Genomic DNA, 56,595 nt, shown 5'->3' with positions numbered 1-56,595 from the left:
GATGGATTACCAGGCCCAGCTCGAACTCAAGCGTCAGTTGCTGCTGGATGCCCTCAAGGCCCAAGGGCTGGACTGCCCGGTGGCCCAAACCCTGGGCATGGACGACCCCTTTCATTACCGCAACAAGGCCCAGTACGCGGTGCAGCCCGGTCCCTTTATCGGCTTTTACGCCAAGCACAGCCACCAGCTGGTGGAGGTAGAGCAATGCCGGGTGCAGGCACCGGAAACCGCCGAAGTGGTACGGCGGGTGCGGGACTGGATGCGCGGCACGGCCCAACCCGCCTATAACGAGGCGACGGGGGAGGGGATGGTGCGCCATATCATGGTGCGCAACGGGGTGAACAGCGGCGAGCTGATGGTGGTGCTGGTGGTGGCGACTATGCCGTCGGAGCCTGCCCTGGCGCAACTGGTGGCCGGGCTTGAGTCTTTGCCGGGCCTGGCCAGCCTGGTGCTCAATATCAACGGCGACGGCGGCAACCGGGTGCTGGGGCCGGACAACCGGCTGCTCTGGGGCAAGGAGGCCATTGCCGACAGCCTGGACGGCCTGGAGTTCGCCATCTCGCCGCTGTCCTTCTACCAGGTCAACCCGCGCCAGACCGAGGTGCTCTACCGGGAGGCCCTGCGCCAGGCCGATCTCAAGGGCCATGAGACGGTGTTCGACCTCTACTGCGGCATCGGCACCATCGCCCTGTTTATGGCCCGGCAAGCGCATCGGGTGATCGGTGTGGAGCTGGTGCCGGAGGCGATTGCCGACGCCCGCGCCAACGCCGAGCGCAACGGCCTGGCCAACGTGGAGTTTCATCCGGGCGCGGCGGAGACGGTGGTGCCCGGGCTCTACCGGCAGGGGCTCAGGGCGGATGTGGTGGTGGTGGATCCGCCGCGCAAGGGCTGCGATCAGGCGCTGCTCGAGACCCTGGCCGAGATGAAGCCCGAGCGGCTGGTATACGTGTCCTGCAATCCCAAGAGCCTGGCCCGGGATCTGGCCTGGCTCAGCAAGCACGGCTTCGAGCTGGAACAGGCCACGCCGGTGGACATGTTCCCTCACACCATGCACGTGGAAACCGTGGCCCTGCTGAGGCGGCGCTGAAGAAAACCTTGTAAATTAATAAATGATAACTATTATCAATAACTCGACAAAGGAGGCGCTTGTGGTCGTGTTATTGGTACTGGCATGGTTGACGGTGGTGTGGTGGGTGCCCGCATCGGGCCTTACCCTCTGGCTGAGCGCGGGTTTCGCCCTCTTTGCCTTGGTGCTGGCCATGCCCTCGGTCAGCCGCCATTGGTACTGGCTGCCGGTGGGCGGCCTGGCCGGCCTGGGGCTGACCCTGGGATTGCTGCTGGGGGGATGAGGAGCGGGAAGAAAGCCTCTTCCCGCTCCGGCTCAGGCTTTTCTGCTCTGCTCCTGCAGCAGTGCTTCTACCCGGTTCAACTGCTCCCGCATCCGGACCAGCTCCTGTTGCAGCGCCTGCTGCTCCTGGGCCGGATCCTCGCCGTTTTCCGCCTTGAACTTCTCGCTTTCGCTCTGCATCACCTCCAGCACTATGCCGATCATCATATTGAGGAAGATGAAGGCGGTGAGGAAGATAAAGGTGACGTAGTAGATCCAGCTGTAGGGATACAGCTCCATGGTGTCGTACATCACGTCGGTCCAGTCCTCGAAGGTGGCGATGCGGAACAGGGTCAGCATCGCCAGGCTGATATTGCCCCACAGGAAGTCGTCGACGCCTTCGAAGACAAAGCTGCCGACGGCCGCGTAGATGTAGAAGATGATGAACATCAGCAGCGCCACATAGCCCATGCGCGGTATAGCGACCACCAGGGCGTTGAGCAGCACCCGCAGTTCGGGGATCATCGACACCAGCCGCAGGGCGCGGAATACCCGCAGCAGGCGGGCGATGAGGACGGTGTCGGTGCTGTCGATGGGGATGATGCTGGCCAGAACTATCACCAGATCGAAGATGTTCCAGCCGGACTTGAAAAAGTCCCTGAACCTGGGCTCGGCGGCCATGCGGATGGCGATCTCCACCAGGAAGAACAGGGTGACGGCGGCATCCAGCACCACCAGTATGTGCTCGAAACGACTGACGTTGTCGTAGGTCTTGGCGCCCACTACCAGGGCGGACAACACGATGACGCTGATCACGAAGCCTTCGAACAGCTTGTTGCTGCGCAAACGCAAAAACTGGGCTTGCAACTGGGCGAATCCGTTACTCATTTGCTTTTATATCTCGAAACCAAAGGGTGAGCTTGACGGGGCCATGCACCCGGGCACGGCAGGGGTGAGGCTGCATGGTAATACAGCGACTGGCCTGATGTCACCTGGTGGTCGGGCGCATTCTACCCGCAGTGCAGGCTGAAGGGAGCGGCGGCCGGGGCCGCCGCCGTGCTCAGGATGAGAGCGAATCGAAGATATTGAGGAAGGTGGGTGCCCTGCGGATGTCGAGCTGCATTCCCAGTCGCTGCGCGATGTCCCGCGCCGAGATCAGCCCCCGGATATGGTGCGAACCCCGGTCGATGACCAGGCAGTGGCGCTCGCCATTGGATTGCAGGGCATGGATCACGTCGGCGATGGTGCTTTGCTGCAACTGCTGATAATCCAGCGCCCTGAGCTTGTCCCTCGGACACATCAGATCGGTGACCAGTATCTCGTCGCGGCTGTCGCCGTTGGCGACGCGCTGCACGAAGGCCTGACCGCTCAACTGATCGAGCTGGATCAGGCCAAGCAGTTCTTCCTGCGAGTCCACCACCAGCTTCAGCCGGGTGTGGTCGTGGTGCATCATTTCCAGCACGTCGGCCGCCCGGGTGTCGGCGTCTATCATGGTGGGCGGGTTCTGCTTGAAATCGTTCAGCAGGCCGAGGGCAGGAGAGTCCAGCTGCAGATCGGGCATATCCCCGGGCTGGACCAGGTGATCGCGGTGTTCAACGGCGTACAGGTGCAGTGTTTTCATGTCGTTCCTCCTCGACCCTTTCAGGGAAAGGGCCACAGACAATCAAAGATAAAGGCGGATCAGGCTGGCTGATCCCGGTGTCTGGGGTTGGGAACGGAAAGCGGGGGGCCGCGTACCTGGTGTTCGGTAAGGAAATAAGGCGGGGTCGCTGGCGCCACAGGCAACTGCTGTGCCAGCCAGGGCCAGGGTTGCCTGTGGCTTTGGAAAGGCAGTGCCGGCTCCGGATCATCGCTTCCTTCCTGCTCCAGCAGGAACAGGACCTGCCCGGCCGGCGGATTGACCACCTGGGCATGCTGCTCCGCCGCCAGCAGCGAGGGCGCGGCCACGACCGGGGCTGGCGGCGAGCAAAGCAGGCCGAGATACAGCAGCAGGGCGAGGGCACTGAGCCAGGGCAAGGCGACGCTCCATTAACGATATATTAACAACATGCGGGCATCATCCGACGAATCGGTGACAAAGACAAGGGGAGGGAGAGCCGGAAACGAAAAAACACCAAACGGCGCTGGTGCAATGGCAAAAAGTACGGTGTGGTTATGTGCTGTAACAACAATCTTGGTGCGAAGGGGGGGACTTGAACCCCCACGTCCGAAGGACACTAACACCTGAAGCTAGCGCGTCTACCAATTCCGCCACCCTCGCATACCTGATTGTCCGGCTGTTTTAGATGAGCCACCATCCTGAATTTCGGGCAGGGTTGCCAAACCTGAGCGGTTTGGTGCGAAGGGGGGGACTTGAACCCCCACGTCCGAAGGACACTAACACCTGAAGCTAGCGCGTCTACCAATTCCGCCACCCTCGCATACCCGAATTGTCCGGCTGTTTTAGATGAGGCCGTCATCCTGTTTACTCAGTCGTGGTGCGAAGGGGGGGACTTGAACCCCCACGTCCGAAGGACACTAACACCTGAAGCTAGCGCGTCTACCAATTCCGCCACCCTCGCCCGTGCTGAGGACTGCGAATTCTATAGATTTTTTATCGGCCGTCAATACGCTTTTCCCGGGAAAAATTAAAAAAAACCGGCCTTGGTGGCCGGTTGCTCAAAAAACGCCGGGTTTGCGTGATAATTCAGCGTCGGGCCCGGTAGATCCTGAACTTGCCGGTGGCGGCCAGGGTGTCGCAATGACCGAAGCTTTGCTCGATAAGCTCGGGATAGGGCAGAAAGGCGTTGGCCACCAGGATGAGTTCGCCCCCCGGCTTGAGATAGTCGACCGCCCGGGCGAGCAGGGTCTCGGTGGTGTGGTAGAAGGTCTTGAGGCCCGCATGGAAGGGCGGATTGGTGATGATATGGTCGAAGCGGCCGTCGACCTGGGCCAGGCCGTCGGAGGCGTACACCTCGGCCTCCAGCCCGTTTTCCGCCAGGGTCAGCCGGCTGGCCTCCAGCGCCAGGGCATTGATGTCGATCATCTCAAGCTGGATCCCCGGATGGCGCCGCAACAGGCTGGCGCCAATGACGCCGGCGCCGCAGCCGAAGTCGAGCACCCGGCCGTGCAGTTCGCCGACGCTGTCCAGCAGCAGCCGGGAGCCGTTGTCGAGATGTCCGGCGCTGAACACCCCGGGCAGGGTGCAGACGGTCAGCTGTTCTTCCAGCAGGGAATAGCGGCTCACCCAGTCGGCCAGCCGGAAGGGCGGGGCCGGGCGGACCAGTTGGGCCTGATAGAGGCTGGCGCGCCGGGCGCTGTCGAGCTTGTTCACCTGGTCGCAGTAGGGGGCCAGCAGCTTGGGCGCGGCCTTGACCCCGCCCTTGTTGTCGCCGGCGATAAAGACGGGCGCACCGGGCGCGAGCAGCGGCAGGCAGGCCGCCAGCAGGTAGTCGGCCTCTGCCTTGGCCTTGGGCATCAGCAGCAGCAGGCCGGCGGCGGACCCGGGTCCGGGCTGGCTGCCGAATTCGACCTTGACGTCATTTTTGCCTTCAAGCCACAGGAAATAGCGAAAATCCGTGGTGAACACCCGCGGGGCGTTGCCGGCCTCGGCCAGCAGCCCGGGCAGGTTGTCTTCCAGCAGGCCGCAGATCAGCAGCGGCTGGCGGCTCAGGGTGTCCAGATTACGGGTCAGCATCTCGCCGACCGGGGTCAAGGCCTCAAACATCTCGGGCTCCGCAACAAATAAGGGAATTGGACATTATACATGGCGCCACCCCCCTTGACATTTGCCGGGCATTAGCAAAAGATGCAGTTCAAGGTCTTTTTAGGTGCAAGTCATGGTTTTTATCGTTAAACGCAAACCGGCCAAACCGCTCAAGCGAAAAGCGGCGACCCCTATTGCGTGACCGACGCCAGATCCTCATCAAGACGAGCAGTTCTCAAACCCCGGTTACGCAGCAGCGACCGGGGTTTTTTAATCCAAATTTTTCAATCCTCTAGCCAGGAGAAGGAGTTTCCATGTTTCGCGGTTCTTTAGTTGCCCTGCTGACCCCCTTTGACGGTGACCGTCTCGACGAGGCTGCCCTGCGCCGCCTGGTCGACTGGCACATCGAGGAGGGTACTCACGGCATTGTGCCGGTGGGCACCACCGGGGAAAGTCCGACCCTGAGCCATGACGAACACTGCCGCGTGATCGAGATAGTGGTAGAGCAGGCGGCGGGCCGGGTGCCGGTGATCGCCGGCGCGGGCTCCAATAACCCGGTGGAGGCGATTGAATACAGCAACTACGCCCAGCAGGTGGGGGCCGACGCCACCCTGCATGTGGCCGGCTATTACAACAGGCCCAACCAGGAAGGGCTCTACGCCCACTTCCGGATGTTGCACGATGCCACCGAACTGCCGATCATCGTGTACAACATTCCGCCGCGGGCGGTGGTGGACATCAGCCCCCAGACCATGGCGCGCATCGCCGAGCTGCCGCGTATCGCCGGGGTAAAGGACGCCACCGGCGATCTGGCGCGTCCCTGGGCCGAGCGGCAACTGATCAAGAAGCCCTTCGCCTGGCTGTCCGGCGAGGACGGCACCGCCGTCTCCTATAACGTGGCCGGCGGCCAGGGCTGCATCTCGGTTACCGCCAACGTCGCCCCCCGGCTCTGCGCCCAGTTGCAGGAGCTGACCCTGGCCGGCAAGTGGGAGGAAGCCCGCGCCCTGCAGGACAGGCTGTTGCCGCTGCACCAGGCGATGTTCGCCGAGCCCAACCCGGCCTGTCCCAAATACGGCCTGTCGTTGCTGGGGATGGCCAGCGAAGCCTGCCGGATCCCGGTGGTGCCGCTGCAGGAGAGCACCAAGGCGCGTATCCGCCAGGTGATGAAAGAGCTGGAACTGATTTAACCCTTATGGCCGCGCGAGCGGCCATCTTGTTTTTTGGTGGCACAGATGCATCCGCAACACTTTGATGGCTTGATTTTTGACCTTGATGGCACCCTGGTCGACACCATGCCCCTGCACCTGGCGTCCTGGGAGCTGGCGGCGCGGGAGTTCGGTTTCGGCTACGACGCCGGCTGGCTGTACGATCTGGGCGGCGTGCCCAGCCGCAAGATAGTGGACCTCATCAACGGCGAGCAGGGGCTCCGCCTCGACGGCGACCGGGTGGTGGCGGTGAAAAACGGCCACTATCAGCAGCTGTTGCCCGAGGCCCGGCCCTTCCCGGCCATGCTGGCCCTGCTGGAGCAATACGCGGACAAGCCCATGGCCATCGGCACCGGCTCTTCGCGGGTCAATGCCGAGCGGGTGCTGCTCAATACCGGGCTGCGGGACTATTTTCCGGTGGTGATCACCGCCGACGACGTGAATCTGCACAAACCGAATCCGGACACCTATTTGCTGGCCGCCCGGGAGCTGGGGCTGAACCCCGGCCATTGCCTGGTGTTCGAGGACACGCCCATCGGCCGGCAGGCGGCGGAGGCGGCGGGCATGGCTTGCGTGATGGTGGTGGAGGGCCGGCCCCTGCTGGGCTGACCCTGTTTGCCAACTGACTTAGCGCTGTTCGCCCTGATCGTCGTCCTGGTGATCGTGGTGCTGGTCGTCACGATGGTTGTGGTGATCGTGATGGCTGTCGTAGCGGGGGCGGCGGGGCTTGTTGATGATGACCCCGGTGCGCGGCGGCCGGCGGGTCGCCGGGGAGATGGTGGAAATCTTGGCTTTGTAAATCAGTTGCTGCTGACCGCGGGGGTCGGACAGCAAAATGCTGTATTGGTCAAAGGCACTGATCATCCCTTCCAGCTTGATGCCATTGGTGAGGAAGATGGCGCAATGAGTCTGATTCTTGCGCAACCAGTTCAGTGCCGCATCCTGTCCGTTACCCAATGAGAAGGCTTGCTGCAGCGATTGGGGATTAGATGATTGGGCAGTCATGTAGGCAGTCCTGTTTGTTATTTTGCAATCTTGATTGTGCTTAATGAATGCCCGCCTTGTCAAAGTAAAGCTCACATTAATCCCATAACAGGGCAGCAACTTAAAACGTGAGCAGTGCGACGGCGATATCTTACCTGTAGGCGCCCGTTTACGTGGCGCAAACCTGCCAACGGCGTGGGGTATGGAAATTGGGCGCCGGTTTGTGCCGGCTAAAGCGGCACCTACAGTGACGGTTACAGCGGCACAAACCGGCAGCTACGCAGAGCCTGGCTGCCTGATTTTTAAACTATCGTGGTGCTCTAGGCATCCGCGTCGGCCAGCCGTCGTTGCTCCCTGGGCAGGCGGTTCAGGCTGAGCAGGGCCAGGGCGGCCAGCAGCATGATGGTGAGGGCGCAGGCCTCACCCGGCGACAACGGCAGGAGCGACGCCAGGTAGGAGGCGGTGGCGGCGCCGGCCATCTGCAGGCAGCCGAGCAGGGCGGCGGCCCGGCCTGCCCGGTCCGCGAAGGGCGCCATGGCGGAAGCCGCCGCTGCGCCCAGCACCAATGAAAAGCCCACCGAGCAGAGCGCCACCGGCAGCATAAAGGACCAGACGGAGGGGGCCGAAGGCAGCCAGAGCAGCATGGCGAGGCCGCCGCCGAGCAGACAGAGGGCGCCTCGCTTGACCACCCGGTGGCGGCCCAGGCGCCGGCTCAGCCTGGGAGCGGAAAAACTGGCCGCCATCACCACCAGGGCGTTGGCGCCGAAGGCCAGGGCAAACTGGGCCTCGCTCAGCCCCAGTTGCACCATCAGGATCAGCGGGGCGAAGGTCACATAGGTGAGGATGCTGCCCATGGCGGCGACACAGGTCAGCACATAGACCCGAAAGGCCCGGTGCCGCCACACCGCCTGGTAGGCGTGGGGGGAGAGCAACGGCTGGTGGCGGGTATGGGCGGGGCGGCTTTCCCGCAGGCGAGCCATCACCAGCACCAGGGCCAGGGTGGCGAACAGGGCCAGGAACAGGAAGTTGGCCTGCCAGCCGAAACTCAGGGTTAGCCAGGCGCCCAGTACCGGCGCCAGCGCCGGGGCCAGGCAGAGGGCGCCGTTGAGGTAGGAATAGGCCCGGGCGCTGTCGCCGGCGTCGAGCTTGTCGCGCACCACCGCGAAGACCACCACCGAGGTGCCGCAGGCTCCCAGTCCCTGGATCAGGCGCCCCAGCAACAGCAGGGGCAGTTCAGCCGCCAGGGCGCTCACCAGGGAGCCGGTGAAAAACAGGCCGATGGCACAGAGGGCCACGGGACGCCGGCCCTTGTTGTCCACCAGGGGGCCGAACACCAGTTGTCCCAGTCCTACCGCCAGCATGAATACCGACAGGCTGAGCTGGATGTCGGCGGCACTCACCCCGAGGGATATCGCCATCTGCGGCATGGCCGGCAGGTAGATGTCGATGCCCATGGGGCCGAACAGGATCAGGGGAAGCAGCAGCAGAACCAGGCTGATGACGGGGCTTTGGGTCATGTAATCTGTTCCTTTGCGGAAAAAAGGAGCAATTATAACCGCAGGGTCAATAAAAATCAGGGGCGGGATAAATAAAAAAGCCGCGCCCGGAGGCACGGCTTAGGAATTCTTGGTGAGGTAGGCTCTTACAGAGGAACTACGTTCTCAGCCTGAGGACCTTTCTGGCCTTGAGCTACAGTGAACTGTACTGCTTGGCCTTCAGACAGAGTTTTGAAACCCTGGGTCTGGATGGCGCTGAAGTGTACGAACACGTCAGGACCTTGTTCTTGCTCGATGAAACCGAATCCTTTGGATTCATTGAAGAACTTTACTTTACCTTTAACGATATTAGACATACCTAAATCCTGTAACAAACTTGCATTGTAAATAGCTTAGAAAAATACCGGTTTAACTTATGAAATACAGGACGAGGTACTACTAGGAACTTCGTAACAAGAACATAAATATAGCCGTATTCTTCGAGCTGGGGTCACTCTAACCCGTTACCAGATGGGGGTCAACAGGTATTTTTGTGAGCAGAAGCGCTTTCATCGAACTTTAACAAAGCCCCCCGGCGCGGAGGGGCTGCTTAGCGGAACCCAGTCGCTGCCGGTAGTGATCTACCATCCGGAACGGCTATTTATCGGTATGAATATATCTGGTTGAGCCCTTGGCGGGGGGCGGCCCGGCGGTGCGCATGTTTTGCTTCAGGGCCATAAGAGACCAGATCCCTGAGGCGGCACTATCACATAGTGGCCCTTGCCGGCGTGCTTGGCCCGGTACATGGCCCGATCCGCCTGGCCGAGCCAGGTTTCCAGCTCCTGCCCGGCGTCACAGGGCAGTACCATGCCGATGCTGGCGGAGAGGCCGACCCGGTCGCCCCGCTCCAGGACGACGGGGCGTGCTATCTCGTCCAGCAGTCGCTGCAGGATCTGCTCGGCCAGCTCTCTGCCGCGCAGCCCCGGCAGCAGCACGACGAACTCGTCGCCGCCTATCCGCGCCAGGGTATCGGTGCTTCTCAGCACCCTGGTCATCCGCCTGGCCAACCGGGCCAGCACCTCATCTCCCGCCTGGTGGCCCAGGCTGTCATTGACCTCTTTGAATCCGTCCAGATCGAGCAGGCCGATGGCGGAAAAACTGCCTCGGCGTTGATCGGCGAAGAGGGCCTGGTTTACCCGATCGACCAGCAGGGAGCGGTTGGGCAGGCCAGTGAGTGTGTCGTAGTAGGCCAGTGCGTCCAGCTCTTGCTGACGTAGCAGCAGGCTGGTGTTGGCCTGGGCCAGCATCCTGGCATCGCGCAGGGACCTGGCGACAAAGGCCATCAGCACGGCGGTGAGCAGGAGCGAGACGAGCATCAGCCACAGCGGTTGCCGGCTGCGAGATGCACCGAGGAACTGTTCAGAAGGTGACAGGACAAGCTGCCAGCTGCGGCCCGGCAGCTCGAGCGGAAAGGCGAGCTCGCCGGGGCCGGCCGCGGAGGGGGAGGCCGAGCCGGGATAGATGGATCTGGCCGGCTCCTCGGTTACATCCAGCAGACGCAGCCCGCTGTTCAACTCTCCATCCTCGATCAGCTCTCGCAGCAAGATCTCCGGTCGCAGCATCAGAATAACCAATCCCTGTACTTCCTTGGACTCCGGCACTCCGGGCAGGGCATATAGGGGCTGGTAGATGGCGATGGCCAGGGGGCCCTGTGGATCCTGCACTATATGGAAGGGGGGGCTGCTGGCCTGCTGGCCCCGGCTGAGTACCTGCCGGACAACCGGGGCGCTGTGGGGGCGGTTCAGGGCATCGAGGCCGGCCACGGAACTGTTGAGCCTTTCGGGCGCGGCAAAGAGGATGGGGAAGTACAGCTCCCGTTCGGGGGCCCTGTGCATGTCATCCGCGTCAGGGGTGGTATCGAAGATGCCCATGGGGGCGAGTCCCTCGGCGGCCAACTCGGCTTCTACCATGGCACGCCGGGCATGGGGAACGCGGGGGGCCCAGTGCACCGCGGTGATTTCGGGATAGGAGGCGATTACCGAAGTGACGAAGCGATGATATTCTTCGCGCGTCAGTTCTTCCGAGGCGATAAACAGCCCCCTGAAGGCATTCAGCAGCCCCCTGGCGTTGTCGATGAATTGTTGTGCCCGCAGTGCCTGCACCTGGGCCAGGCGTTCGAATTCCTTGTGCCGGAGCTGTTCCTGGAGTGCGCTTCCCCTGGAGTAGGCACTCAGGGACAGGTAGATGCCCAGCGCGGCGATCACCACCAGTATTATGTGGTGGGAGTATTGACGACTGAAAAGAGTGTTCAAGGTAAGTGACTCGCCGGCTTGTTGCATATTGCAATGGCTTATCACTAGCAAGATTTCTGCCCTGGCGCAAGGGCGCCGGGGCGGGTATGAAGCCCGGGTGCTGGGAACGACGACCATTGGCCTCTGGGGAGAGGATCCATCGTCATGCCAGGCGGGGCTGGAAAAGGGCACAAAAAAACCAGCGCTCTGGCTGGTTGGGATGGTGCCGGCAGAAGGAGTCGAACCCTCGACCTACTGATTACAAGTCAGTTGCTCTACCAACTGAGCTATGCCGGCTACTCTGATAGTGCTTGAATATGGCGCCCAGAGGCGGAATCGACCGCGCCCGGCCAGGGACCAGAGCGGGGATTTTCAATCCTTTGCTGCACTGGCTATCAATATGGTGCCCAGAGGCGGAATCGAACCACCGACACGGGGATTTTCAATCCCCTGCTCTACCGACTGAGCTATCTGGGCTGGGAGTCTTAATTAAAAGAACACCTGAAAATGGTGCCCAGAGGCGGAATCGAACCACCGACACGGGGATTTTCAATCCCCTGCTCTACCGACTGAGCTATCTGGGCTGGGAGTCTTAATTAAAAGAGCACCTGAAAATGGTGCCCAGAGGCGGAATCGAACCACCGACACGGGGATTTTCAATCCCCTGCTCTACCGACTGAGCTATCTGGGCAACGGGGCGCCATTAAATAGGATTGGCCAGGGCAAGTCAACCGCTTTTTGGAAGGCCCGAACGCGTTCGCTCAAGCCTTGAACAAAGCGGCGATTTACTCCGCGGAAGGGGGGGTGTAACCCTCGATTTTCACGTCGGCGCCCTCGAACAGATAGGCGACCATCTCCTGCTCCAGCAACTGGCGGTGCTCGGCATTCATCATGTTGAGCTTCTTCTCGTTGATCAGCATGGTCTGCTTCTTCTGCCAGTCGGCCCAGGCCTCCTTGGAGATGTGGTCGTAGATGCGCTTGCCGAGCTCCCCCGGATAAAGCTGGAAATCCAGGCCTTCGGCCTCTTTCTGTAAACGCTGGCAAAAAATAGTACGGCTCATAAGTTTTTCCTCTCTTGCAGTTGCGGGTAGGCCAGCAGTTTTTTGGTGGCGGCAGCCAGGCCTACCGAGGCGGGTTGCTGCAAGTTATACCAAAGACGTTCATCCCCCGCCATGACCTCGGCCGGCAAGCGGGGCAATTCCACCAGCCAGGGCTCGATATCCAGGTGGAAGTGGCTGAAGGTATGGCGAAAGCCGGGCAGGGGCCGGGGCTCGCCGGCCTGGGGATAGCGTTTTAGCCAGGACTTGAGATCGTCCTGGTCCCTGAACTCGGGAAAGCAGTAAAGCCCGCCCCAGAGTCCCTGGGGCGGGCGTTGCACCAGCAGGATCTGCTGCTGGCACTTGAGCAGCAGGAAGCTGGCCCGTTTTTCCGGCTGCACCCTCTTCTTCGGCTTACCGTGGGGAAAGGCGGCGGGCGTGCCCAGCGCCAGCCCCCGGCAATCGTCCCGCACCGGGCACTGCTCGCACCTGGGTTTGCTGCGGGTGCAGATGGTGGCGCCGATATCCATCATCGCCTGGTTGTATTGGCTTACCCCCGCTCTGGGCGTGAGCCGCTCCACCTGCTGCCAGAGGGCGTTTTCCACCTCTTTCTTGCCGGGCCAGCCTTCCTGGGCCAGCCAGCGGCTCAACACCCGCTTGACGTTGCCGTCGAGGATGCCGTGATGCTGGCCCAGGGACAGGGACAGCACGGCCCCGGCGGTGGAGCGGCCTATCCCCGGCAGGCCCAGCACCTCTTCGAAGCGTTCGGGAAAGCGCCCCTGGTAGTGATCGCGGATCACCTGGGCCGCCCTGTGCAGGTTGCGGGCCCGGGCGTAGTAGCCGAGCCCGGTCCAGTGATGCAGCACCTCGTCCTGCCCGGCGTCGGCCAGGCTGACCACGTCGGGAAAGCGGGCCATAAAGCGCTCATAGTAGGGGATGACGGTGGCGACCTGGGTCTGCTGCAGCATGATCTCGGATACCCATACCCGGTAGGGGGTCTTGTGCTGCTGCCAGGGCAGGCTCTTGCGGCCATGTTGTTGATACCAGGCCAGTATGCGTTCGGCGAAGGAGGCTGTGTTCACTGTGGTCGGAAAGTCGATTCGAATGGGGAGATCAGAGCACAGCGTCGGGGCCAGTGCAAACCCGCGAGACACAGCTGTTGTTTGTGGTTTGTTATTCCAATGTTTTCTGATACAAAAGAAGGGTTTTGTTGGTGCCCGCCGTGCCCGTAATCAGAGAGACCCCTATGCAGCCCTTTTTTGCCCAGCGCTTTGCCAAGGTAGAGCCTTCCTTCATCCGTGAAATCCTCAAAGTCGCCGTCAATCCGGAGGTGATCTCCTTCGCCGGCGGCCTGCCCAACCCCGACTTCTTCCCGAGCGAGGAGCTGGAAGTGGCCACGGCCAAGGTGCTGCGGAACAAGGGCAACGGCGCGCTGCAATACGCCGCCACCGAGGGCTTCGGCCCGCTGCGCGAGTACATCGCCGAGCGCTACCGCACCCAGCACGGCCTGCAGGTGTCGCCGGATAACATACTGATCACCAACGGCTCCCAGCAGGCGCTGGATCTGATCGGCAAGGTGCTGGTGGACGAGGGCTCGGATCTGATCATCGAGGAGCCGGGCTACCTGGGGGCCATCCAGGCGCTGTCGGTCTACCAGCCCAACTTCCGTGGCGTTTCCCTCAACGACGACGGCCCGGATCTGGCCGAGCTGGATGCCCTGCTGGCCGAGCCCAACCATGCCCGGCTGATGTACGGGGTGACCAACTTCCAGAACCCGTCGGGCCTGAGCTACAGCCTGGAAAAACGCCGGGCGGTGGCCGAGCGGCTGATCCGGCACAATGTGCTGATGGTGGAAGACAACCCCTACGGCGAGCTGCGCTTCGAAGGCGAGCACCTGCCGCCCATCGCCAAGCTGGCACCCGAAAACGTGGTGCTGCTCGGCTCCTTCTCCAAGGTGGTGGTGCCTTCCTTCCGCCTGGGCTGGATGGTGGTGCCGGATTGGCTGCGTCAGAAGATCACCATCGCCAAGCAGGCATCCGACCTGCACACCAACGGCTTCGTGCAGCAGGTGCTGTACAGCTACCTGCAGGACAACAGCCTGGACGCCCATATCGATCGCATCCGCACCGTCTACGGCCAGCAGAAAAAGGCCATGGAGCAGGCGCTGCTGCGCCACTGCCCGGGGCTGGATTTCACCCGGCCCGAGGGCGGCATGTTCCTGTGGCTCAAGCTGCCGCAGCACCTGAGCGCCATGGACTTGTTCAACCTGGCGATCAAGGAAAACGTGGCCTTCGTGCCGGGCCGGCCCTTCTACGTGCGTCCGGACATTCTCAACACCGCCCGTTTCAGCTATTCCGGCGCCGATGCCGCCACCATAGAGGAAGGCATCAGCCGGCTGGGCCGGGTTATCCAGCAGGTGCTTTGAGCGCGGCCATCGGCCATAAGAAGCCGCCGGTTTATACCGGCGGCTTTTTTATATCTGGTGAACGCTTCCCGCTTGCAGCCTGACGTTTTTTGCCCTTGCACCTTTGGGCTAACTTTGGATAATTCGCCTTCCCAAGCCAGCCGGAGAAAGCAGATGACAGATCAACACCCGCCCGTTCAAACCGAGGATGAACTGCGCAAGCGCAAGATCCGCAGCTTCGTGCGCCGGGAAGGCCGCCTGACCAAGGGCCAGGAAAAGGCCCTGGCCGAGCAGTGGCCGGTGATGGGGCTGGAATTCGGCGGCCGGTTGCTGGACCTGGACGCGGTGTTCGGCCGCAGCGCGCCCCGGGTGCTGGAAATCGGCTTCGGCATGGGCGCGTCCCTGGTGGAGATGGCCAGGGCGGCGCCGGAGCAGGACTTTATCGGCATTGAGGTGCATACCCCGGGGGTGGGCGCCTGCCTGATGGCGGCCGCCGAGGCCGGGCTGACCAACCTGCGGGTGATGTGCCACGACGCGGTGGAAGTGTTCGAGCAGATGCTGCCCGAGCAGAGCCTGGATCGGGTGCAGCTGTTTTTTCCCGACCCCTGGCACAAGAAGCGCCACCACAAGCGGCGCATCGTGCAGCCGGCCTTCGTGGAGATGGTGCGCAGCAAACTCAGGATCGGCGGCGAATTCCACATGGCCACCGACTGGGAAAACTACGCCGAGCACATGCTGGAAATCATGCAGGCCGCCCCCGGCTACGCCAACGCCGCGCCCGAGGGCGACTATATGCCTCGGCCCGACTACCGCCCGCTCACCAAGTTCGAGCAGCGCGGTCATCGCCTGGGCCACGGGGTCTGGGATCTTATCTTCACCCGTACCGCCTGAGGCGGTTGCCCTGTTGCCAACTGAGCCCAGGCAAGTCCTGGGCTTGGCTGTTTATGGGGCTGAGGAGAGTGGTGACTAACCGGACTCGGCCAGGGCCAGGTATTTTTGGTGCAGTGCGGCTACCGCCGCCTTGAGCCGGGCCGGGTCGGGGCCGTTGTTGTCGATAACGTCGTCGGCGGCGGCCAGACGTTGCTCCCGGCTGGCCTGGGCGGCCATGATGGCGCGGATCTGCTGCTCGCTGCTGTGGTCGCGTTTGACGGTGCGGGCCAGTTGCTGCTCGGGGGAGACATCCACCACCAGTACCCGTTGGCAAAGGGTGGTCAGGCCGTTTTCCACCAGCAGTGGCACCACCAGCAGGCAGTAGGGCGGACGGGCGGCGGCGCAGGCGGCGATCATGCGCTCCCGGATCAGGGGGTGCAGCAGGGCATTGAGCCAGTCTTTCTGCCCGGGGTGGGAGAATACCCGCTCGCGCAGGACGCGGCGGTCGAGGCGGCCCTGGCTGTCCAGGACCTCCTGGCCAAAGTGCGTGGCAATGGCCGCCAGCGCCGGTTCCCCGGGCGCCACCACCTCGCGGGCGATGATATCCGCGTCTACCACCTCCACGCCCAGTTCGGCGAACAGACTGGCCACGGTACTCTTGCCGCTGCCGATGCCGCCGGTCAACCCCACCACATAGCTCACAGCGCCACTCCCCAGTAAATCCGCATCAGTGGTTGCCCCCAGAGCAGGTAAATCCAGCCTCCCAGGGCCAGCGCCGGGCCGAAGGGCAGCACCCTGTCTTCGCCCAGTCGGCGCAGGGCCATCAGCCCCAGGCCCAGGGCGGCGCCGGCGGCGGATGCCAGCAGCAGCACCGGCAGCAGGCTCTGCCAGCCGAACCAGGCGCCGATGGCCGCCAGCAGCTTGAAGTCGCCGTAGCCCATGCCCTCCTTGCCGGTGACGAGCTTAAACAGCCAGTACAGGCTCCACAGTATGCCGTAGCCGAAGGCGGCACCGAGCACGGCGCTGGCCAGCGGCACGAAGAGGGCATTGATATTGAGCAGCAGTCCCAACCACAGCAGCGGCAGGGTGAGGTTGTCGGGCAGCAGCAGGTGATCCACGTCGATCAGGGTCATGCACAGCAGCACCCAGCTGAACACCAGGGCCGCCAGCAGCTGGGGGCTGGCGCCGAAGCGCCACAGGGCCAGCCCGGCCAGGGCCGCCGAGGCCAGCTCCACCAGCGGATAGCGCCTGGCGATGGGGGCCTGGCAGTAGCGGCAACGGCCCCTGAGCCAGAGCCAGCTCAGCAGCGGGATATTGTCGAGCACCCCCAGCTGGTGGTGGCAATGGGGGCAACGGGAGCGGGGCCGGCACAGGTTGAAGGGGGCGGTTTCGGGCAGGGGGCTGCCCTGGAACTCGGCGCATTCCCGCTCCCACTCCAGCTTCAGCATCAGCGGCAGGCGGTGGATCACCACGTTGAGGAAGCTGCCCACCAGCAGGCCCACCAGCATCACCAGGGAATACAGCAAAACGGTATTGTCGAGCAGTTGCGCCATTGTTGTTCCTAAGGGGATTGAACTTTGAAAGCAAGGCTTTAACCATGCTGCCCAGCTTCAGCGGATCACGCTACCCAGGTTGAAGATGGGAAGATACATGGCAATGACCAGGCCGCCAACCAGTATCCCCAATACCACCATGATAATGGGCTCGATCAGGCTGGTCAGGCCGTCCACGGCGTCGTCCACCTCCCGCTCGTAGATGCTGGCCACCTTGTTCATCATGTCGTCGATAGCGCCGGATTCCTCGCCGATCATCACCATCTGCACCACCATGTCGGGGAACAGCTGGGTGGAGCGCATGGCCAGGTTCATCTGCATGCCGGCGATGACCTCGTTGCGCATCTGCATGATGGCGCGGCGGTAGACCACGTTGCCGGAGGCGCCGGCCGAGGAGACCAGGCCTTCCACCAGCGGAATACCGGCGGAAAAGGTGGTGGCCAGGGTGCGGGCAAAGCGGGCCAGGGCCGCCTTGTGCAGTATCATGCCCACCACGGGAATACGCAGGATAAAGCGGTCGGTGGCGTCGCGCACCTTCTGGGACAGGCGCCAGGCGCGCACATAGAGAAACACCGTGGCGACCAGGCCGGCCAGCAGATAGAGCCAGGTATCCTGCATCCAGCGCGACAGGTTGATCACCAGTTGGGTAAAGGCGGGCAGGGTGGCGCCGAAGCCGGCGAAGATCTCCTCGAACTGGGGGATCACGAACAGCAGCAGTATGGAGGTGACCGCTATGGCCACCAGTATCACCATGGCCGGGTAGAACATGGCCTTCTTGATCTTGGACTTGAGCGCCTCGGCCTTCTCCCGGTAGATGGCGATCTGGTCGAAAATATGCTCCAGCGCCCCGGTCTGCTCCCCCGAGTGCACCAGGTCGCAGTAAAGCGCGTCAAACTGGCGGGGAAATTTTTTCAGGGCTTCCGACAGCGGGGTGCCCCCTTCCACGTCCGAGGCGATGATGCCGGTCAGCTCGCGGATGCTGCTCTTTTGGTAGGAGCGGGAGATGATCTGCAGGGTCTGCACCAGGGGCACTCCGGCACCCAGCATGGTGGCTATCTGGCGGGTGATCACGGCGATGTCCATCGGCTTGATGGCATCCCGGTAACGGGCCAGGATGCTCTGGCTGCGGCGGCGCACGCTGGTGGCGTTGACTCCCTGGCGTTGCAGCTCGCGCTTGACCGCCTGGATGTTTACCGCCTGGATAAAGCCGGACACCTTCTGCCCGCGCCGGTTGACGCCTTCCCACTTGTAGGGGTGGACCTTGTAGTTCTTTGCCGTTGCCATAGCGCATCCTTGTTATCGATAAGGCCGGCGGACATCAGCCACTGATGCGGTTGACCTCGGCCAGGCTGATGATGCCGAGCCGGGCCTTCTCCAGGGCGGAGCCGTGCAGGCTGACCATGCCGTCTTCTTCGGCGGCCTTGGCCAGGGTCAGGGAGTTGGCGCCCTCCATGATCAGGTGGGCCAGTTTCTCGCTCATCGGCAACACCTCGTAGATGCCGATACGCCCCTTGTAGCCGCCGGTGCAGCGGTTGCAGCCCACCGCCCTGTACAGGCTGACCCCCTGGGCCTGCTGCCCGGCCGTAAAGCCCAGGGCCCGCAGTTGTTCTTCCGGTACCTGTTCCGGCACCTTGCAGTGGGGGCACAGCTTGCGCGCCAGCCGCTGGGCCATGATCAGGGATACCGACGAGGCGATATTGTAGGCGGGCAGGCCCATGTTGCCGAGCCGGGTCAGGGTTTCGGCGGCGGAGTTGGTGTGCAGGGTGGACAGCACCAGGTGGCCGGTCTGGGCGGCCTTGACCGCGATTTCGGCGGTTTCCAGATCGCGGATTTCCCCCACCATGATGATGTCCGGATCCTGGCGCAGGAAGGCGCGCAGGGCGTGGGCGAAGGTCAGCCCGGCCTTGGGGTTGATCTGCACCTGGTTGATGCCGGGCAGGTTGATCTCTATGGGATCTTCGGCGGTGGAAATGTTGGCAGTGACGGTATTGAGGATGCTCAGGCCGGTGTACAGCGAGACCGTCTTGCCCGAGCCGGTGGGGCCGGTCACCAGTATCATGCCCTGGGGTTTGCGCAGGGCGCTCAGGTAGAGCTGTTTCTGCCGCTCGTCGTAGCCGAGCTGGTCGATGTTGAGCCGGGCGCCGGAGCTGTCGAGGATACGGATGACTATCTTCTCGCCCCACTGGGTGGGCAGGCTGTTGACCCTCATGTCCACCGACTTGTTGCGGGTCAGCCTGAGCTTGAGGCGGCCGTCCTGGGGCAGGCGGCGCTCGGCGATGTCCAGCCGGGCCATCACCTTGAGCCGGGCGGCAAAACGGGCGGCCAGGCCGACCGGCGGCGAGGCCACCTCGTGCAGCATGCCGTCGATGCGAAAACGGATGCGGTAAAAGCGCTCGTAAGGCTCGAAATGCAGGTCGGAGGCCTCCTTGCGTACCGCGTCCAGCATGATCTTGTTGATATAGCGGACGATGGGGGCGTCCTCGTCGGCGCGGCCCAGCCCATCGTCCTGCTCCACCGGGGAGTCATCCAGCACCAGGCCGGCGATATCGGAGTCTTCGATATGCTCGAGATCCAGCACCCCGCTGCTGCCCCCCTGCTGCAGCCGGACCAGCATCTGCTGCAGCTTGTCTTCCTCCACCAGCAGGGCATCGGTCACCAGGTTGAAGCGGAAGCTGAAGTCTTCCAGCGCCGCCACATTGGTAGGATCGGACATGGCCAGGTAGAGCACCTTGCCCTGCAGGTAGATGGGGATCACGTGATGGCGCTCGATAAGATCCATGCCCAGGTACTGGGGCGGCACCTGATCCAGCTCGAAATCGTTGAGATCGATCAGCGGCAGGCCGTATTCCTGCTCGCAAAAACGCGCCAGCTCGGCGCTGGACAGCAGCCGCTGCTCCACCAGCACGGTACTGAGCGGCTTGCCCTCCTGCCGGGCCAGGGCCAGGGCCTGGTCCAGTTCGTCGGTCAGCAACAGCGAAGAAGCGGCCAGGCTTCTGGCCAGACCGCTTCTAATGGTATTGATAGGCATGGTCATATATTGGGTGGGTTAGCAGAGGCCGTCTGTGACACAGGAGCCACTGATTTGCCAGACTACCTGTTGGCCAGCTGCGGAGATGCTGTTTGCAAATATGACATAAGTCGACTCACTGCCAAATACACTTGACTGTCCAGTTGCGGTGACTGTAATCGACCCTGTGCCACTCGTGGCTATAACATCTTTTACAACCGCAGTATTGTATGAGCCACTAACGGCATTTGTGCCAGCTGTAGCGCAATTTGCTGTAGAAAGATTTATTGCTCCTTGTACACAAACTTCAACGGCGGTCTTAGCAGGCCCGGTGGCCGCTATCACCTCACTAAATTTGGCTCTTTTGGTATAGGTCTGATAAGCCGGCAGGGCCACCGCCGCCAGTATTGCCACTATCGCCACTACAATCATCAGTTCGATCAGGGTAAAACCGCCCTGGCGGGTGCTGGTCTGGATTTTCATCGTCATCGTCCTTGATTGGAAAGTCCATGGGGTGAAGTGGACCGGGCCACCTAGAGATCTATAGCCAAGGCTCGGGGGTTTTGCACCCTTGGAGGAGGGAAAAGGGGCGGACACGGAAAAGTTGGATTCGTTAGGGTCTTAAGTTGGCCGTGACGATTTTTGGGGCGCGGGCGGCCCGCCCGCATGAAGGTGGCACCGAGGTCGGGGAAGGTGCTCCACAACCCGTGATGCCTGTTCTGTCCCGAACCTCTTTAAAGCCGTGGTGTGGCAGGCCAAGTCCGAGGGTTCGCGCTGCGCGCGAAAGCAGGCGGGCCGCCTGCGCTCCGCCAGCAGGTGCACCTCTGCAACTTAAAACTCAGGCCGTGACGATTTTTGGGGCGCGGGCGGCCCGCCCGCATGAGGGTGGCACCGAGGTCGGGGAAGGTGCTCCACAACCCGTGATGCCTGTTCTGTCCCGAGCCTCTTTAAACCCGTGGTGTGGCAGGCCAGTCCGAGGGTTCGCGCTGCGCGCGAAAGCGGGCGGGGCGCCTGCGCTCCGGGAAACATCATGCCGGTCGGTGTTTAAACCGGGCGGGGTTGTCCATACCAGCGGCATGGGCAACCCTCGGCTTCCGGCTTCCTTAGCCTTCCACCCGCATCGACAGATCCAGGGCGCGCACATGCTTGGTCAGCGCCCCCACCGAGATATAGTCCACCCCGGTGGCGGCGTAGTCGGCGATGGTCTCCAGGGTGACGTTGCCGGACACCTCCAGCCTGGCGCGGCCGGCGGTAGTGGTCACGGCCGCGCGCATGTCGGCCACGCTGAAGTTGTCCAGCATGACGATATCGGCGCCGGCCGCCAGGGCCTGCTCCAGCTCGGCCAGGGACTCCACCTCCACCTCCACCGGTTTTTCCGGCTGCAGCCGGCGGGCTTCGGCAATGGCCTTGTCGATGCCGCCGCAGGCGAAGATATGGTTTTCCTTGATAAGGTAGGCGTCATACAGGCCCATGCGATGGTTGTGGCCGCCGCCGCAGGTCACCGCGTACTTGAGCGCATGGCGCAGGCCGGGCAGGGTCTTGCGGGTGTCCAGCAGGCGGCAGCGGGTGCCGGCCAGGCGGTCCACGTAGCGGCGGGTGACGGTGGCCACGCCCGACAGGGTCTGGATAAAGTTGAGCGCGGTGCGCTCGCCGGTCATCAGTGCCCGGGCCGGGCCGGTCAGGGTGAGCAGGCGCTGGCCGGCCGTGACCGCGTCGCCGTCCTTTACCTGCCAGTGCAGCTTTACCTCGCCGCCCAGTTGCAGGAAGGTCTCATCGGCAAAGGCCCGGCCGCAGAAAATGCCGTCTTCCCGGGTGATCAGGTGGGCGGTGACCTGCTGGCCCTCGGGCAGCAACTGGGCGGTGATGTCCTGCTTGGGGTCCAGGGTTCCCCCCAGATCCTCGGTCAGGGCCGCGGTCACATTGAAACGGATTTCTTGAGCCAGCATGGTGTTTTGCATCGAGCCTTACCTTAATTTCACGTCTTGTGGCGGAGGCTGCCCGGGTCAGGGCGCCAGGTGTTTTATGGTTAACTGGGAGCCCCGCTGGATCAGTTCGAACTGGCGCAGGGCGTTCATGCCGAGCAGCACTTCGCTGCCGTAGCTGGGCATGATAACGGCGTCCAGATCGTACAGGGTCAGCGGCCCCATCGACAATGTTTTAATGTGGGTGCGGTAGCCGGTCACCTGGCCGGCGGCGGTGTTGAGCAGCAGCGGCCGTCCCAGGGGCAGGGCCAGGCGCTCGGCCACCGGCCTGGGCACGGCCACCTGGGTGGCGCCGGTATCCAGCAGGAAGACCACGGGATCCCCGTTGATGGCGCCGTTCATCAGGTAGTGGCCCTGGCGGTTCTGCTCCAGCACTATGGTGCGGCTGTCGAGCAACTGCACCTGCTGGTTGGGGTTGTAGTCCCGCTCCAGCTTTTGCTGGAAAAACCAGGTCATCAGCACCAGGGCCAGTACCCAGGCCAGCAGCCACATGAGGCGTCCGGTTTTGCGCGGGCCGTCGTCGTCGGTCATGATGTTCTCCTCGCAAGCCTGCTTGCCGCACCGGGACCATAAACTGTTAGTATACCCCCGGTGAAGTTCGCGTTGGGATCCCTATGCCTTTTCAGTTGACGCCTGCGGGCTGGCTCACGCCGGCCCGCCATTGTGCCTCCCCCCATTGGGACGAGCGCCCCCGGGGCGAGATATCGCTGCTGGTGGTGCACTGCATCAGCCTGCCGCCCGGCCGGTTTGGCGGCCCTTATATAGATGACCTCTTTATGGGACGTTTGGATCCCGCCGGGGATCCCTATTTTGCCGGCATCCACCAGTTGCGGGTGTCGGCCCACTGCCTGATCCGGCGCGACGGCGAGCTGGTGCAGTATGTGCCCTTCGACAAGCGGGCCTGGCACGCGGGCCTGTCCTGCTTCGAGGGACGGGAGCAGTGCAACGATTTTTCGGTGGGCATCGAGCTGGAAGGCACCGACACCGGCACCTATACCCATGCCCAGTATCGCGTGCTGGCCGAGGTGAGCCGGCTGCTGATGGCAACCTATCCGGCCATCACTCCCGGGCGCATCACCGGCCACAGCGATATAGCCCCGGGGCGCAAGACGGATCCGGGCCCGGGCTTCGACTGGGCCAGGTTCAGGGCCATGCTCTGACCGCCGGTCCCGGCACGGCTTCCGGCCCGCTCCGGTGGGCCGGGTGCGCTTTTGTCGACCCGGGGCGCGGGCTTCGATGATGCGCCGCAATATCCGTTGTTACCTTATGCCGCCGCTGTGCTGATGCTCATCTTTCTTTGGTCTTACCAATTTTTCCACCTTGCGTTCCCGGTATTTTGGACTAGTCTAAATGTCCCTCCGCCGTTTTTCGGTATTTTACGACTTTTTTGTGTGCAATCCTGATCAAATAGTTGGACATTTATCCTCCGCTCTGATACCTTTTTTTAACAGTGTTAATTGGTCTTACCAATTTTAAGCCGGACTCAATGTCATATCAGCGCATCAAACAGCCGAAACTCGCCGACACCATCGCCGCCAAACTGGAGCAGATGATAGTGGAGGGCAGCCTGCAACCCGGTCAGCGGTTGCCGCCCGAGCGTGAGCTGGCCGAGCAGTTTGCGGTATCCCGGCCGTCGGTACGGGAGGCCATACAGCAGCTGGAGGCGCGCGGTCTGGTGTCCCGGCGCCAGGGCGGCGGCACCTATGTGCAGAATGCCCTGACCCAGGGACTGGCCGATCCCCTGTTCCAGTTGCTGGCCTCGCATCCGGAGTCGCAATACGACCTGCTGGAGTTCCGCCACACCATGGAAGGCATTTCCGCCTACTATGCGGCGCTGCGCGGCACCGAGGCGGATTTCGACGCCATCCGCGAGGCCCAGCAAGCCATAGTCAAGGCGCAGGAAAAGGGCGATCTGCCGGCCGAGGCCAAGGCCGCCGCCGAGTTCTACCTGGCGGTGGCGGCGGCGGCGCACAACGTGGTGCTGCTGCACCTGTTGCGGGCGATTCAGCCGATGCTGGAGTCCAGCATCCTGCGCAATATCAAGATTCTCAACCGGCGCGCCGGCATGGTGGAAAAGATCCGCGTTCATCGCGCCAATCTGATCCAGACCATCCTTGCCCGCGAGCCGGAACAGGCGAGGGACGCTTGTCACGAGCACCTGGCCTTTATCGAAGAAACCCTGCTCGACATCCAGCGCGAGGAAAGCCGCATCCAGCGGTCCCTGCGCCGGACCCGTCAGCAGGAATAACAATGCCTTCGGCAACGACGAAACCCATGGGCAGGTGCCCCAAACGAGATAGGAAACAGCCATGTCTGATATCCTGAAAAACGATGTGGATTCAGTAGAGACTCTGGAGTGGCTCGACGCCCTCGAGTCTTTGATCCGTCAAGAAGGACCTGAGCGCGCGCAGTACATCTACGAGCGTCTCACCACCAAGGCCATCCAGTCCGGTGTGGCCGTGGCCAGAAATGCCCACTCAGACTACGTCAACAGCATCCCCACCGACGAAGAGCCTGAATACCCGGGCAACTGGGATCTGGAGCGGCGGATCCGCGCCATCATCCGTTGGAACTCAGTCATGATAGTGCTGCGCGGCTCCAAGAAAGATCTGGACCTGGGCGGCCACATGTCTTCCTTCGCCTCCAGCGCCACCATGTACGAAGTGGCGTTCAACCACTTCTTCCGTGCCCGCAACGAGAAGGACGGCGGCGACCTGGTATTTTTCCAGGGCCACATCTCTCCCGGCATCTACGCCCGCGCCTTCGCCGAAGGCCGCCTGACCGAAGCCCAGCTCGACATGTTCCGCCAGGAAGTGGACGGCAAGGGCATTCCGTCCTACCCGCATCCCAAGCTGATGCCGGACTTCTGGCAGTTCCCCACCGTGTCCATGGGTCTGGGCCCGATCAACGCCATCTACCAGGCGCGCTTCCTCAAGTACCTGACCGACCGCGGCCTGAAGGACTGCTCCGAGCAGCGCGTGTACGCCTACCTGGGCGACGGCGAGATGGACGAGCCGGAATCCAAGGGTGCCATCACCATCGCCGCCCGGGAGAAGCTGGACAACTTGTGCTTCATCATCAACTGCAACCTGCAGCGCCTGGATGGCCCCGTGGTGGGCAACGGCAAGATCATCAACGAACTGGACGGCCTGTTCACCGGCGCCGGCTGGAACGTGGTCAAGGTGATCTGGGGCCGTCGCTGGGACGAGCTGATCGCCAAGGACAAGACCGGCAAGCTGATCCAGCTGATGAACGAAACCCTGGACGGCGACTACCAGACCTTCAAGTCCAAGGACGGCGCCTACGTGCGCGAGCACTTCTTCGGCAAGTATCCGGAGACCCTGGAGCTGGTGAAGGACATGACCGACGAGGAAATCTTCGCCCTCAACCGGGGTGGCCACGATCCGGCCAAGATGTTCGCCGCCTACAAGAAGGCCGCCGACACCAAGGGCAGGCCGACCGTCATCCTGGCCAAGACCATCAAGGGCTACGGCATGGGCGAGTCCGCCGAGGGCAAGAACATCGCCCACCAGGTCAAGAAGATGGACATGTCCTCGCTCAAGCACATGCGTGATCGCTTCAACATCGAAGTGAGCGACGAGGATCTGCCCAACCTGCCCTACCTCAAGATCGAGGAAGGCAGCCGCGAGCACGAGTACCTGCACACCCGCCGCCAGGCGCTGAAAGGCTATGTGCCCACCCGCCTGCCGCAGACCACCGTCAAGCTGGAGATCCCGGCCCTGAGCGAGTTCGCGCCCCTGCTGGAAGAGCAGAAGCGGGAAATCTCCACCACCATGGCGTTCGTGCGTTCACTCAACATCATGCTGAAGGACAAGTCCATCGGCGAGCGCATCGTGCCCATCCTGGCCGACGAGGCCCGTACCTTCGGTATGGAAGGCCTGTTCCGCCAGATCGGCATCTACAACCCCTATGGCCAGCAGTACGTGCCCCAGGATCGGGAGCAGGTGGCCTACTACAAGGAAGACAAGAAGGGTCAGATCCTGCAGGAAGGCATCAACGAGCTGGGCGCCATGTCCTCCTGGCTGGCGGCCGCCACCTCCTACAGCACCAACGACTGCCCGATGATCCCCTTCTACATCTACTACTCGATGTTCGGGTTCCAGCGGGTCGGCGACCTGTGCTGGGCGGCGGGCGACCAGCAGGCGCGCGGCTTCCTGATTGGCGGTACCTCCGGCCGGACCACCCTCAACGGCGAGGGTCTGCAGCACGAGGACGGTCACAGCCACATTCAGGCGGGCACCATCCCCAACTGCATCACCTATGATCCGACCTACGCCTATGAAGTGGCGGTGATCGTGCAGGACGGCCTGCGCCGCATGTACGGCGACAACCCGGAAAACGTCTACTACTACATCACCACCCTGAACGAGAACTATCAGCAGCCGGCCATGCCCGAGGGCGTGGAGGAAGGTATCCGCAAGGGTATCTACAAGCTCGAAACCGTTGAAGGCAGCAAGGGCAAGGTGCAGCTGATGGGCTCCGGCTCCATCCTGGTGGGCGTGCGCGAAGCGGCGCGGATCCTGGCCGAGGAATACGGCATCGGCTCCGACGTGTACAGCGTGCCTTCGTTCAACGAAGTGACCCGTGACGGTCAGGACGCCGAGCGCTGGAACATGCTGCACCCCACTGCCGAGCCGCGCGTGCCCTATATCGCCCAGGTGATGGGCAAGGCGCCGGCCATCGCCGCCACCGACTACATGAAGAACTACGCCGAACAGGTACGTGCCTTCATGCCGTCCGTCAGCTACAAGGTGCTGGGTACCGACGGTTTCGGCCGTTCCGACAGCCGCGAGAACCTGCGTCGTCACTTCGAGGTGAACAAGCACTACGTGGTGGTGGCCGCCCTCAACGAACTGGCCAAGCTGGGCGAGCTGGACAAGCAGGTGGTTGCCGACGCCATCGCCAAATACGGCATCGACGCCGACAAGATCAACCCGCTGTACGCATAAGGGGTAACACATGTCTAAAGATATTCTGGTGCCGGATATCGGCGCGGACGAGGTTGAAGTCACCGAGATCCTGGTGGCCGTGGGCGACACCGTGAGCGAAGAGCAGTCGCTGCTGACCGTGGAAGGCGACAAGGCCTCCATGGAAGTGCCGGCTCCCGCCGCCGGCGTGGTGAAGGAGATCAAGATAGCGGTGGGCGACAAGGTCGCCACCGGCTCGCTGATCATGGTGTTTGAAGCAGAGGGCGCCGCCGCCGCCCCGGCCGCCGCCGCCCCGGCCGCCGCTGCCCCCGTGGCCCAGGCCGAAGCCGCCCCGGCTGCCGCCGGCGTGGCCCTGAAAGAAGTACAGGTGCCGGACATCGGCGGTGACGAGGTGGAAGTCACCGAGATCGCCGTGGCCGTGGGCGACACCGTGGGCGAAGAGCAGACCCTGCTGACCGTGGAAGGCGACAAGGCCTCCATGGAAGTGCCCGCGCCCTTCGCCGGCAAGGTGGCCGAGATCAAGATCGCCGTGGGCGACAAGGTCAGCACCGGTTCACTTATCATGGTGTTCGAAGTCGCCGGTGGCGCCGCTCCGGCCGCCGAGCAGTCCCAGTCTCAGACTCAGGCGGAAGCGCCCGCCTCAGCCCCGGCCGCGACCGGCTCCGTCGCCCGTGACGTCAACGTGCCCGATATCGGCGGTGACGAAGTGGAAGTCACCGAGGTGATGGTGGCGGTGGGCGACAAGGTGGCCGCCGATCAGTCCATCCTCACCGTGGAAGGCGACAAGGCCTCGATGGAAGTACCCGCGCCCTTCGCCGGCGTGGTCAAGGAAATCAAGGTCGCCGCCGGTGACAAGGTATCCACCGGCTCCCTGGTGATGGTGTTCGAAGCCGAGGGCGCCGCCCCGGCTGCCGCGCCTGCCGCCGCTCCCAAGGCCGAAGCCGCGCCTGCCGCCGCCGCCCCGAAAGCCGCAGCACCGGCCGCCGCCGCGCCTGCCGCCAAGGGCGACTTCGTCGAGAACAACGCCTATGTGCACGCCACCCCGGTGGTGCGCCGCCTGGCCCGCGAGTTCGGCGTGGATCTGTCCAAGGTCAGCCCGACCGGTCCGAAACAGCGCATCCTGAAGGAAGACGTGCAGAACTACGTCAAGGCCATCATCAAGAAGGTCGAAAGCCAGCCCGCGGGCGTGGCGGTGGCCGGCAACGGCCTGGAAGTGCTGGCCTGGCCCAAGGTCGATTTCGCCAAGTTCGGTGAAATCGAGGAAGTGGCGCTGACCCGCATCCAGAAGATCTCCGGTCCCAACCTGCACCGCAACTGGGTCAAGATCCCCCACGTCACCCAGTTCGACGAGACCGATATCACCGAGCTGGAAGAATTCCGCAAGAGCGAGAACGCCATCGCCGACAAGCAGAAGCTGGGTTACAAGATCTCCCCGCTTATCTTCATCATGAAGGCCGCCGCCAAGGCGCTGGAAGCCTATCCCAAGTTCTGCTCTTCCCTGTCGGAAGACGGCCAGAGCCTGGTGATGAAGAAGTACGTGCACATCGGCGTGGCGGTGGATACCCCCAACGGCCTGGTGGTGCCGGTGGTACGCGATGTCAACAAGAAAGGCATTCGCGAGCTGGCCCTGGAGCTGGGTGAAATCTCCAAGAAGGCCCGGGCCGGCAAGCTGACCGCCGCCGACATGCAGGGCGGCTGCTTCACCATTTCCTCCCTGGGCGGTATCGGTGGCACCCAGTTCACTCCCATCGTGAACGCGCCGGAAGTGGCCATCCTGGGTGTGTCCAAGTCCAGCATCAAGCCGGTGTGGAACGGCAAGGAATTCGAGCCCCGCCTGATCCAGCCGCTGGCGCTGTCCTACGACCACAGGGTGATCGACGGTGCCGACGGTGCCCGCTTCATCACCATGCTGAGTGGGGTACTGAGCGACCTTCGCCGCTTGGCCCTTTAATGTGACAAGGCAGGCATAAGCCTGCCTTTTTACTTTCAATTTACAGGCAGAACAGTAAACTTTAGCCCGTTTATTTAGTAGTGGTCGTAATGAGTCTGGTCGAACCAGCAGCCGCTGCTTGAACGGGGCAAAAAAATCATAATAGAGGTCACCATGAGTCAAGAAGTCAAAGCTCAGGTTGTGGTACTGGGCGCGGGTCCTGCCGGCTATTCCGCCGCCTTCCGTGCCGCCGATCTGGGTTTGGAAACCGTACTGGTCGAGCGTTATTCAACCCTGGGCGGCGTTTGTCTGAACGTCGGCTGTATTCCTTCCAAGGCATTGCTGCATATCGCCAAGGTCATTGAAGAATCCAAGATGATGGCCAGCCACGGCGTGACCTTTGGCGAGCCCCAAATCGATCTGGACAAGATCCGCGGCCACAAGGAAAAAGTCATCGGCCAGCTGACCCAGGGTCTGGGCGGCATGGCCAAGATGCGTAAGGTCAAGGTGGTCAACGGCTTTGCCAAGTTCACCGGCGCCAACACCCTGGTGGTGGAAGGCGAGGGCGGCAACACCACAGTGACCTTCGACAACGCCATCATCGCGGCCGGCTCCCGTCCGATCAAGCTGCCCTTTATCCCCCACGAAGATCCGCGTATCTGGGACTCTACCGATGCCCTGGAGCTGAAGGAAATCCCCGAGAAGCTGCTGGTCATGGGCGGCGGCATCATCGGCCTGGAAATGGGCACCGTCTACCACGCCCTGGGCTCCAAGATCGACGTGGTCGAGATGTTCGATCAGCTGATCCCGGCCGCCGACAAGGATCTGATCAAGATCTTCACCAAGCAGGTGAAAGACAAGTTCAACCTGATGCTGGAAACCAAGGTCACCAAGGTGGAAGCCAAGGACGACGGCATCCACGTGACCATGGAAGACAAGAAGGGCGAAAGCAAGACCATCGCCTATGACGCCGTGCTGGTGGCCATCGGCCGCACTCCCAACGGCAAGCTGCTGGACGCGGAGAAGGCTGGCGTCAACGTGGACGAGCGCGGCTTTATCAATGTCGACAAGCAGCTGCGCACCAATGTGCCGCACATCTACGCCATCGGCGACATCGTGGGCCAGCCCATGTTGGCGCACAAGGGTGTGCACGAAGGCCATGTGGCCGCCGAAGTCATCGCCGGCATGAAGCACTACTTCGACCCGAAAGTGATTCCCTCCATCGCCTACACCGAGCCGGAAGTGGCGTGGGTGGGCGTGACCGAGAAGGAAGCCAAGGAAAAAGGCCTGAACTACGAAGTGGCCAGCTTCCCCTGGGCCGCCTCCGGCCGGGCCATCGCCTCCGACTCGTCCTACGGCATGACCAAGCTGATCTTCGACAAGGACACCCATCGCGTCCTGGGTGGCGCCACCGTGGGCACCAATGCCGGTGAACTGCTGGGCGAGATCTGCCTGGCCATCGAAATGGGTGCCGACGCCGAAGACATCGCCCTGACCATCCACGCCCACCCGACCCTGCACGAGTCCGTGGGCATGGCGGCCGAGATCTTCGAAGGCTCCATCACCGATCTGCCGAACCCCAAGGCCAAGAAGAAGAAATAAGTTTTTCCTGGTATCGGTATTGTCAGCGCCCGGCCCTTTGGCCGGGCGTTTTTGTTGTGCTTCTTCCCCCTGGTTTGTCCCCGGCGTGGTGCCTGTGGCGCCGCTGCCAGGGGGAGGGGCGGTTCGAGTCGGTTGCACGGACTGTTCCCGCCCCCGACACGGGGTTGCCAGACTGGCACCGGTGCTTGGCGAGGGGGAAGCGGTTCGAGCCGGTTGCACGAGTCGCTCCCGCCCCCGAACACCGGGTTGCCAGACTGGTACTGGCATTTGGTGAGGTGGCATTATCGGCTTCCGGCTTCCGGCTTCCGGCTTCCGGCTTCCGGCTTCCGGCTTCCGGCTTCCGGCTTCCGGCTTCCGGCTTCCGGCTTCCGGCTTCCGGCTTCTGGCTTTCAGTCCCATTTGTGTCAAAGATCACCTTTTCCGACGAAAGACTTCACATCTTTGTCAATTAGCCGATATGGTTAGCAGTCACAACAACAATAACGATTTCCGACCAAGTAAAGGAATACGAGATGCTCTCTAAATTAGGCCATCTGAGCGTCAGGGTGAAACTGACCCTGGGCTTTGCACTGGTGCTGCTGGCGACCCTCACCACCGCCGCCATCAGTTTCTACACCCTGTCATCGGTGCTCGACCGGAGCCAGAAGCTGGAGCAGGCCGGCGCCATCGACCTGCTGTTCAGCAAGGCCCGCCAGCATGAGAAAAACTACCTGCTGCAGGACGATCCCGAAGAGCTGAACCGGGCCAAGGAGCTCGTGCAGCAGGCCCGGGCGCTGGCGGAAGAGCTGCAGCTGTCGCTGTCAGAGCCCGAGAACCAGGCCCTGGCCGAACAGATCCTGGACGGCACCCGCAACTTCGAGGAAGAGTTGACCCAGATGGCCAGCCTCAACGAAGACGCCCAGCGCCAGATTTTCGACCTCAACGGCATCGGCTTCTCCGCCCAGCAGCGGGCCGAGTACCTCAGCGCCAGCGACTCCAGTGCCATGAGCTGGCTGGTTCGGCTGGTGGGCATCCGCCTGACCCAGAAGGACTTCGCCCTGAGCCGGGACGAGATCGACGCCATGCAGCTTTCCTCCCGCCTGCGCGGCCTGCTGGTGACCCTGGAGAACCGGATCAACATGAGGCCCGACGAGGACGTGAAGGAACTGCATGAACTGCTCAAGCAGTTCCAACAGCAGCAGGAGCGCTTTATCGAGGCGATCAACGGCCTGGTGGCGGTGGAGGAGCGCATCGATGTCCTGGCCCAGGGCATCGCCGAGGGCGCCGCCACCCTGCTGGCCAACCAGCAGGCGAGCATGGGCCGGCAGAGTGACTGGTCGCGCATCATCATACTGTCGGTCACCGCCGCCGCCCTGGTGCTGGGCGTGTTGTTCGCCTGGCTGATCACCCTCGGCATCATCAATCCGCTCAAGCTGCTGGTGTCCCAGGCCAACCGCATCGCCGAGGGCGATCTGAGCCAGGATATCCGCCACCAGCGCAAGGACGAGCTGGGCCGGCTGATGGACCGGATGCAGACCATGACCCTCAACCTGCGCCAGCTGGTGTCCGAACTCAGCAACAGCGCCACCCATATCGCCACCTCGGCGGAAGAGCTGTCGGCGGTATCGGAGCAGACCCGCACCGGGGTCAACCAGCAGCGCATGGAGCTGGAGCAGGTATCCACCGCCATGAACCAGATGGCCGCCACGGTGCAGGAGGTGGCACGCCACGCCGAGACCGCCTTCGGCTCGGCCCGCACCGCCGACTCCGACGCCAGCGCCGGGGATCAGAAGGTGACCCTGACCATCGCCCATATCAACGAGCTGGCCGAGGAAGTACGCCGCTCCCTGGCCACCATCAACCAGCTGGAAAGCGAGAGCCTGAATATCGGCAGCATCCTCGATGTGATCAAGGGGGTGGCCGAGCAGACCAACCTGCTGGCCCTGAACGCCGCCATCGAGGCGGCCCGGGCCGGTGAGCACGGTCGCGGCTTTGCGGTGGTGGCCGACGAGGTGCGGGCCCTGGCGAGCCGCACCCAGCAGGCCACCTCCCAGATTGAAACCCTGATCCAGGGCCTGCAGAGCAAGGCTCAGGAGTCGGTGACCATGATGGGCAAGAGTGCGTCCATGGCGGAGGAAACCGTGGCCATCGCCAACGAGGCCGGTGACTCCATCCATGCCATTACCCGCTCGGTGTCCGATATCCAGCAGATGAACAGCCAGATTGCCACCGCTTCCGAGCAACAGAGCTCGGTGGCGGAGGAGATCAACCGGTCGGTGTTCAGCATCCGGGAAGTGTCGGAGCATTCGGCGGCGGCCACCGAGCAGACCGCCTCCAGCAGCTCTGAGCTGGCCCGTCTGGGCACCGAGCTGCAGCGGCTGATCGGCCGTTTCCGGCTGCCGGCCTGATGCTGGGTGAGGGGGGAGGAGAGGGGCGTGAGGCGCGAGGGGTGAGGGGTGACCCCTCACGCCTCACCTCACCCCTCACTCTTCGGCGCCTTAGCAGCGGCCCTTCATCGCCTGGCCGGGCGGGCAGAAGCCGCCGCCTCGGTGGCGCTCGCCGTCGCTGATCCTGATGGTGGCGTCCCGGGTACGGAACTCCGCATCCCTGACCCCCAGGGTCGTGGAGCAGGCGCTGAGCCCGACCATCAGCAACACCGCTATGCACAGATTCTTCATGTTTTGCTCCCTTTGGTTCGGCGCGCCATTCTACTGTCACCGGCGGCGTGACGCAGCGGGATTTGGGCCGGGCACGGACGCCCTTCGTCGCAGCTCCGGCATCGGCGCCTATCCCCATTTCCCCTTTCCCGCCTTACAATACAATCACCCTTTACTTGCCTGGTTGAGCCGCCATGTATCGTTACCTGCTGCCCTTGCTCCTGTTGCTGGGGGCCCTGCCGGCCCAGGCCGAACGTCCCAGGGTCGCCCTGGTGCTCAGTGGCGGCGGCGCCAAGGGCGCGGCCCATGTGGGGGTGATCAAGGTGCTGGAAGCCAACCGCATTCCGGTGGACATCGTCACCGGCACCAGCATGGGCGCCTATGTGGCGGGCATGTATGCCCTGGGGCTGGATGCGGAGGAACTGGAGCGGCAGATGCTGAGCCTGGACTGGAGCCAGGGTTACCAGGACAAGGTGGGACGGGACGAGCTGTCGCTGCGGCGAAAGCGGCAAAACGACGAGTTCCTGTTGCGCACCGATATCGGCATAGACCCGCAGTGGCGGCTGAGCCTGCCCGGGGGCTTCTTCCAGGGCCAGGCCATGGGCGCCCTGTTGCGCCAGAGCACCCTGAACCTGCCGGGGCTGAACAGCTTCGATGAATTGCCCATTCCCTATCGCGCCGTGGCCACCGACATGGAAACGGTCACCCCCGTGGTGCTGGGCGACGGCCACCTGGCCACCGCCATGCAGGCGTCCATGTCGGTGCCCGGGGTGTTGCAGCCGGTTGAGGTTGGCAACCGGCTGCTGGCCGACGGCGGCGTGGTCAACAACATGCCGGTGGACGTGGCCCGGGAACTGGGGGCGGATATCGTCATCGCGGTCGACATCGGCGACGCCATGCTGTCCCGGGAACGGCTCGACAGCGCCCTGGCGATGATAGGCCAGCTCACCAACTACCTGACCCGTTCCAGCACCGAGCGGCAGAAGGCGCTGATGACAGAGCGGGATATCCTGCTGGCTCCCAATATCGGCGGTATCGGGGTGGGGGATTTCAACCTGATGCCGGACGCCATCGCCCGCGGCGAGGCGGCGGCCACCGTCATGCTGCCCCAACTGCAGGCCCTGGCGCTGAGCGAAGAGGAGTACCGGGCTTACCAGAGTCACAAGCTGGATCGGCGGGCCCAGTTGCAGCGTTCGGACGCCGTCTACCTGGATCGCATCCTGGTGGAGAACGACTCCGGCCTGAGCGAGGCGGTGATCCGCGACGTGCTGGGGGTGGTGCCGGGCCAGTTCCACCAGACCCGGGATCTGGAGGAGGGCGTGCGCCGCCTCTATGCCCTGGATGCCTTCGAGCGGGTCAGCTACCGCATCGAGGAGCGGGAGGGCGAGCAGGTGCTGACGGTGCAGACCAGCGAAAAGGGCTGGGGGCCCGGCTTCGTCGATTTCAAGTTCGCCCTGGAGGATGACTTCTCCAGCCGCTCCAACTACGAGATAGGCGCCCAGTTCCGCCGCACCAATATCAACATGCTGGGAGGGGAGTGGCTGGCGGAGGCGACCTTCGGCAGCAACAAGCAGCTGGCCTCCGAGTTCTATACCCCGCTCGATACCGACTACGACTTCTTCTGGAAGGTGCGGGGCGAATATGAAAAGCGCCGGCGTACCTTCTTCTTCGACGCCTCGGATCCGCAGGCCGAGCTGTTCCGGCCGCTGACCACCCTGGACTTCGACTACGCCACCTGGAGCCTGCTGAGTGAACTGGGCTACAACCTCCATCCCTGGAGCGAACTGGCCCTGGGCTTTCAGGGGCTGGTCGGTGACATCGAGGCGCGCAATATCGACGAACGGCTGGATATCGACTCGTTCGGGCCCTATGTGCGCTTCAGCCACGATACCCTGGACAACGTTTTCTTCCCCACCCGGGGCCAGGCGTGGGAGCTTCGCCTCGGTTACTATCGCAACAGCCTGGATCTCAATGGCGGCAAGGAGAGCGCGACCGGCCTGGATTACGATCTGGAGTGGCTGCGGCCCTATGCCTACGGTCGCCACACCCTGATCGGCAAGCTGGCCTTCGGCGGCTCCAGCGCCGAGCAGCCGGTGCCCACCTTCGCCCGCAGCCTGGGCGGCCTGTTCAACCTGTCCGGTTACCAGAGCGACCAGCTCAGCGGCCGTTACAGCGGCTTCGGTGGCCTGCTCTACCATTACCGCTGGTTCGACAACGACTTCGGCGCCTTCCGCTCGCCGGTATACCTGGGCGGCTCCCTGGAGCGGGGCGGGGTATGGAACTCGGGGGCGGAAGTCGGCTGGGACTCTTCGCTGACCGCCGGTAGTGTTTTTATCGGTGTGGATACCAACTGGGGGCCGTTATATCTGGCTTATGGCCATGGCGAAGGGGATAAAAACAGTTTTTATCTCTATTTTGGCAATCTGTTCAGTTTTTGATGTTAATGGCTTGTTGGTGGCAGGCATCGGGTCGGATGTGCAAAAGCATATAAAAAACATGGGGTTAATTCATCATTCGACCAAAGGGTAGGGGGGCCGGATTTTAATTTGCGGTTAAAACTTATATACTGCTGCGGCGTCCGGACGGGACGCCAGCCCCCAACAAGGATATTCCCGCCCACGGTGGCGAATGATAATAAGAGGATACAGTCGTGCTTGAAGCCTATCGTAAACACGTCGAAGAACGTGCCGCTGAGGGAGTGGTCGCCAAGCCACTCGATGCAGAGCAAGTTGCCGCCCTGGTTGAATTACTCAAGAACCCACCCGCCGGCGAAGAATCCTTCCTTTATGAACTCCTTTCCACCCGTATCCCCCCCGGGGTCGACGAAGCCGCCTATGTGAAGGCCGGTTTCCTCGCCGCCGTGGCCAAGGGTGAGGTGAGCTCGCCCGTGGTCTCCCCCGCGCAGGCCACCGAGCTGCTGGGCACCATGCAGGGCGGCTACAACATCCAGCCGCTGATCGAACTGCTCGACGTCGCCGCCCTGGCCCCCATCGCCGCCCAGGCCCTGTCCCACACCCTGCTGATGTTCGATGCCTTCCACGACGTGGCCGACAAGGCCAAGGCCGGCAACGTCCATGCCCAGCAGGTGCTGCAGTCCTGGGCCGACGCCGAGTGGTTCCTGGGCCGTCCCGCCCTGGCCGACAAGATCACCCTGACCGTGTTCAAGGTGCCCGGTGAAACCAACACCGATGACCTGTCCCCGGCCCAGGACGCCTGGTCCCGTCCCGACATCCCGCTGCATGCCCTGGCCATGCTGAAGAACGCCCGTCCCGGCATCGCCCCCGACGAAGACGGCGTGGTCGGCCCGATCACCGCCATCAACGCGCTCAAGGAAAAAGGCTTCCCCCTGGCCTACGTGGGCGACGTGGTCGGCACCGGCTCCAGCCGCAAGTCCGCCACCAACTCCGTGCTCTGGCACATGGGTGACGACATCCCCTTCGTGCCCAACAAGCGCGCCGGCGGCGTGTGCATCGGCGGCAAGATCGCCCCCATCTTCTTCAACACCATGGAAGATGCCGGCGCCCTGCCCATCGAGTGCGACGTGACCAAACTCAATACCGGCGACGTCATCGACATCTACCCCTATGAGGGCAAAGTTTGCCGCCACGGCAGCGACGAGGTGCTGGCCGAGTTCAAACTCAAGACCGAGGTGCTGCTCGACGAAGTGCGCGCCGGCGGCCGCATCCCGCTGATCATCGGCCGCGGCCTGACCGACAAGGCCCGCGCCGAACTGGGCCTGGGCCACTCCGAGGTATTCAAGCGCCCGGCCGACGTGGCCGACTCCGGCAAGGGCTACACCCTGGCCCAGAAGATGGTGGGCAAGGCCTGCGGCGTGGCGGGCGTGCGCCCCGGCCAGTACTGCGAGCCCAAGATGACCACCGTCGGCTCCCAGGACACCACCGGCCCCATGACCCGGGACGAACTGAAGGACCTGGCCTGCCTCGGCTTCTCCGCCGACCTGACCATGCAGTCGTTCTGCCACACCGCCGCCTATCCCAAGCCGGTGGACGTGGTCACCCACCACACCCTGCCCGACTTCATCATGAACCGGGGCGGCGTGTCCCTGCGCCCGGGCGACGGCGTCATCCACTCCTGGCTGAACCGCATGCTGCTGCCCGACACCGTGGGCACCGGCGGTGACTCCCACACCCGTTTCCCCATCGGCATCTCCTTCCCGGCGGGCTCCGGCCTGGTGGCCTTCGCCGCCGCCACCGGGGTGATGCCACTGGACATGCCCGAGTCGGTGCTGGTGCGCTTCAAGGGCGAGATGCAGCCCGGCATCACCCTGCGCGACCTGGTGCACGCCATTCCCTACTACGGCATCAAGCAGGGCCTGCTGACCGTGGCCAAGGAAGGCAAGATCAACGAATTCTCCGGCCGGGTGCTGGAAATCGAGGGCCTGCCCCAGCTGAAGGTGGAGCAGGCATTCGAGCTGGCCGATGCCACCGCCGAGCGCTCCGCCGCCGGTTGTACCATCAAGCTGGACCAGGAGCCGATCGCCGAGTACCTGAACTCCAACATCGTGATGCTGAAGTGGATGATCGCCGAAGGCTACGGCGACCGGCGTACCCTGGAGCGGCGCATCAAGGGCATGGAAGAATGGCTGGCCAACCCGGAGCTGCTGGCCGCGGACGCCGACGCCGAGTACGCCCACGTGCTGGAAATCGACATGAGCGAGATCAAGGAGCCCATCCTGTGCGCGCCCAACGATCCGGACGACGCCCGCCTGCTGTCCGAGGTACAGGGCGAGCAGATTGAGGAGGTGTTCATCGGCTCCTGCATGACCAACATCGGCCACTTCCGCGCCGCCGGCAAGCTGCTGGACAAGTACAAGGGCCAGCTGCCGACCCGGCTGTGGGTGGCGCCGCCGACCAAGATGGACAAGGACCAGTTGACCGCCGAGGGCTACTACGGCATCTTCGGCCGGGTCGGTGCCCGCATCGAGATCCCGGGCTGCTCCCTGTGCATGGGCAACCAGGCGCGGGTGGCGGACAACAGCACCGTGGTGTCCACCTCCACCCGTAACTTCCCCAATCGCCTGGGCAAGGGTGCCAACGTCTACCTGGCGTCGGCCGAGCTGGCGGCGGTGGCGGCGATCCACGGCAAGCTGCCGACGGTGGCGGAGTACCTGGAGTACGCCCAGGAGCTGAACGCCACGGCGGCGGACACCTACCGCTACCTGAACTTCGACGAGCTGGACAGCTACGTGCAGAAGGCCGACACCGTGATCTTCCAACAGGCCATCTAAACGCCTCCTCGGAACACGCTGAACCAAAGCCAGCCCTCGGGCTGGCTTTTTGGTGCGCCCGGTTTTTTCTTTCAGACCCACTCGAATGCTGCATCATATTGGAGCACGAGCGGCCCGTCCGCATGGGCGTTGTACCCGTGGCCAAGGTGTTGCTTTCAGATATGGAGGTTCCCGCAGCGCGGGAAGGCAGGCGAGCCGCCTGCGCTCCGGGGGCGCTTGGCTTTTTTCCGGGTGGCTGTCGCGAACCGGCGTGAGGGAGTAGAATCCGGTCCCTGATGACTGATGAGGTGGTTATGGACTTTGAATTTTTCCGGGATCTGAACGGGACCTGCCGGGCGCGTTTTTCCATGGGCCACGAGGCCTTCGGCCAGTGGTTGACCGACGAGGTGACTCCGGCCGAGGCCGAGGCGCTGCTCGGGATGATCCATGAGCTGGAAGGCGGCCGGCGGGAGGAGTTCAGGAAAGTCTATGCCGAGTTCAGCTTGTTTCTTGGTCGGGACGAGGCCGAACTCGCCGCCCATACCCTGGCCTTCGCCAACGATGAACTGGAAGAGGGCATGGCTTACTACGACGACGAGCTGTTCGCCGGCTGCGGCCTGGACGATCTGGCTCGGGTGCTCATCCAGTGGCGGGCGTTTATTAAAGCTTGATCTTCCCCCTGCCGCTCTTGATTTTTCCCCTGTGGGTCTTGCTGTCCACCCGCCGGGCCCTGGCGGCCTTGCCCGGTTTGGTGGCCCGGCGCACCTTGATGGGGCGGCCCGCCTGCTGCAACAGCGCCACCAGGGCGGCTTTGGCGGTTTCCTTGTTCATTAGCTGGCTGCGATCGGTATCGCAGCGGATCAGTATCCAGCCCGACGACAGTATGCGGTGATCCTTCATCGCCGCCAGCGCCTGCTTGTAACTGTCGGGCAAACTTGGACTATTGGCATAGTCGAAGCGCAGCTGTACCGCCGAGTCGGTTTTATTCACGTGCTGGCCGCCGGGGCCGCCGGCCCTCATGGTCAGGAACTCCAGCTCGCGCTCGGGGATATGCACCCGGGCCGATATTTCCAACATGCCTTTCTCCAACGCACCATTTTGGTGCCTTCCTGTTCAAGCCTGCACCAAGATAACATTCAGCCCCTGGTCGGGACCAGTCTTCATATTGTAACTATATGAAAAACAACAAATAAAAAAGTTGGCACAGAGATTGTTTATAGCTAAGGGTCACAGGCTTACAACACGGAGCTAGCCATGAAGATGATCTGCGCCATTATCAAACCGTTCAAACTCGATGACGTACGTTCGGCCCTGGCTGAAGTGGGCATCGACGGCATGACGGTGTCGGAAGTAAAGGGATTTGGCCGCCAGAAAGGGCACACCGAGCTTTACCGGGGCGCCGAGTATACCGTGGATTTCCTGCCCAAGATCAAGCTGGAAATCGCGACCCAGTCCGATCAGGTGGAGCGGGTGATCGAGGCCATCTCGGAAACCGCCTACACCGGCAAGATCGGCGACGGCAAGATTTTTGTATTTGACCTGCTGCAAACCGTGCGGATCCGCACCGGCGAGCGCGATGTAGAAGCGATTTAAGCGAGGGAACGCATGATGGATGCATTGACCGAAATGAAGTTTGCCCTGGACACCTTTTATTTCCTGATGTCCGGCGTGCTGGTGATGTGGATGGCGGCGGGCTTCGCCATGCTGGAGGCGGGCCTGGTCCGGGCCAAGAACACCACCGAAATCCTGACCAAGAACATACTGCTGTTCGCCATCGCCTGTACCATGTACCTGCTGGTGGGCTACCACATCATGTACGTGGACAACGCCGAAGGTGGCTGGCTGCCGAGCCTGGGCGGCCTGATCGGCTCCGCCGACGCCGATGCCGACCATGCCCTGGAATCCGATTTCTTCTTCCAGGTGGTGTTCGTGGCCACCGCCATGTCCATCGTCTCCGGTGCCGTGGCCGAGCGCATGAAGCTGTGGGCCTTCCTCGCCTTCTGCGTGGTACTGACCGGCTTTATCTACCCGCTGGAAGGTTACTGGACCTGGGGTGGCGGCTTCCTGTCCGAATGGGGCTTCACCGACTTCGCCGGCTCCGGCATAGTGCACATGGCCGGTGCCGCCGCCGCCCTGGCCGGGGTGCTGCTGCTGGGTGCCCGTAAAGGCAAATACGGCAAGAACGGCGAGATCCATCCCATCCCCGGTTCCAACATGCCGCTGGCGACCCTGGGTACCTTTATCCTGTGGATGGGCTGGTTCGGCTTCAACGGCGGTTCCCAGTTGCTGGTGTCCGACGTGGAAAACGCCACCGCCGTGGCCAAGATCTTCGTCAACACCAATGCCGCCGCCGCCGCCGGTGCCATCGGCGCCCTCTTCGTCACCAAGATGACCTGGGGCAAGGCGGATCTGACCATGATCCTCAACGGCGCCCTGGCCGGCCTGGTGGCCATTACCGCCGACCCGCTGTCTCCCGGCCACCTGTGGGCGGCCTGTATCGGCCTGCTGGCCGGCGTGCTGGTGGTCTATGCCATCGTCAGCCTGGACAAGCTGCGTATCGACGACCCCGTGGGTGCCATCTCGGTGCACGGCGTGTGCGGCATCTTCGGCCTGCTGCTGGTGCCGGTGGCCAACGAGGACGCCTCCCTGTGGGCCCAGATGGTCGGCATAGTGGTTATCGGTGCCTGGGTATTCTGCGCCAGCCTGCTGGTGTGGTATGTGCTCAAGCAGGTGATGGGTATCCGCGTGACCGAAGAGGAAGAGATGTCCGGCATGGACATGATCGACTGCGGCATCGATGCCTACCCCGAGTTCGTGACCGTGAAGCAGAACTGATTTTCAACGACTTGACGAGGCTGCCGAGCCTGGTTTTGGGAGACCCCTGGGTCTCCCTTTTTTGTTGTGCGGCTTTGATCTGGCGCAAGGAAAAATCGGCACTGATGGAGAACCTTATTGCAGATGAAAATTTTTATTATTTAGATGTGGTTTGAGTGTTGATTCCCATGCGGACCCGGTTATACTGCTGAACGTTAATTATTCTCACTCAACCAAATGGAATCTGGATGATGTCAAACAAGTTGTTCCTGTCTGCCGCCGCCCTGCTGGTATCCAGCTTTACCGCCCAGGCCTTTGCCGAAGAAGTCAACGTCTACTCCAACCGTCAGGACTTCCTGATCAAGCCCATCGTCGACGAGTTCACCAAGGAAACCGGTATCAAGGTCAACCTGGTCAACATCCCCGACGGTCTGGGTGAGCGCCTGGAGCGGGAAGGTCGCCTGTCGCCGGCGGACCTGGTGCTGACCGTGGACATCAGCCGCCTGATGGAGGTGGTGGACAAGGACCTGACCCAATCGGTACAGAGCGAGGTGCTGGAGCAGAACATTCCGGCCCAGTACCGGGATCCGGATGGCAAGTGGTTCGCCCTGACCACCCGTGCCCGCGTGGTCTACAGCTCCGCCGAGCGCGTGGGCAAGACCGACATCACCTATGAAGAGCTGGCCGATCCCAAGTACAAGGGCAAGGTCTGTACCCGCAGCGGCAAGCACGCCTACAACATCGGCCTGACCGCCTCCATGATCGCCGAGCACGGCACCGAATACACCAAGCAGTGGCTCGAGGGCCTCAAGGCCAACCTGGCGCAGAAACCCCAGGGTGGCGACCGGGATCAGGTCAAGGCCATCCGTGACGGCGTGTGCGACTATGCCCTGGGCAACAGCTACTACTACGGCGCCATGCTCAACGACGACACCCAGCGTGACTGGGCCGAGGCCGCCGTGGTCAATTTCCCCAACCAGGCCGATCGCGGCACCCACGTGAATATCTCCGCCGTGGCCCTGACCAAGCATGCCAAGAACAAGGATGCGGCGGTCAAGCTGATGGAATACCTGGCCGGGGATCAGGCCCAGCACCTGTACGCCTCCGCCAACCATGAGCATCCGGTAAAGCCGGGCGTGGAGCCTTCCGAGCTGGTGAAGAGCTGGGGTGAGTTCAAGGCGGACGAACTGCCGCTGACCGACGTCGCAAAACATGCGAAAGAAGCCATCCAATTGATGGACGAAGTCCAATACGATCTGTAAAAAGACGGGGGCCCGTTCCCCTGTTTTGAGTGGTAGATGAAAAGACTTGGTTGGACGGTCGGCAGTTGGGCCATGGCCCTGCTGCTGACCTTGCCTATTTTGGCGTTGATCGTGGAAGCACTGTTGCCCGCGGAGGATATCTTCCGGCACCTGTGGCGCACCGTGCTGCCCGTTTATATCAACAATACCTTCTGGCTGGTGCTGCTGGTACTGGGCTTCAGCCTGCTCTGCGGGGTTCCCGCCGCCTGGCTGATGGCCATGTGCGAACTGCCCGGCAAACGCTGGCTGCAATGGGCGCTGATCCTGCCCCTGGCCATGCCCTCCTATATCGTCGCCTTCGTTTATACCGACCTGCTCGATTTCTCCGGCCCGGTACAGCAGAGCCTGCGCGCCTGGTTCGGCTGGCAATCCGCCGCCGATTATTATTTTCCGCCCATCCGCAGCCTGGGCGGCGCCGCCCTGGTGCTGGGGCTGGTGCTCTACCCCTATGTCTACCTGCTGGCTCGCACCGCCTTCCTTGAACAATCCACCAGCCTGATCCAGTCCAGCCGGCTGCTGGGCTGCACCCCCTGGCAGAGTTTCAAACGGGTCAGTCTGCCCCTGGCGCGTCCCTCCATCGCCGTGGGGTTGTCGCTGGTGGCGATGGAAACCCTGGCCGACTTTGGCACCGTGCACTTCTTTGCGGTCAACACCCTGACCACGGCGGTGTACGACACCTGGCTGGGCTATGGCAGCCTCAATGCCGCCGCCAAGATAGCGGCCATGATGCTGCTGGTGGTGATGGTACTGCTCAGCCTGGAGCGAGTGAGCCGCAAGCGCCAGCAGGTGTTCCAGAAAACCATGGAGCACGAGCAGGAAACCGGCTACCGACTGACCGGCTTCCCCCGGCTGGCGGCCCTGCTGTTCTGCTGGGGGCTGGTGCTGCTCGGTTTCCTGCTGCCCTTCGTGATCCTCTGTTACCATGCGGCGCAGTATTTCGACCAGGCCTGGAACGCCCGCTTCTTCGAATACAGCATCAACAGCCTGCTGCTGTCGGGCCTGGTGGCGACCATTGCGCTGATGATGGCGCTGCTGCTGGGCATGACCCATCGCCTGAAGGGCAAGACCTATACGGTGCTGCCGATGCGGCTGGCCTCCATGGGCTACGCCCTGCCCGGCACCGTGCTGGCCATCGGTGTGCTGGTGCCGCTGACCACCCTCGATTTCGCCATCAACGACCTGGCCCTCTGGCTGGGGCTCTCCGAGCCCGGTCTGGTGCTGACCGGCACCATGACCGCCATCGCCTTCGGCTACCTGGTGCGTTTCGGCGCCATGGCGGTGGGCGCGGTGGAAAGCAGCATCAACAAGGTGTCGCCTTCCCTCGACATGGTGACCCAGACCATGGGCTACGGCCCCGGCGCCATGATCATGAAGGTGCACATGCCGCTGATCCGCAAGGGCATGCTGGCCGGTGCCCTGCTGGTGTTTATCGAGTGCATGAAGGAATTGCCGGCGGCGCTGTTGCTGCGGCCCTTCAATTTCCAGACGCTGGCGACCTACGTATATCAGTTCGTGTCCGACGAGCAGCTTGAACGGGGGGCCCTGCCCGCCATTGTGATAGTGCTGGTAGGCCTGGTCCCGCTGATTTTCTTGAACCGATCATTGGAGCAGCATCACTGATGGCGGCATTGGATGTAAACGGCATTCGCTGTAGCTACAACGGCAAACCCATACTGGATAACCTCTCCCTGTCGGTGGCCGAGAACGAGATCATGTGCCTGCTGGGGGCCAGCGGCTGCGGCAAGACCACCCTGCTGAAGGCGGTGGCCGGGCTGCTGCCGGTGACCCGGGGAGAGATCCATATCCATGGCCGGCAGATGAACGGGGCGGGCGTGGCGGTGGTGCCGGAAGAGCGCAATATCGGCATGATCTTCCAGGACTACGCCCTGTTCCCGCACCTGAACGTGGCCAGTAACGTGGCTTTCGGCCTGCAGAGCAAGGAAAGAAACAAGGCGCGCATCAAGGCCCGGGTGGCGGAGGCGCTGGAGCTGGTCAACCTGGCGGAGCTGGGCGAACGCTATCCGCACCAGCTCTCCGGCGGCCAGCAGCAGCGGGTGGCCATCGCCCGGGCGCTGATCTGCCAGCCCGGTCTGATGCTGCTGGACGAGCCCTTCTCCAATATCGATACCCAGGTGCGGATGCGCCTTATCGGCGAGATCCGCTCCCTGCTCAAGGGGCAGGGGATCAGCGCCATCTTCGTGACCCACAGCAAGGAAGAGGCCTTCGCCTTTTCCGACCAGCTGGCCCTGTTCCGCGCCGGCCATATCGAGCAGGTGGGGCGGCCCCAGGCCCTGTATCAGCATCCCCAGAGCCGGTTCGTGGCCGATTTCCTGGGGCAGGCCAACTATGTGCCCGCCACCGTGCTCGACAGCCGTACCCTGATGACCGCCATGGGGCCCATCACCAGCCAGGCGGCACTCAACGCCGGGCTCGGTACTCACGGCCAGTTGCTGCTGCGGCCCCGTCAGATCCAGCTGTCGCTCACCGAGCAGGGCAATGGCCGGGTGCTGGAGCAGCAGTTCCTCGGTGCCTACACCCGCTGCCTGGTGGATTGTCAGGGGCTGCAGCTGGAGGTGAGCATCAACGAACCCCTGCCGGCGGTGAGCCAGGTCAGCGTGAGCGTGGTGCCCCATGCCCTGACCTTTTTTCCCGACAGCCAGCAGGGCCAGCGCGCCGTGGCCTAGAAACGGGGATTTGGGATCAGGGACTCGGGACTGGGTTCCCCGAGTCCCAAGTCCCTGTTTTTCCGGTTATACTGGGCCATGACCAATCACCGAGAGAGCAGGCGATGACAGCACAAGCCGGCGTTTGCGCCGAACCCAATCTTCACGCTTATTACCTGATGTTCGACATCCTGCCCGGGTGTCAGCCGGCGGTGCGCGCCGCCCTGGCCGAGGTGCCGGCCCTGTGGCGCGAACTGGCCCAGGGCTATCCGGATGCCCATTTCTCCGGTCTGGTGGCGGTGGGTGACAGGGCCTGGGACGGGCTCTATCCCCGGGCCCGTCCGAGCGAGCTGGCGCCCTTCCCGGCCCAGCAGGAAGGCAAGCGGGTCGCGCCCGAAACGCCCTTCGATCTCTTCTTTCAATCGCGCGCCGATCGGCTGGACGTGCTCCATATCGCCGTGCAGCGATTGATGGCCCTGCTGGCCGACAAGGCGGAGCTCAAGTACGAGCGCCAGGGCTTCCGCTACCTGGACAGCCGCGATTTTACCGGCTTTGTCGATGGCACCGAAAACCCCCAGGGCGAGCACAGGGCCGAGGTGGCGCTGGTAGCCGAGGGTCCCTTCGCCGGCGGCAGCTATGTCCATGTGCAGCACTACCGGCACAATATGGCCAAGTGGCAGCGATTGTCGGTGCAGTCCCAAGAAGATGTGTACGGGCGCACCAAGGTCGAGAACATCGAGTACGACTCGGACAAGAAGCCGCTCACCGCCCATACCAAGCGCACCAGCCTGAAGGACGGGGCGGGCAACAGCATGGAGATTCTGCGCCAGAGCATGCCCTGGGGCTCGGCCGCCGAGCAGGGCCTGGTGTTCATTTCCTGCTGTAACACCCCGCTGCACTTTACCCGTATGCTGGACAGCATGTTCCAGGCCGACGGGGCGGGGCACTTCGATCACCTGATGCTGTTCACCCAGGCCGAAACCGGCTCGGCGTTTTTCGCCCCGTCGCAAGAGTGGCTGGAAAGGCAAGGGGAGTAAGCGGCCACTGGCAGTTGGAAGTGCTAAGCCATCAGCGTTAAGCCGCTCGAGCCGTTGGTTGATGCCGTGAAGGAATCAACCAACTAAAAAGGCTGCTGACCTTTGGCAAGGAGTCCGCAGCCCTTATCATTTACTTCCAGCTTCCAGCTTCCAGCTTCCAGCTTCCAGCTTCCAGCTTCCAGCTTCCAGCTTCCAGCTTCCAGCTTCCAGCCTGGCTCTTGGTCACAAGTTTCTATTGACTTTCGATCAGACAAAACATCGGCCAAAGCGCACAGCTCCTCCGGCACGCCATAAACCCCTCCCTGGGGGCTCCGCCGCGCCCTCCCTGGCGCGGAGGGCCGGCGGAGCTGAGCCCTTTGTCCTCTCTATCGCAGCCTCCTGTTGGCACCACCTTCAGGCGGCGCCGGGGCTGGAAAGAGGCAACAGGGATGGCCTCCGCCGACCGTCACCTGCCAGGGATGGCAGGTGCGAGCGTACAGGGATGTATTCACAGCGTGTCGGCGGAGGTGGCCCTGTTGCCTCTTATCTGCGTCAAATCAGACAGTCGGACTTGTGACCAAGAGTCAGGCTTCCAGCTTCCAGCTCGCCGCAGGCGTCAGACGTATTGTTCGAACAGGTCCAGTACACTCTGGAACAGGGTTTCTATCGGAGTGTCCTTGGTGGGGGTGATGAAGATGGTGTCGTCGCCGGCGATGGTGCCGAGAATGCCTTCCGCCTTGCCCAGGGAGTCGAGCATGCGGGCGATCAGCTGGGCCGCGCCGGGGCTGGTGTGGATCACGATAAGGGCGCTGTTGTGATCCACGTCCAGCACCAGGTTCTTCAGCTGGCTGCTGGAGGTGGGAACCCCGAGTTCGACCGGCAGGCAATACACCATTTCCATCTTGGCGTTGCGGGTGCGCACGGCTCCGAACTTGCTGAGCATGCGGGACACCTTGGACTGGTTGATATTGTCGAATCCCAGATCCTGCAGTGCGCTCACGATTTCCGCCTGGGAGCCGAAGCGCTCTTCCTTGAGCAGGGCCTTGAAGGCCTTGATCAGTTGTTCTTGCTTTTCGTTCATCTTTTGCAGTCGACTGAGGGTGGTTGAATGGGACATATTGTCTATCCGTGGCGGGTTTTTATCAAGGAATAGTCATTTATTTTGCATAAAGATGCAAAATCAGCTTGCATTAACAGTAATGTAAAATAAAATCAGCCGAACACTCTGACAGAGGATGTGAACATAGCGCATGGGCATTGAATTCAGCGGCATTTGCAAGTCCTGGGCTGGTCAGGAAATTCTAAGCCAGGTTTCGCTTAAATGCGATGCCGGAGAGACGTTGGTTCTGCTCGGGCCCAGCGGAGCAGGAAAAAGTTCTCTGCTGCGGCTGCTGAACCTGCTGGATATTCCGGATGCCGGCACCCTGACCATAGCGGGTGAGCAGTTTTCCTTTCCCGATCCCCACCCGGGCAAGCTGCAGAAGCGGGCGCAAGCGCTGCGCTGCAAGGTGGGCATGGTGTTCCAGCAGTACCATCTGTGGCCGCACCTGACGGTGGAGCAGAACCTGCTGGAGGCCCCGCTCAAGGTGCTGGGCATGGACAAGGCCAGGGCCCGGGACAAGGTGGGCGAGCTGCTGGGCCAGCTCAAGCTGGCCGACAAGCGCCAGGCCTGGCCCGGCTCCCTGTCCGGCGGCCAGCAGCAGCGGGTGGCCATCGCCCGCGCCCTGATGATGAATCCCGAGGTGCTGCTGTTTGACGAACCCACGGCGGCACTGGATCCGGAGATCACCAAGGAGGTGGCGGAGATCATCCTGCAACTGGGAAAAACCGGCATTACCCAGGTGATCGTCACCCATGAAGTCGGCTTCGCCCGCCGGGTGGCGACCCGGGTGGCCTACCTGGAGCAGGGGCGGCTGGTGGAATACGGTGATGCCTCCCTGCTCGACCATCCCCAGACCAGGCGTCTGGCGGAATTTCTGACCCACTGATTGTGATTAAGGACGTGACCATGAAAAAATCCCTGTTGTCCCTGGCTCTGCTGGCTTCCCTTGGCGCCACCGCCGCCCAGGCGGAAGAAGTGAAGTTCGTGACCAACGCCGCCTATCCGCCGTTCGAGTTCGTGGACGAAAACAACGAAATGCAGGGCTTCGACATCGATCTGGCCAAGGCCCTGTGCGCCGTGGCCGAGCTTGAGTGCAGCTTCCACAACCAGGCCTTCGACAGCCTGATCCCCAGCCTCAAGTTCCGTCGTTACCATGCCGCCATCGCCGCCATGGACGTGACCCCGGAGCGGGCCCAGGAGGTGGACTTCAGTGACATCTACTACGAAAACTCCGCAGTGTTCGTAGCGCCGCAAGGCAAGTTCGACAGCCTGGACGAGCTGTTGAGCCAGACCGTGGGCGTGCAGAACGGCACCTCCCACCAGAAATACATCCAGGACAAGCTGGAAGGCGAGGGGCTCAAGTCCCGGCCCTACCAGAGCGTGCAGGACGCGCTGCTGGACATGACCAACGGCCGGCTGGAAGCGGTGTTCGCCGATACCGCCGTGGTGGGCGAGTGGCTGGGCAAGACCGAGGGCTACGAGGTGGTGGGTGACCTGATCACCGACGAGAACTACTTCGGCACCGGTTTCGGCATCGCCGTGACCAAGGGCAACCAGGAGCTGCTCGACAAGCTGAACCAGGGCCTGGCCGAGCTCAAGGCCAACGGTACCTACGAGAGCCTCTACCAAAAGTACTTCCCGCACTGAGATGATGACCCATCTGTTTAATGCCGCCCTGATGACCCTGGGGCTGGCATTGGTGTCCCTGGCGGCCGGCCTGGTGCTGGCCGTACTGTTGTGCGGGGCCGAGATGAGCCGGTCGGCGTTGCTGCGCTGGCCGGCATCCGCGTTCACCACAGTGCTGCGCGGCCTGCCCGAGATACTGGTGGTGTTCTTCATCTATTTCGGCTCCACCCACCTGTTGTTCCTGCTCACCGGCCGGTACCTGGAGTTCAGCCCCTTCTGGTGCGGGGTAACGGCGCTGTCGCTGCTGTTCGCCGCCTATGCCGCCCAGACCCTGCGCGGGGCCCTGAACGCCGTGCCCCGGGGGCAACGCCAGGCGGCCCAGGCGCTGGGGCTGCCGCCGCTTTACACCTTCTTTCGTATCGTGCTGCCCCAGACCTGGCGCCACGCCCTGCCGGGGCTGGGCAACCAGTGGCTGATCCTGCTGAAGGACACCGCCCTGGTGTCGCTGATCGGGGTGCACGATCTTATGTACCAGGCCAAGTCGGTGGCGGCCAGCACCTACCAGCCGTTCACCTGGTACGGCATCGCCGCCCTGATTTACCTGGCGATCACCGTGCTCAGCCAGCAGGGGCTGAAACGCCTGCAGGGGAGGGTAACCCGCTATGACTAAGTGGCTCGACTATCTGCCCGTGCTGCTGCAGGGGGTGGAGATCACCTTGATCATCACCTTTTGCGGCCTGCTGCTGGGACTGGTGATCGCCCTGGGGCTGACCTGGATCCTGGATCGCAGGGTACCCCTGCTGGCGCAACTGGCGGAAGGCTACCTGTTGCTGCTGACCGGCACCCCGCTGCTGGTGCAGATCTTTTTGGTGTACTACGGCCCGGCCCAGTTCGACTGGGTGAAAAACAGCTGGGCCTGGAGCTATCTGCGCGAGCCGATGTTCTGTGCCATACTGGCGCTCGGCATGAACGCCGGCGCCTACACCTGCCGGCTGTTCAAGGGCGCGCTGGATGCCGTGCCCAAGGGCGAAACCCTGGCCTGCCAGGCGCTCGGCATGAACGCCTGGCAGACGCTCAGCGTCAAGCTACGCCATGCCGGCCGGCGGGTGATACCGGCCTACTCCAACGAGGTGGTGCTGGTGCTCAAGGGCAGCTCCCTGGCCAGTACCATCACCATCATGGACATCATGGGCCTGGCCCAGCGGCTCAACGGCCAGACCTACGACACCCTGACGGTGTTCGGCCTGGCCGGGGCCATCTACCTGGGACTGAACGGTCTGCTCACCTGGCTGTTCCGGCGGCTGGAAAAGCGGGCGCTGGTGTTCCAGGCCCAGGGGTGAGCCGGCCTGGTTCACAGAACCGGATTTCGGTGCCCCCCGGGCATTGTCTTTCCCCGGCGCTTTCGCTATGTTGCTAAGGCCCAAGGAAACGTATAACTACTCAATAATAAACGGAGTTCAGCTATGAAAGTTGCCGTACTCGGAGCCGCCGGTGGTATCGGTCAAGCTCTGGCCCTGCTGTTGAAAAACCACCTGCCCGCCGGTTCTGATTTAAGCCTGTACGATATCGCCCCCGTGACTCCCGGCGTTGCCGCCGATCTGAGCCACATCCCCACCCCGGTGAAGGTGGTGGGCTTCAGCGGCGAGGATCCCTCTCCCGCCCTGGAAGGCGCCGACATCGTGCTGATCTCCGCCGGTGTGGCCCGCAAGCCGGGCATGGACAGGGCCGACCTGTTCAACGTGAACGCCGGTATCGTCAAGAACCTGATCGAAAAAGCCGCCGCCGCCTGTCCCCAGGCCTGCATCGGCATCATCACCAACCCGGTGAACACCACTGTGCCGATCGCCGCCGAAGTGCTGAAGAAGGCCGGCGTGTACGACAAGAACAAGCTGTTCGGCATCACCACCCTGGACGTGATCCGGGCCGAAACCTTCGTGGCCGAAGCCAAGGGCCTGGACGTGACCCAGGTCAAGGTGCCGGTGATCGGCGGCCACAGCGGCGTGACCATACTGCCGCTGCTGTCCCAGGTGGAAGGCGTGTCCTTCTCCGACGAGGAAATCGAAAAGCTGACCTACCGCATCCAGAACGCCGGTACCGAAGTGGTGGAAGCCAAGGCCGGTGGCGGTTCCGCCACCCTGTCCATGGGCCAGGCTGCCTGCCGTTTCGCCCTGTCCCTGGTCAAGGCCATGCAGGGTGAAGCCAACGTGGTGGAATGCACCTATGTGGACGGCGGCAGCGAGCACGCCCAGTTCTTCGCCCAGCCGGTGCTGCTTGGCAAGAACGGCGTGGAGAAGGTGCTGCCCTACGGCGCGGTCAGCGCTTACGAGCAGGCCGCGATGGATGGCATGCTGGAAACCCTGCGCGGCGACATCGAGAAAGGCGTCGAGTTCGTCAACCAGTAAGGCGACGGTACCGTCTGACACCAAAAGGGAGCTTCGGCTCCCTTTTTGCGTTCAGGCAACCTGATTTGAACGGTGGCACTATCCCTATTTCTCTTTTTTTGCGTGTCGAAGCAAGTAATCGACGCAAGGCAATTGCAATCTGGCGCTTTGCTTTTTATTGTAGCTGACTCGATTCAGCCTTCGGGCCGAGCACCGAGCCGTTACCCATGCCGACAGTGCAGCGCCGCCGGTTTGGGTAACCGCTTTGCTTCTTCTAACTTTATGACTCCACTTTCCGCAGGTAATGCTATGAACTCAGTGAACCCCCTCGATACCCGGGCCTGGCAGCAGCTTGGCGAGCTGGCGCAAACCGAGCGCACCCTTTCCACCCTGTTCGCCGAGGATCCGGAGCGGGCGCGCCGCTACAGCCTGGAGCTGGCACAGTGCCTCAAACTCGATTTTTCCAAGAACCTGATCGACGATAAGGTGCTGGGCGCCCTGCTGGCCCTGGCCGAGGAGACCGGGCTGCGCGACAACATCAAGGCGCTGTTCGCCGGCGAGACCATCAACCGCACCGAAAACCGGGCGGTATTCCACATGGCGCTGCGCAACCGGGCCGAGGAGCCCATGCCCCTGGCCGACGGCACCGACGTCATGCCCCAGGTGCGGGCGGTGCTGGCGCAGATGAAGGCGTTCTGCGCCGCGGTGCGCGGCGGCGGCTGGACCGGTTTCGACGGCCGGCCCATTCGTGACGTGGTCAACATCGGCATCGGCGGCTCGGATCTCGGCCCCTACATGGTGAGCGAGGCGCTCAAGCCCTACCATGGCGAGCTGCGGCTGCACTTCGTGTCCAACGTGGATGGCGCCCATCTGGCCCAGACCCTGCGAGGGCTGGACCCGGCCACCACCCTGTTTATCGTCGCCTCCAAGACCTTCACCACCCAGGAGACCATGACCAACGCCTTCAGCGCCCGGGAATGGCTGCTGGCGGCGGCCGGGGACACCTCCGCCACCGCCAAGCACTTCGTGGCCTTGTCCACCAATGCCGCCAAGGTGGCCGAGTTCGGCATCGACACCGCCAACATGTTCGCCTTCTGGGAATGGGTGGGCGGCCGCTTCTCCCTGTGGTCCGCCATCGGCCTGCCGGTAGCCCTGGCCATCGGCTTCGAGGGTTTCGAGCAGCTGTTGTCCGGCGCCTGGGAGATGGATCAACACTTTAAGACGGCGCCGCTGGAGGCCAACATGCCGGTGCTGCTGGGGCTGCTCGGCATCTGGTACCGCAACTTCCTCAACGCCCCTTCCGAGGCGATACTGCCCTACGACCAGTGCCTGCACCGGCTGCCCGCCTACCTGCAGCAGGCGGTGATGGAGTCCAACGGCAAGTCGGTGGATCGCAACGGCCAACCGGTCGGCTATCACACCTCGCCCATCGTCTGGGGGGAGCCGGGCACCAACGGCCAGCACTCCTTCTACCAGCTGCTGCACCAGGGCACCCACCTGATCCCGGCGGACTTCATCATGCCGGCCCAGAGCCATTACCCCCTGGGCGATCACCATGCCAAGCTTATCGCCAACTGCCTGGCCCAGAGCCGGGCCCTGGCCTTCGGCCAGTCCGAGCAGGAGCTGCGCGCGCAGGGCGAGCAGCCGGAGCTGATCCCCTTCAAGGTGCACAAGGGCAATTCGCCTTCCAACACCCTGCTGCTGCCCAAGGTAACGCCCCACACCCTGGGGGCGCTGATCGCCCTCTACGAACACAAGATCTTCGTGCAGGGCGCGATCTGGAATATCTTCAGCTTCGATCAGTGGGGCGTGGAGCTCGGCAAGAAGCAGGCCAGCGTGCTGCTGCCCTGCATCACCGGCGACGGCGATACCAGCAGCCTGGATGCCTCGACCCGCAGCCTGCTGGCCCAGCTGAAAGACTGGGCCTGAGGGAGCCGGAAGCTTGAAGCCGGAAGCGGGAAGAATAAACTGCTAGCTTCTAGCTTCTAGCTTCTAGCTTCTAGCTTCTAGCTTCCTTCCCCACGCAAAGCCTGTTATGTTACCTGTAACATCACAGGCTTTTTGCATTTATATGACCAAGAAGAAAAGACCCACACTGCAGGACGTGGCCGACCGGGTCGGGGTGACCAAGATGACGGTCAGCCGCTACCTCAAGGATCCGGCCCAGGTGTCCGCCGCCGCCGGCGAGAAGATAGCCCAGGCCCTGGACGAGCTCGGTTATATCCGCAACCGGGCACCGGACATCCTTTCCAACGCCAAGAGCCACGCCATCGGCGTGCTGCTGCCCTCGCTGACCAACCAGGTGTTCGCCGAGGTGCTGCGCGGCATCGAGCAGGTGACCGAGGCGGCCGGCTATCAGACCATGCTGGCCCACTACGGCTACAGCGCCAAGGTGGAGGAGGAGCGCATCGCCTCGCTGCTGTCCTACAACGTGGACGGCCTTATCCTGTCCGAGAGCTACCATACCGCCCGTACCCTCAAGATGATCCAGACCGCCGGGGTGCCGGTGGTGGAGATCATGGATGTGTGCTCTTCCTGCATCGAGCAGGCGGTGGGTATCGACAACATCGCCGCCGCCCGGGCCATGGTGGAGGCGATGATAGCTCGTGGTTATCGCCATATCGTCTACCTCGGCGCCCGCCAGGACGTGCGCACCCTGCAGCGCCAACAGGGCTACGCCGCCGCCATGCAGCTGCACGGCCTGATGCCGCGCTCGCTGCTGACCGAACGTGCCTCTTCCTATTCCCTGGGGGCGGATCTGCTGGCCGAGGCACTGGACAAATACCCGGAGCTGGACGGCATCTTCTGCACCAACGACGATCTGGCGGTGGGCGCCATCTTCGAGTGCCAGCGCCGGGGCATGGCGGTGCCGGGGCGGATCGGCGTGGCCGGCTTCCACGGCCACGATATCGGCCAGGCGATAGTGCCCAGGCTGGCCAGCGTGATCACCCCGCGCAAGGCCATGGGGCTGGTTGCCGCCGAGCGGCTGCTGGCCCGGCTGCGCGGCGAGCCCATCGGTGAGCGCACCCTGGATCTGGGCTTCGAACTGAAGCTGGGAGAAAGCCTGTGAAGCCGGAAGCTGGAAGCTGGAGGAAAAAACAGACTGCTGATAAAGCGTGGAGCTACTCTGTGGTCACTCCCGCGAAGGCGGGAGTCCAGTGTTACTGCCATAGACCTCCGCCTTCGCGGAGGTGACGAGCCTTGAACAATGGCAACGGAAGGAAAATGTCTGGCGAGCAGACAGACGATAGACCTTGTCAACAAACCAAAAAGCCGCTTCCAACCCGAAGCGGCTTTTAACGTCATTTAGCTTCCAGTGCCGTAGGGCCCATTTCAATGGGCCATTCCCGCAGCGCCGCTATGATTCGGTCGAATAAATTCGACCCTACAAGCGATGTACTTCCGGCTTTCAGCCTTTTACCGCCGCCACCGCGTCCGCGGCCAGGTGGGTGATGCCGTCCCAGTCCTTGGCGGCGACCAGCTCCGCCGGCAGCATCCAGGAGCCGCCCACCGTCATCACCGACTTCACCGCCAGGTAGTCCCTGGCATTGGCGGCGCTGACACCGCCGGTGGGGCAGAAGCGCAGTTGGGGCAGGGGGCCGGCCAGGGCCTTCAGCGCCTTGGCGCCGCCGTTGATTTCCGCCGGGAAGAACTTGAGGTGGGTGTAGCCCAGCTCCAGTGCCTGCATGGCCTCGGAGGGGGTGGCGATGCCGGGCATCAGCGGCACCGGGCCGGCCTTGGCGTGCTTGAGCAGGGCCGGGGTGAAGCCGGGGGTGATCACGAATTTGGCGCCGGCGGCCACGGCGGCGTCGTATTGCTCCACGTTGAGCACGGTGCCGGCGCCCACCAGGGCCTCGGGCAGCTCGCGGGCGATGGCGCGGATGGCGTCCAGCGCCGCGGCCGAGCGCAGGGTCACTTCAAACACCGTGATGCCGCCGGCAGCCAGGGCCTTGGCCAGGGGCACGGCATCGGCGGCGTCTTCCACCACCATCACCGGAACCACGGGGGAGGCGGAAAAGACGTCGGCGGGGGATAGGGTCCAGCTCATGGGTTACTCCTGATAAAAGATAGAGGCGCCGGTTTCCGCACTGGAAACCTGGCGGCGGAACAGGGCGAACAGCTCGCGGCCCAGGCCGCTCTGCTCGCCGGTCAAGTCCGGTTGCAGCGGGCTGCGCTGCTCGAGCGCGGCCTCGGTGAACAGCCGGCCGCTGGCGGCGTCCAGGGTGATGATATCACCGTCGCGCAGCCGGCCCAGGGGGCCGCCCTTGGCGGCTTCCGGGGTGATATGGATGGCCGCCGGGATCTTGCCCGAGGCGCCGGACAGGCGGCCGTCGGTGACCAGGGCCACCTTGAAGCCGGCCTTCTGGATATTGCCGAGGATGGGCATCAGCATGTGCAGCTCGGGCATGCCGTTGGCGCCCGGCCCGTTGTGGTGCACCACTACTATGACATCCCGGTTGAGCTCGCCGTTCTGGTAGGCGCGCTCAACCGCATGCTGGCTGCTGAACAGGGCGGCGGGGGCGGTGATGAGCTGGTGCTCGGGCGCCACGGCGCTGACCTTGATCACCCCCCGGCCCAGGTTGCCGTCCAGCACCCGCAGGCCGCCGCTGACGCTGAACACCGTGTCCTGGGGCGGGATCACCGCCGGATCCCGGGTTTCCGGCACCGCTTGCCAGGCCAGTTGCTCCCCTGCCAGCATCGGCTGGCGGAAGTAGTCCTCGAGCCGGCCGAACATGGGGGTGGCGTCCCGGTGCAGCAGGCCGCGTTCGGCCAGCTTGTGCAGCAGCAGGGGCACGCCGCCCGCCTGCTGGAAGGCGTTGATGTCCGCCGGGCCGTTGGGGTAGACCCGGGCCAGCAGGGGCACCACCTCGGAGAGATCGCTGAAATCGTCCCAGCTCAGCACCAGGCCCGCGGCCCGCGCCACCGCCACCATGTGCAGGGTGTGGTTGGTGCTGCCGCCGGAGGCGAGCAGGGCGATCAGGCCGTTGACCAGGCCCTTTTCGTCCACCACCTCGGCAAGCGACCGGTAGTGGCCGCTGCCCTGGATCTGGCCGGCGAGGCGCAGGGCGGCGTGTTCGGTCAGCGCCCGGCGCAGGGCCGAGTGCGGGTGCACGAAGGCGGAGCCGGGCAGCATCAGGCCCATGGCCTCGAACACCAGCTGGTTGGTGTTGGCGGTGCCGTAGAAGGTGCAGGTGCCGGGGGAGTGGTAGGCGTTGCACTCCATCTCCAGCAGCGCTTCCTTGCCCACTTCACCGGCGGCGTATTGCTGGCGTACCTTGACCTTTTCGTCGTTGCTGATGCCGGTGGCCATGGGGCCGGCGGGCACGAAGGCGGTGGGCAGGTGGCCGAAGCTGAGGGCGCCGATCAACTGGCCCGGGGCTATCTTGTCGCAGATGCCGAGCAGCAGGGTGGCGTCGAAGGTGTTGTGGCTGAGCGACAGGGCGGTGGCCTGGGCGATGACGTCGCGGGAAAACAGCGACATGTCCATGCCTGGCTGGCCCTGGGTGACGCCGTCGCACATGGCCGGC

At 63.1% G+C, this 56,595-nt stretch carries 51 protein-coding genes and 7 tRNA genes (2 of these 58 running past the window's edge); 28 read left to right on the top strand and 30 right to left on the bottom strand.

Translation table 11 applies throughout. The features are described 5' to 3' along the window. Nucleotides 1-1,087, top strand: the 3' portion of a protein-coding gene (rlmD, locus tag AN401_RS16320) for a 23S rRNA (uracil(1939)-C(5))-methyltransferase RlmD (protein ID WP_096779935.1). It extends 251 nt beyond the left edge of the window; the window shows 1,087 of its 1,338 coding nt (coding positions 252-1,338); its start codon lies beyond the left edge, outside the window; it ends in the stop codon at nt 1,085-1,087. 61 nt (nt 1,088-1,148) lie between these two features. After that, the gene (locus AN401_RS19865; protein ID WP_157772296.1) at nt 1,149-1,349 is read left to right on the top strand and encodes a hypothetical protein; all 201 of its coding nucleotides are present in this window, start codon (nt 1,149-1,151) and stop codon (nt 1,347-1,349) included. Nucleotides 1,350-1,381: 32 nt separating this feature from the next. Here the strand turns inward: AN401_RS19865 and AN401_RS16315 are convergent, their stop codons facing one another. The 7 genes from AN401_RS16315 to rsmC form a co-directional block, all read right to left on the bottom strand. Next, nucleotides 1,382-2,215, bottom strand: coding sequence for an ion transporter (locus tag AN401_RS16315; RefSeq protein WP_096779934.1), 834 nt, complete (start codon nt 2,213-2,215; stop codon nt 1,382-1,384). Between the two features lie 172 nt (nt 2,216-2,387). Beyond that, nucleotides 2,388-2,948 (bottom strand): CBS domain-containing protein, encoded by a 561-nt coding sequence (locus tag AN401_RS16310; RefSeq protein WP_094040162.1) that lies wholly within the window; start codon nt 2,946-2,948, stop codon nt 2,388-2,390. A 59-nt stretch (nt 2,949-3,007) separates the two neighbouring features. Continuing rightward, nucleotides 3,008-3,343: a hypothetical protein gene (locus AN401_RS16305; RefSeq protein ID WP_096779933.1), complete on the bottom strand. Its 336-nt coding sequence runs from the start codon at nt 3,341-3,343 to the stop codon at nt 3,008-3,010. Nucleotides 3,344-3,501: 158 nt separating this feature from the next. Then, nucleotides 3,502-3,587 (bottom strand) — tRNA-Leu (locus AN401_RS16300). Between the two features lie 74 nt (nt 3,588-3,661). Then, nucleotides 3,662-3,747, bottom strand: a tRNA-Leu gene (locus tag AN401_RS16295). A 55-nt stretch (nt 3,748-3,802) separates the two neighbouring features. Then, nucleotides 3,803-3,888 (bottom strand) — tRNA-Leu (locus tag AN401_RS16290). Nucleotides 3,889-4,013: 125 nt separating this feature from the next. Beyond that, entirely contained in the window at nt 4,014-5,033 is a 1,020-nt protein-coding gene (gene rsmC / locus AN401_RS16285; protein WP_096779932.1) for a 16S rRNA (guanine(1207)-N(2))-methyltransferase RsmC, read from the bottom strand. A 293-nt stretch (nt 5,034-5,326) separates the two neighbouring features. On the opposite strand from rsmC, the gene dapA reads away from it, so the two are divergent. Then, a complete protein-coding gene (gene dapA / locus AN401_RS16280) occupies nt 5,327-6,199 on the top strand; it encodes a 4-hydroxy-tetrahydrodipicolinate synthase (protein WP_096779931.1) in 873 nt (290 codons plus the stop codon). 45 nt (nt 6,200-6,244) lie between these two features. Continuing rightward, nucleotides 6,245-6,826, top strand: coding sequence for an HAD family hydrolase (locus tag AN401_RS16275; RefSeq protein ID WP_094040166.1), 582 nt, complete (start codon nt 6,245-6,247; stop codon nt 6,824-6,826). 18 nt (nt 6,827-6,844) lie between these two features. Here AN401_RS16275 and hfq read toward each other — a convergent pair whose 3' ends face one another. The 10 genes from hfq to mutY all read right to left on the bottom strand — a co-directional run bounded on the left by hfq (nt 6,845) and on the right by mutY (nt 13,086). Beyond that, entirely contained in the window at nt 6,845-7,222 is a 378-nt protein-coding gene (gene hfq / locus AN401_RS16270) for an RNA chaperone Hfq (protein ID WP_094040167.1), read from the bottom strand. A gap of 299 nt (nt 7,223-7,521) precedes the next feature. Further along, nucleotides 7,522-8,718, bottom strand: coding sequence for a multidrug effflux MFS transporter (locus tag AN401_RS16265; RefSeq protein WP_096779930.1), 1,197 nt, complete (start codon nt 8,716-8,718; stop codon nt 7,522-7,524). A 125-nt stretch (nt 8,719-8,843) separates the two neighbouring features. After that, nucleotides 8,844-9,053, bottom strand: coding sequence for a cold-shock protein (locus AN401_RS16260; RefSeq protein WP_094040169.1), 210 nt, complete (start codon nt 9,051-9,053; stop codon nt 8,844-8,846). 351 nt (nt 9,054-9,404) lie between these two features. Beyond that, a complete protein-coding gene (locus AN401_RS16255; protein ID WP_198401754.1) occupies nt 9,405-10,988 on the bottom strand; it encodes a diguanylate cyclase domain-containing protein in 1,584 nt (527 codons plus the stop codon). A 200-nt stretch (nt 10,989-11,188) separates the two neighbouring features. Further along, nucleotides 11,189-11,264: transfer RNA gene (locus AN401_RS16250), tRNA-Thr, on the bottom strand. 104 nt (nt 11,265-11,368) lie between these two features. Continuing rightward, nucleotides 11,369-11,444, bottom strand: a tRNA-Phe gene (locus tag AN401_RS16245). A 31-nt stretch (nt 11,445-11,475) separates the two neighbouring features. Further along, nucleotides 11,476-11,551 (bottom strand) — tRNA-Phe (locus AN401_RS16240). A 31-nt stretch (nt 11,552-11,582) separates the two neighbouring features. Further along, nucleotides 11,583-11,658 (bottom strand) — tRNA-Phe (locus AN401_RS16235). A gap of 94 nt (nt 11,659-11,752) precedes the next feature. Beyond that, on the bottom strand, nt 11,753-12,028 hold the full coding sequence (locus AN401_RS16230; RefSeq protein WP_094040171.1) for an oxidative damage protection protein: 276 nt from the start codon (nt 12,026-12,028) through the stop codon (nt 11,753-11,755). After that, on the bottom strand, nt 12,025-13,086 hold the full coding sequence (mutY, locus tag AN401_RS16225) for an A/G-specific adenine glycosylase (RefSeq protein ID WP_096779928.1): 1,062 nt from the start codon (nt 13,084-13,086) through the stop codon (nt 12,025-12,027). The genes AN401_RS16230 and mutY overlap by 4 nt, the downstream gene beginning before the upstream one ends. 164 nt (nt 13,087-13,250) lie before the next feature. Between mutY and AN401_RS16220 the strand changes: the two genes are divergently transcribed. Together AN401_RS16220 and trmB are read left to right on the top strand one after the other, a co-directional pair. Continuing rightward, nucleotides 13,251-14,429 (top strand): aminotransferase-like domain-containing protein, encoded by a 1,179-nt coding sequence (locus tag AN401_RS16220; RefSeq protein ID WP_094040173.1) that lies wholly within the window; start codon nt 13,251-13,253, stop codon nt 14,427-14,429. 153 nt (nt 14,430-14,582) lie between these two features. Continuing rightward, nucleotides 14,583-15,299, top strand: coding sequence for a tRNA (guanosine(46)-N7)-methyltransferase TrmB (gene trmB / locus AN401_RS16215; RefSeq protein WP_096779927.1), 717 nt, complete (start codon nt 14,583-14,585; stop codon nt 15,297-15,299). Between the two features lie 75 nt (nt 15,300-15,374). Here the strand turns inward: trmB and coaE are convergent, their stop codons facing one another. From coaE to AN401_RS16180, 7 genes are all read right to left on the bottom strand, one after another. Continuing rightward, complete coding sequence (gene coaE, locus AN401_RS16210) at nt 15,375-15,980, bottom strand: dephospho-CoA kinase (RefSeq protein ID WP_096779926.1); 606 nt, start codon at nt 15,978-15,980, stop codon at nt 15,375-15,377. Then, on the bottom strand, nt 15,977-16,831 hold the full coding sequence (locus AN401_RS16205; RefSeq protein ID WP_096779925.1) for a prepilin peptidase: 855 nt from the start codon (nt 16,829-16,831) through the stop codon (nt 15,977-15,979). Before AN401_RS16205 ends, coaE begins: the two co-directional genes overlap by 4 nt. A gap of 57 nt (nt 16,832-16,888) precedes the next feature. Next, nucleotides 16,889-18,115, bottom strand: a complete 1,227-nt coding sequence (locus tag AN401_RS16200) for a type II secretion system F family protein (protein ID WP_094041121.1) — start codon at nt 18,113-18,115, stop codon at nt 16,889-16,891. Between the two features lie 34 nt (nt 18,116-18,149). Next, a complete protein-coding gene (gene pilB, locus AN401_RS16195) occupies nt 18,150-19,865 on the bottom strand; it encodes a type IV-A pilus assembly ATPase PilB (RefSeq protein ID WP_096779924.1) in 1,716 nt (571 codons plus the stop codon). 12 nt (nt 19,866-19,877) lie between these two features. Further along, nucleotides 19,878-20,321, bottom strand: coding sequence for a pilin (locus tag AN401_RS16190; protein ID WP_096779923.1), 444 nt, complete (start codon nt 20,319-20,321; stop codon nt 19,878-19,880). 620 nt (nt 20,322-20,941) lie between these two features. Further along, the gene (nadC, locus tag AN401_RS16185) at nt 20,942-21,784 is read right to left on the bottom strand and encodes a carboxylating nicotinate-nucleotide diphosphorylase (protein WP_096780394.1); all 843 of its coding nucleotides are present in this window, start codon (nt 21,782-21,784) and stop codon (nt 20,942-20,944) included. Between the two features lie 57 nt (nt 21,785-21,841). After that, a complete protein-coding gene (locus tag AN401_RS16180) occupies nt 21,842-22,351 on the bottom strand; it encodes a retropepsin-like aspartic protease family protein (RefSeq protein WP_198401753.1) in 510 nt (169 codons plus the stop codon). Between the two features lie 83 nt (nt 22,352-22,434). Here AN401_RS16180 and ampD point away from each other — a divergent pair, with 83 nt between their 5' ends. The 6 genes from ampD to AN401_RS16150 all read left to right on the top strand — a co-directional run bounded on the left by ampD (nt 22,435) and on the right by AN401_RS16150 (nt 32,688). Beyond that, a complete protein-coding gene (gene ampD, locus AN401_RS16175; protein WP_096779922.1) occupies nt 22,435-22,980 on the top strand; it encodes a 1,6-anhydro-N-acetylmuramyl-L-alanine amidase AmpD in 546 nt (181 codons plus the stop codon). Nucleotides 22,981-23,306: 326 nt separating this feature from the next. Continuing rightward, nucleotides 23,307-24,068, top strand: coding sequence for a pyruvate dehydrogenase complex transcriptional repressor PdhR (gene pdhR / locus AN401_RS16170; protein ID WP_094041117.1), 762 nt, complete (start codon nt 23,307-23,309; stop codon nt 24,066-24,068). A 61-nt stretch (nt 24,069-24,129) separates the two neighbouring features. Continuing rightward, complete coding sequence (gene aceE / locus AN401_RS16165) at nt 24,130-26,790, top strand: pyruvate dehydrogenase (acetyl-transferring), homodimeric type (protein WP_094041116.1); 2,661 nt, start codon at nt 24,130-24,132, stop codon at nt 26,788-26,790. 10 nt (nt 26,791-26,800) lie between these two features. Continuing rightward, nucleotides 26,801-28,720 (top strand): pyruvate dehydrogenase complex dihydrolipoyllysine-residue acetyltransferase, encoded by a 1,920-nt coding sequence (aceF, locus tag AN401_RS16160; RefSeq protein ID WP_096779921.1) that lies wholly within the window; start codon nt 26,801-26,803, stop codon nt 28,718-28,720. Between the two features lie 153 nt (nt 28,721-28,873). Beyond that, nucleotides 28,874-30,301 carry a dihydrolipoyl dehydrogenase gene (gene lpdA / locus AN401_RS16155; protein ID WP_094041236.1) on the top strand — a complete coding sequence of 476 codons (1,428 nt, stop codon included), beginning with the start codon at nt 28,874-28,876 and terminating at the stop codon, nt 30,299-30,301. 512 nt (nt 30,302-30,813) lie between these two features. Continuing rightward, nucleotides 30,814-32,688, top strand: coding sequence for a methyl-accepting chemotaxis protein (locus tag AN401_RS16150; protein ID WP_096779920.1), 1,875 nt, complete (start codon nt 30,814-30,816; stop codon nt 32,686-32,688). 90 nt (nt 32,689-32,778) lie between these two features. Here the strand turns inward: AN401_RS16150 and AN401_RS16145 are convergent, their stop codons facing one another. Continuing rightward, complete coding sequence (locus AN401_RS16145; RefSeq protein WP_094041240.1) at nt 32,779-32,958, bottom strand: hypothetical protein; 180 nt, start codon at nt 32,956-32,958, stop codon at nt 32,779-32,781. A gap of 173 nt (nt 32,959-33,131) precedes the next feature. Here AN401_RS16145 and AN401_RS16140 point away from each other — a divergent pair, with 173 nt between their 5' ends. The 3 genes from AN401_RS16140 to AN401_RS16130 all read left to right on the top strand — a co-directional run bounded on the left by AN401_RS16140 (nt 33,132) and on the right by AN401_RS16130 (nt 38,835). Continuing rightward, complete coding sequence (locus AN401_RS16140) at nt 33,132-35,375, top strand: patatin-like phospholipase family protein (protein WP_096779919.1); 2,244 nt, start codon at nt 33,132-33,134, stop codon at nt 35,373-35,375. Between the two features lie 212 nt (nt 35,376-35,587). Further along, nucleotides 35,588-38,185: a bifunctional aconitate hydratase 2/2-methylisocitrate dehydratase gene (gene acnB, locus AN401_RS16135; RefSeq protein ID WP_096779918.1), complete on the top strand. Its 2,598-nt coding sequence runs from the start codon at nt 35,588-35,590 to the stop codon at nt 38,183-38,185. A 293-nt stretch (nt 38,186-38,478) separates the two neighbouring features. Beyond that, nucleotides 38,479-38,835, top strand: coding sequence for a YacL family protein (locus AN401_RS16130; RefSeq protein ID WP_096779917.1), 357 nt, complete (start codon nt 38,479-38,481; stop codon nt 38,833-38,835). On the opposite strand, the gene arfB is transcribed toward AN401_RS16130, so the two are convergent. Further along, nucleotides 38,825-39,241 (bottom strand): alternative ribosome rescue aminoacyl-tRNA hydrolase ArfB, encoded by a 417-nt coding sequence (arfB, locus tag AN401_RS16125; protein WP_094040212.1) that lies wholly within the window; start codon nt 39,239-39,241, stop codon nt 38,825-38,827. The genes AN401_RS16130 and arfB overlap by 11 nt on opposite strands. Before the next feature lie 177 nt (nt 39,242-39,418). Here arfB and AN401_RS16120 point away from each other — a divergent pair, with 177 nt between their 5' ends. From AN401_RS16120 to AN401_RS16095, 6 genes are all read left to right on the top strand, one after another. Beyond that, the gene (locus AN401_RS16120; RefSeq protein ID WP_094040211.1) at nt 39,419-39,757 is read left to right on the top strand and encodes a P-II family nitrogen regulator; all 339 of its coding nucleotides are present in this window, start codon (nt 39,419-39,421) and stop codon (nt 39,755-39,757) included. A gap of 15 nt (nt 39,758-39,772) precedes the next feature. Beyond that, nucleotides 39,773-40,999: an ammonium transporter gene (locus AN401_RS16115; protein WP_198401914.1), complete on the top strand. Its 1,227-nt coding sequence runs from the start codon at nt 39,773-39,775 to the stop codon at nt 40,997-40,999. Nucleotides 41,000-41,226: 227 nt separating this feature from the next. Next, complete coding sequence (locus AN401_RS16110) at nt 41,227-42,240, top strand: Fe(3+) ABC transporter substrate-binding protein (protein WP_408645727.1); 1,014 nt, start codon at nt 41,227-41,229, stop codon at nt 42,238-42,240. 36 nt (nt 42,241-42,276) lie between these two features. Further along, a complete protein-coding gene (locus AN401_RS16105; RefSeq protein WP_096779916.1) occupies nt 42,277-43,899 on the top strand; it encodes an ABC transporter permease in 1,623 nt (540 codons plus the stop codon). Continuing rightward, nucleotides 43,899-44,963, top strand: a complete 1,065-nt coding sequence (locus AN401_RS16100; RefSeq protein WP_096779915.1) for an ABC transporter ATP-binding protein — start codon at nt 43,899-43,901, stop codon at nt 44,961-44,963. Before AN401_RS16105 ends, AN401_RS16100 begins: the two co-directional genes overlap by 1 nt. A 104-nt stretch (nt 44,964-45,067) precedes the next feature. Then, entirely contained in the window at nt 45,068-45,979 is a 912-nt protein-coding gene (locus AN401_RS16095; protein ID WP_096779914.1) for a Dyp-type peroxidase, read from the top strand. A gap of 83 nt (nt 45,980-46,062) precedes the next feature. Here AN401_RS16095 and AN401_RS16090 read toward each other — a convergent pair whose 3' ends face one another. Both AN401_RS16090 and argR read right to left on the bottom strand, forming a co-directional pair. Next, the gene (locus AN401_RS16090) at nt 46,063-46,266 is read right to left on the bottom strand and encodes a hypothetical protein (protein ID WP_198401752.1); all 204 of its coding nucleotides are present in this window, start codon (nt 46,264-46,266) and stop codon (nt 46,063-46,065) included. Between the two features lie 308 nt (nt 46,267-46,574). Further along, nucleotides 46,575-47,075, bottom strand: a complete 501-nt coding sequence (gene argR / locus AN401_RS16085; RefSeq protein ID WP_176442060.1) for a transcriptional regulator ArgR — start codon at nt 47,073-47,075, stop codon at nt 46,575-46,577. Nucleotides 47,076-47,208: 133 nt separating this feature from the next. Between argR and AN401_RS16080 the strand changes: the two genes are divergently transcribed. From AN401_RS16080 to gntR, 7 genes are all read left to right on the top strand, one after another. Beyond that, entirely contained in the window at nt 47,209-47,946 is a 738-nt protein-coding gene (locus tag AN401_RS16080; RefSeq protein WP_094040206.1) for an ATP-binding cassette domain-containing protein, read from the top strand. A 20-nt stretch (nt 47,947-47,966) separates the two neighbouring features. Continuing rightward, complete coding sequence (locus tag AN401_RS16075) at nt 47,967-48,707, top strand: transporter substrate-binding domain-containing protein (protein WP_094040205.1); 741 nt, start codon at nt 47,967-47,969, stop codon at nt 48,705-48,707. 1 nt (nt 48,708) lies between these two features. Continuing rightward, nucleotides 48,709-49,356, top strand: a complete 648-nt coding sequence (gene artQ / locus AN401_RS16070) for an arginine ABC transporter permease ArtQ (protein ID WP_094040204.1) — start codon at nt 48,709-48,711, stop codon at nt 49,354-49,356. Next, nucleotides 49,349-50,026, top strand: coding sequence for an arginine ABC transporter permease ArtM (gene artM, locus AN401_RS16065; RefSeq protein ID WP_094040203.1), 678 nt, complete (start codon nt 49,349-49,351; stop codon nt 50,024-50,026). Before artQ ends, artM begins: the two co-directional genes overlap by 8 nt. Before the next feature lie 123 nt (nt 50,027-50,149). Beyond that, nucleotides 50,150-51,088, top strand: coding sequence for a malate dehydrogenase (gene mdh / locus AN401_RS16060; RefSeq protein ID WP_094040202.1), 939 nt, complete (start codon nt 50,150-50,152; stop codon nt 51,086-51,088). A gap of 288 nt (nt 51,089-51,376) precedes the next feature. Then, complete coding sequence (pgi, locus tag AN401_RS16055; RefSeq protein WP_096779913.1) at nt 51,377-52,996, top strand: glucose-6-phosphate isomerase; 1,620 nt, start codon at nt 51,377-51,379, stop codon at nt 52,994-52,996. A gap of 136 nt (nt 52,997-53,132) precedes the next feature. Beyond that, entirely contained in the window at nt 53,133-54,137 is a 1,005-nt protein-coding gene (gntR, locus tag AN401_RS16050; protein WP_232513466.1) for a gluconate operon transcriptional repressor GntR, read from the top strand. Between the two features lie 339 nt (nt 54,138-54,476). Here gntR and AN401_RS16045 read toward each other — a convergent pair whose 3' ends face one another. Next, entirely contained in the window at nt 54,477-55,115 is a 639-nt protein-coding gene (locus AN401_RS16045; RefSeq protein WP_096779911.1) for a bifunctional 4-hydroxy-2-oxoglutarate aldolase/2-dehydro-3-deoxy-phosphogluconate aldolase, read from the bottom strand. 3 nt (nt 55,116-55,118) lie between these two features. Next, on the bottom strand, nt 55,119-56,595 hold the 3' portion of the coding sequence (edd, locus tag AN401_RS16040; protein ID WP_096779910.1) for a phosphogluconate dehydratase. The gene runs 335 nt beyond the window's last position; 1,477 of the gene's 1,812 nt are visible here — the last part of the coding sequence; its start codon lies off the right edge, out of view — the gene reads right to left on this strand; its stop codon occupies nt 55,119-55,121.

This window comes from Zobellella denitrificans, assembly GCF_002407485.1.
GTDB classification, from domain to species: Bacteria; Pseudomonadota; Gammaproteobacteria; order Enterobacterales; family Aeromonadaceae; genus Oceanimonas; species Oceanimonas denitrificans.
Note: the sequence above shows the minus strand (reverse complement) of the source record. Positions and strands in the feature narration are given on the sequence as shown.

Coding starts and splice junctions, on each gene's coding strand:
- aceE (WP_094041116.1), top strand. CDS start 24,130: ATGTCTGATATCCTGAAAAACGATGTGGATTCAGTAGAGACTCTGGAG.
- AN401_RS16110 (WP_408645727.1), top strand. CDS start 41,227: ATGATGTCAAACAAGTTGTTCCTGTCTGCCGCCGCCCTGCTGGTATCC.
- AN401_RS16145 (WP_094041240.1), bottom strand. CDS start 32,958: ATGAAGAATCTGTGCATAGCGGTGTTGCTGATGGTCGGGCTCAGCGCC.
- arfB (WP_094040212.1), bottom strand. CDS start 39,241: ATGTTGGAAATATCGGCCCGGGTGCATATCCCCGAGCGCGAGCTGGAG.
- argR (WP_176442060.1), bottom strand. CDS start 47,075: ATGTCCCATTCAACCACCCTCAGTCGACTGCAAAAGATGAACGAAAAG.
- AN401_RS16220 (WP_094040173.1), top strand. CDS start 13,251: ATGCAGCCCTTTTTTGCCCAGCGCTTTGCCAAGGTAGAGCCTTCCTTC.
- nadC (WP_096780394.1), bottom strand. CDS start 21,784: ATGCTGGCTCAAGAAATCCGTTTCAATGTGACCGCGGCCCTGACCGAG.
- AN401_RS16140 (WP_096779919.1), top strand. CDS start 33,132: ATGTATCGTTACCTGCTGCCCTTGCTCCTGTTGCTGGGGGCCCTGCCG.
- mdh (WP_094040202.1), top strand. CDS start 50,150: ATGAAAGTTGCCGTACTCGGAGCCGCCGGTGGTATCGGTCAAGCTCTG.
- AN401_RS16045 (WP_096779911.1), bottom strand. CDS start 55,115: ATGAGCTGGACCCTATCCCCCGCCGACGTCTTTTCCGCCTCCCCCGTG.
- pgi (WP_096779913.1), top strand. CDS start 51,377: ATGAACTCAGTGAACCCCCTCGATACCCGGGCCTGGCAGCAGCTTGGC.
- AN401_RS16150 (WP_096779920.1), top strand. CDS start 30,814: ATGCTCTCTAAATTAGGCCATCTGAGCGTCAGGGTGAAACTGACCCTG.
- AN401_RS16180 (WP_198401753.1), bottom strand. CDS start 22,351: ATGACCGACGACGACGGCCCGCGCAAAACCGGACGCCTCATGTGGCTG.
- rsmC (WP_096779932.1), bottom strand. CDS start 5,033: ATGTTTGAGGCCTTGACCCCGGTCGGCGAGATGCTGACCCGTAATCTG.
- hfq (WP_094040167.1), bottom strand. CDS start 7,222: ATGACTGCCCAATCATCTAATCCCCAATCGCTGCAGCAAGCCTTCTCA.
- AN401_RS16095 (WP_096779914.1), top strand. CDS start 45,068: ATGACAGCACAAGCCGGCGTTTGCGCCGAACCCAATCTTCACGCTTAT.
- pilB (WP_096779924.1), bottom strand. CDS start 19,865: ATGACCATGCCTATCAATACCATTAGAAGCGGTCTGGCCAGAAGCCTG.
- dapA (WP_096779931.1), top strand. CDS start 5,327: ATGTTTCGCGGTTCTTTAGTTGCCCTGCTGACCCCCTTTGACGGTGAC.
- AN401_RS16260 (WP_094040169.1), bottom strand. CDS start 9,053: ATGTCTAATATCGTTAAAGGTAAAGTAAAGTTCTTCAATGAATCCAAA.
- AN401_RS16100 (WP_096779915.1), top strand. CDS start 43,899: ATGGCGGCATTGGATGTAAACGGCATTCGCTGTAGCTACAACGGCAAA.
- AN401_RS16130 (WP_096779917.1), top strand. CDS start 38,479: ATGGACTTTGAATTTTTCCGGGATCTGAACGGGACCTGCCGGGCGCGT.
- aceF (WP_096779921.1), top strand. CDS start 26,801: ATGTCTAAAGATATTCTGGTGCCGGATATCGGCGCGGACGAGGTTGAA.
- AN401_RS16265 (WP_096779930.1), bottom strand. CDS start 8,718: ATGACCCAAAGCCCCGTCATCAGCCTGGTTCTGCTGCTGCTTCCCCTG.
- AN401_RS16230 (WP_094040171.1), bottom strand. CDS start 12,028: ATGAGCCGTACTATTTTTTGCCAGCGTTTACAGAAAGAGGCCGAAGGC.
- artM (WP_094040203.1), top strand. CDS start 49,349: ATGACTAAGTGGCTCGACTATCTGCCCGTGCTGCTGCAGGGGGTGGAG.
- AN401_RS16205 (WP_096779925.1), bottom strand. CDS start 16,831: ATGGCGCAACTGCTCGACAATACCGTTTTGCTGTATTCCCTGGTGATG.
- AN401_RS16075 (WP_094040205.1), top strand. CDS start 47,967: ATGAAAAAATCCCTGTTGTCCCTGGCTCTGCTGGCTTCCCTTGGCGCC.
- trmB (WP_096779927.1), top strand. CDS start 14,583: ATGACAGATCAACACCCGCCCGTTCAAACCGAGGATGAACTGCGCAAG.
- AN401_RS16105 (WP_096779916.1), top strand. CDS start 42,277: ATGAAAAGACTTGGTTGGACGGTCGGCAGTTGGGCCATGGCCCTGCTG.
- ampD (WP_096779922.1), top strand. CDS start 22,435: ATGCCTTTTCAGTTGACGCCTGCGGGCTGGCTCACGCCGGCCCGCCAT.
- artQ (WP_094040204.1), top strand. CDS start 48,709: ATGATGACCCATCTGTTTAATGCCGCCCTGATGACCCTGGGGCTGGCA.
- AN401_RS16115 (WP_198401914.1), top strand. CDS start 39,773: ATGGATGCATTGACCGAAATGAAGTTTGCCCTGGACACCTTTTATTTC.
- lpdA (WP_094041236.1), top strand. CDS start 28,874: ATGAGTCAAGAAGTCAAAGCTCAGGTTGTGGTACTGGGCGCGGGTCCT.
- AN401_RS16315 (WP_096779934.1), bottom strand. CDS start 2,215: ATGAGTAACGGATTCGCCCAGTTGCAAGCCCAGTTTTTGCGTTTGCGC.
- pdhR (WP_094041117.1), top strand. CDS start 23,307: ATGTCATATCAGCGCATCAAACAGCCGAAACTCGCCGACACCATCGCC.
- AN401_RS16200 (WP_094041121.1), bottom strand. CDS start 18,115: ATGGCAACGGCAAAGAACTACAAGGTCCACCCCTACAAGTGGGAAGGC.
- AN401_RS16120 (WP_094040211.1), top strand. CDS start 39,419: ATGAAGATGATCTGCGCCATTATCAAACCGTTCAAACTCGATGACGTA.
- AN401_RS16190 (WP_096779923.1), bottom strand. CDS start 20,321: ATGAAAATCCAGACCAGCACCCGCCAGGGCGGTTTTACCCTGATCGAA.
- AN401_RS16080 (WP_094040206.1), top strand. CDS start 47,209: ATGGGCATTGAATTCAGCGGCATTTGCAAGTCCTGGGCTGGTCAGGAA.
- AN401_RS16310 (WP_094040162.1), bottom strand. CDS start 2,948: ATGAAAACACTGCACCTGTACGCCGTTGAACACCGCGATCACCTGGTC.
- AN401_RS16275 (WP_094040166.1), top strand. CDS start 6,245: ATGCATCCGCAACACTTTGATGGCTTGATTTTTGACCTTGATGGCACC.